Genomic DNA, 57671 nt, shown 5'->3' on the forward strand with positions numbered 1-57671 from the left:
ACTCCTTTGCGAAGAACACTGCCGCTTCGCGCAAAAAATCACGCTCCTTCTTCACGCGGGCCAATTCTCGCTTGAGGCGGGCAACCTCTTCGTCTCTGGGGGAACCAGAGCCTTTAAAGGCCTTATCCGTTTCCTCATCCGCTTCTCTGCGCCACCGGGATAACAGGTTGGGATTGATGCCGATCTCTAAGGCTACCTGGCGACAACTCACACCGGGTTGCCGGGTTAAGGCGATGGCTTCGCGTTTGAACTCTGGGCTATATTTTCTGCGTCTGGACATGAACACTCCTTTGGCACAGTGTGCCTCTTTTTAGGAATGTCCGCAGTAACGGGGTAGAACCCCACCAGCTGAAGGAGAAGCAAGACCTATTGAGAAGGGAATTGACCAAAGCCCAGATAGCAGAGCTTATTAAGCTTGAACAAGCTTTACCGTATTGGTTTTGAGAAGTTAAAAATCTAGCTTTGCAGCCAAAGCAGCGCCCTTATGGCTGCTGACCTGCTCCCCTCTAGCTTAACCGTTTTCAGCTTAGTAATGTTCATCACAGCAGAGGACGATGAACATGAAAAAGCGATTTTCAGAAGAGCAGATCATCAGCATTTTGAAGGAAGCCGAAGCCGGCTTGGCGGTGAAAGAGCTGTGCCGCAAGTACAACATTTCTGACGCCACCTTCTACACCTGGCGCAAGAAGTTCGGCGGCATGGAGGTTTCAGAGGCACGCCGGTTGAAGACTGTCGAGGATGAGAATGCCAGGCTCAAGAAGCTGCTGGCTGAGTCTCTTCTGGACAACGAGGCCCTGAAGGCGGCCCTCAACCGAAAGTACTGACCGTCGAGAACAAGCGCGAGGCCGTGCGGGCGATGCAGGAGCAAACGCCGATATCCCAGCGCAGGGCCTGTTTTCTCGTCGGGTTATCCCGCGCTTCGTTTCACTATCGCTCCACCGTTGCTGCTGGTGACAGTGCGCTCACCGAGCGCATTTCGGAACTGGCCCATGAACGCCGTCGGTTTGGTTATCGACGGGTTCATCAACTGTTGCGACGGGAAGGAATCGATGTGAATCATAAAAAGGTTTACCGGCTGTATCGGGAGGCCGGTCGGGCCGTGCCGAAACGCAAGCGCCGAAAGGGTATCGCCATGGAACGTCAGCCACTGGTGTTGCCGGAAGCTCCGAATCAGACGTGGTCCATGGATTTCGTTATGGACGCGCTGGCGTGTGGTCGGCGGATCAAATGCCTGACGATTGTTGATGACTTCACCAAGGAATGCCTCGACATCCCCGTAGCTAACGGAATCTCGGGTGACCAGGTTGCCCGCACTCTGGATGCCATAGCCGCCTTCAGAGGCTACCCTCAGGCTGTCAGGACAGACCAGGGGCCGGAATTTACCAGTAAGGCTCTGGATCAGTGGGCTTATGACAACCGGGTGGAGCTAAAGCTGATCCAGCCCGGAAAGCCGACTCAGAATGGCTTCATCGAAAGCTTCAATGGGCGTTTCCGAGACGAGTGCCTGAACGAACACTGGTTCCGGGATCTGGCCCATGCCAGAGAAGTCATCGGTAACTGGCGACGAGACTATAATGAAAACCGACCCCATTCAGCGTTGAGCTACCAGACACCACTGGAGTTTGCGGCTGGCTACCGGACTACGGAAAAAGGGTCAAAATTAACCGACATTACTAAGTAGTGAGTGGTTTAGTGATTGGGGGCAGGTCACTGCAGGCAAGCCTGTACGCACATTTACAATTCAGAATTGCAATTGAGGACTGCGTTGGCTATAACTCGGGTTAACTACAAAAAGTTGACTTTGCCACGCCTCCAAGTTAAAAGGCGTCACGTCTGATGCGCTGCATTGCCAGCGAAAGGTCACTCATCGAACTAGCAGGGAGCTGTCATGTTAGCTAACAAACGTAGGACTCTCTGGAACACAGATTCCAGACAGTGGTCGAAGCTTCCCAATTTTGAGCAAGAAGTCTCACGCGAACTGGCCGCTCGCCTTGTCGACCAAGTAAGCCGCCGGTTGAAGGACGATGAGGTCGAGGAACGAACTAAACCCTACCGCACTCCGGTAACGGAAGAAGAGCTGAGATACACAATCAGGTAGTAGCGAAGCGCTATCGTTTGGATCAAAGATTTCGAAGGGTCGAGCTTTATCAGTCGGCCCTTTTTCTTTTTGAGAATCAGGGATTGATATGGCCAACACTCCTAAAAAGCTAGAAATTCATAAATTCGACAAAGCCAGCCCCCTTCACAAGCTGCCTGATTTTCGTCAGAAAAATTATCTAATTAGATACTTGGCTGATTTAGGCGCTCAAACTGTCCTTGAAGAACCGAATTATTTCGATCGAGATTATCTTGCAGAATTTGCAGCTTTCTATTGCAAAAGCACTGCGGGTTACCCCAACACTTGCCGAAGGCTGCATTTCTTCGCTGGGGCAGCGTTTAATCGCTCCACGCTGCGATCAGCAGCAGCAGGCCGTGAGCGCGCTATTAAACGTCTTCAAGAAAATTATCTTGGGTTCGTAGTGATCCGACCAATCCCCGCAACCCCGTTAGGGAGGACCGTGCTGGCTTGGTACGAAGATTTGAAGCCCGAAACCCCACGGGTAGTTACACCATCTCGCGACTACCACGCCCACGTTGCCGGAATCAGATTGACGGTCCACGGTCTTGCGTGGCAACAACAGGACACTGGCGTCGGAGCCTGTGCAACTGTCGGGCTGTGGTCGATGCTGCACTCATCTGCCTTCGATGATCACCACGCTATTCCGACGACCGCAGATATAACTCAGGCAGCACATCAAACAGCTTCTATGGGAGATCGAGTTTTCCCATCCTCAGGGCTAAGCATCGAACAAGTCCGCGAGGCAATTAAGGAACATGACCTGTCACCCATAGTATTCAACGGTGACCTTGCGGCAGTTGCCGGCGTTAAGGGTTTCAGCATTGAGCGATTTTCAAGCTCTTGCGCTTCTTTGATCAGATCAGGGTATCCTGTATTGATTGTCGGCCAACTTGGCACTGCTGGCCTGCATGCCGTATGCGCCGTTGGCTTTAGATCTTGCCCTCCAAGCACAGTAGCATCCGGCCAAATAAATCTTCAGGACTCCCATATTCCCAATTTGTACATTCACGACGACAACATTGGACCCAGCGCAAGATTGAAAGTTGTCAACAAGGGGCCGACCGCCCCTGTAGAGCTCGTTCCTGACAGCCCACCATCACTGACCAAACCAGCTTTACCGGACCCCATTGGCGATTACCCCCCTTTCACACCACACCTACTCCTGGTAGCCGCACACAACGATCTGAGAACTTCTCCAGACACACTGCATAGGTGCGGCATTACAACAGCAAAATACTTGGCTCAGATACTTCAGCTCTACTATCAAAACACTGGGAAAAGCTCTCCAGGCCTTACGCTGAGTACTCGATATCTTAAGCTGTCAGAATATATGACCTATGAGTTACATGGACTCCTCAAAGATCGCCCTCAAATTCTGGCGAGGGTGCGGCTACAATTGGCAGAAAAAGTACAGCCAATGAGCCTTCACTTGGGAATTGTGCGAATAGGTCTAGACGATGCCACTCCGCTGGCGGACATTCTCTACGACACAACCGATAACGATCGAAATCATCCAGCATTTGCACACGTATTTTACGCTGATGCTATTGGAGCTTTTATGAGCAGCCTGCATTCACAAGGCGTTTTAGATTTAGGAGTAGGGGTTTCTGCGTGTTAAAACTGGCAAGTGATAAAGAATGATTGGGGGCATATTTGGGGGCACATTTACTATATAAAAAATTAATTTTTATATTTTACATTGGCTTAGGTATTTTTTTCGGTTGTCGCCGTCCCAAACAACCAAGAGAAAGCCCCTGATTTCAGGGGCTTTTTTCGTTACACGCTGTCCAAAAGTTTTCCGAACGTCAACGCATAGCCAAAGGGCATGCGCCCATACCCGCCTGCGCCTCAGCCAGCCAAGAATCGCCGGTACCGCAAACATACCGATTCACAATGGCCGCAAAGGTCCCATCGTCCAGCATCGCTTGCAGCACACGATCAAAATCCGCCACAAACTCGGAACTGACCGATGCTTTGGAGAAAACGAAGAACGCGGGTTTATTAGAGACAACCATCGAGCTGGGCGTAGTCGTGCCCGACAATCCCAGCGCCTGAATTTCGTACAGGCCAGTTAGCCTGCTGGCAACCACGCCATCCACCCGGTTCCGGGCCAGCATTTTCCAGAGCGACTCTCGGCGGGAAAGATACTGAATGTTTTTTTCGTAGTCGGGATTCTGGATGAGGGCACTGTATTCATCACTGTAGGACACATGAATCTGGGCACCAAGCCTGAAACCCGATTCCAGCAACTGCCGCAAGCCATTCAGCTCGAACCTGGACTCGTCAGATCAACGAATAAACAGGATATTGGGTGATACCAGACCGACCACTTCGGAGTAATGGGCATACTCCTCTCGCTCCGTAGTCCGGTAGGCGCCGGAGAGCATATCCACATGCCCGTCACGCAACTCCCGAAGCGCCCTGGCCCATGGCATCTTCTGGAAGGAAAGTCCGCAGCCCAGGCGTCCCATGGCCTCACGGACCAGGTCGGCATCAATGCCGACCAACTTACCCTCCTGAACCATGAAATAGGGCGGATCATCGTCCCAGCGCAGTGAGATGTCGCAGTCCCCATAGCTTGGGGCGGAAAAACAGAGAATGAACGCGAGCACCAAAGCAGATCTGCGCCGTGCGGGCGTCAAAAAATGCGGGTGCAACAACTTTGAGAACGGCAACCCGTTGCTCTGGCCTGGATACATCTTTGATGCCGCCGAGGAGGGGAGGTCTAATTAATATAGACTAATTAGTCAGGCACTCAATATTCTGAGCGGCAACGCCCGGGCTAACTCCCTGTCATCTTGTGTTCATGCACTCGTTGCCCAATCAAGGTAGTGTCTGCAAAACCTGTTCAATAGGAGACCACGAGCACCACCATGAACCAGCCAGACGATCCGGCCAGTCTGACAGAACTTCTGGAACGCCTTCGCGCAAACACCGGGGGACAGGTTCAGGTGTCTGTGGGCGATGTACTGGCAGCTGTTGGTGAACGTTCCTTCGGGCCGATGGTTCTGATCGCCGGCGTAATCACCCTGGCCCCGCTGATAGGTGATATTCCGGGAGTACCGACGCTGCTTGGTCTGATGGTGCTACTCACCCTGGGGCAACTGATTTTCCAGCGCCACTCGATATGGATTCCCTCAAAGCTGGCGCGCCGGAACATCGAAAGAGAAAAGCTTGCCAGGGGGCTGGACTGGATGAACAAGCCCGCCCGATTTGTGGATCGATGGACAAAACAAAGGCTGCTCTGGCTGGTTCGCGGGCCGGGGCAATACGTTATCGCCATCATTTGCATGGCCGTAGCGGCTGCCATGCCACTGATGGAAGTGATTCCATTCAGCGCCAACGGTGCCGGAATCGCCCTGATGGCGTTCGGCCTCGCCATCGTGGCGCGGGACGGTCTGCTTGCCCTGGTGGCAATCCTGGCGACCGGCGGCACCGCCTGGTTCATCCTGAATAACCTCCCCTGGTAGGCAGCACCTCCGGCAGGGATCGCCAGAGACCTGTGCTACTGTTGAGCCTCAGCCACAAGGAATACAAACATGACCATTCTTATCACGGGCGCCAATCGCGGCATCGGCAAGGGCCTGGCCGATGAATGGAGAGAGGCGGGCGAGCATGTCATCGGCACGGCCCGCAGCGAACCGGGCATGGAGGTGCTGGATGTCGCCGACCCCGCCAGCGTGACCGCGCTGGGCGAGCGCCTCGAAAATCAACCGATCTCAACCCTGGTCTGTAACGCCGGCATTCTGCTTGATCGCCATGAACAGCTGGAAGGCGGCTATCCGCCAGAACTCTGGGCGGAGCACTTCCAGGTCAATGTGACCGGCGTATTCCTCACCATACAGGCGCTGCTACCCAATCTCAGACTGGCATTGGCCGGGGTCGGCACCCCGAAAATCGCCATCATATCCAGCAAGCTTGGATCCCAGGCTTCTGCCGGTGGCGGCCGGTACATATATCGTGCCTCAAAAGCGGCGGCGCTCAATCTCGGGCGAAATCTGGCCGTGGACCTGCGTGAGCAGGGCATAGCCGTGGGCATCTACCACCCGGGCTGGGTGGCCACGGACATGGGCGGCAGCGACGCCGAGGTATCGGTTGAACAATCGGTTGATGGCCTCAGGCGGCAGATTGATAGCCTCACCCTCGCCGAAACCGGCTGCTTCAAGGCCTGGGACGGCAAGGACATGGCGTTCTGAGGGCACACTGGTATGGCAACACAAGGCCTCGCGCGGAGTGTTTCTGTCACCATTTGAAACAATCCTTCTGAACCCCGATTCACGGTAAAGCTGCTACTATTGCTACATACCTCAGGCTTATTGGCTTGGCAGCGTCCGCCCGCCAGACAGCCTGCTGAATCCAATTCTTGAAAAGCTCCTGCGGCAGGGGCTTTTGCGTTTGAAAGGACCCGGTTGTATGTCCAGCAAAGCGAAGCAGACCCAGAAACTTCTGCTGTTCCGGCTTTCCGGCGAGCGTCTGTTCGGGATCGGAACCCTGAAGATCCGGGAAATCCTGCCTTTCATGCGGCTGACGAAACTGCCCCACAGCCATCACGCCGTCATCGGCACGGCCACCTTCCGGGGTTCCGCCGTTCCGGTGATCGATATGGCTGCCGCGGTCGGCTATCCGCCGCTGACGCAGGAAGAACGGGAAAAAGCCTCGATTATTGTCACGGATATCCAGCGCCAGGAGATCGGTTTTCTGGTGCGCAGCGTGCAACAGATCATCGAGACTGACTGGAAATCGGTGATGCCGCCACCCAAAGCCCTGGGCAGCAAGGCGTTTATCACAGGGCTGCTGGACGTGGAGGGCGATATCATCCAGCTGCTGGATGTGGAATTGCTGTTGGCGAAGGTGTACCCGGAATCCCTGGACACCCAGGAGGTGGTTCTCACGGATGTGCAGAGTGAGACGCTCAAGTCCCTGAACATTCTGATGGTCGACGATTCCCAGGTGGCCCGTAAGCAACTCTCGGACGTGCTGGACAGCAAGGACATCCCCTACCAGGTGACGTCGAATGGTGATGACGCGCTGCAGATTCTGCTGCGCGACCATGAACTGGGCCGGCCCACGGACATTCTGGTCAGCGATATCGAGATGCCGGGGCTCGATGGGTACGAACTGGCGTTCAATGTGCGGGACAATTCAGCGCTGAAGCAGCCTTACATCATCCTGCATACGTCACTGAACAGTGAGATGAGCCTAAGCTATGCCAATCAGGTGGGCGCCAACGAAGCGCTGACGAAATTCGATGCCGAGGAGCTGCTTCAGGCCATGCTGCGAGGCGCCGCGCAAGCCCGCTAAAGTCTGAGCTGCTCGATAAATTCGTCCGCGTCAGCGCGCATCTCAGCCAGCCTCTGCTGCCACTCCTCCCGGTAACGATTCAGCGTTTCCTCACTCAGGCGCGTGAAGCGTTCGCCGGTTTCGGCCACGGTGCGGCTGGCACTGGCGATCGATTCCATGGTGGGCTCGTTCAGCTCATCGGCCTGGCGATCCAGATCCCGGGCAGCCTGCTCCAGAATCACCCGGTCCTCTTCCGGTGTCGGCTCACTGTCTTTCAGGGCGTCTTCCACCGAGCGCTCAAGCTCCCGCATGGCTTCCTGCAACTTCTTGCCGAACGCCTCCATGGCGCCCTCTGCCTCGCGGCCGATTTCCTCGGAGTAGGCTTCCAGATCCCGCGCCAGCTGCTCCATCTGCTGCTCAAAGTCATCCGAAGACGATGAGAAACGGGCGCTGAGCTCGTCACCGAGCCGGCTGAGCTCGCCCATGATGCTGCTGAACGGGGAAGGATTAAGGATGGCCTCGCCAGTACGGTCGTAATCCACCAGCCACTGATCCTGGAACCGTACGAGATAGGTGACCAGCTCCAGCCGCTCACCTTCGGTTCCGGCTTCGGCCGGCAGGCGGGTCACGATAGTGGCTTCGCGATCTTCAATGACGACCCGGCCGAAGGATGGCACAGCGTCGGTCCAGCTACGCTTGTAACCGTCGAACGCGGTGGCTTCTGCCAGGGTGGAGTATTCCATCACATCACCGGCGTCGTTCTCGGCCATGGCCTGCCAGAAGGCCGCCGCCACTTCCTGGGGTGTCTCGGGGTTGCTGCAACCGGCGAGCAACGTCAGTGTCGCGATGGCCACCAGGCCGCGAAAAAAGGAACGGATCATTGCAGTGCTACCTCGGGTTCATCATCCATGGACGCATAATACACCCCTCAGAGTTTGCAGGTCAGTTCCGCCAGCTCCTCATCAAACACCCGTCGGTTTTCACTGTAATCCACGGGCACGTCCACCACATGAACACCGCCTTCAGCCAGGGCACCTTCCAGGGTTGGCCGAAGGTCCTCTGTGCGGGTCACGCGGTGACCCTTGGCGCCATAGGATTGGGCATAGGTGACAAAATCCGGGTTGCGATAATCCAGGCCGAAATCGCTGTAGCCTTCCTGGCCCTGCTTCCACTTGATCATGCCGTAGGCACTGTCATTGATAATCAGGACCACCAGATTCAGGTTCAGTCGAACCGCCGTTTCCAGCTCCTGGCTGTTCATCATGAAGCCACCATCGCCACAGATCGCCATCACTTTCAGATCCGGATACAGCATGGAGGCCATCATGCCGCTGGGCAAGCCGGCGCCCATGGAGGCCAGGGCGTTGTCGAGCAGTACCGTATTGTTGTCGTAGGCGCGGTAATTGCGGGCAAACCAGAGTTTGTACATGCCGTTGTCGAGCGTGATGATGCCGTCATCGGGCATTACCTGGCGCACATCATGAACAATGCGTTGGGGGATCACCGGGAAACGATCGTCTTCAGCTCGTTCCTGCAGGTGCGCATCCACCGCCTCCTTCACCTCCATCAGGCGGGTGAAATCATGGTTGGCGCACTGGCCACAGTTCTCGGCCATGTATTCCACGCTGTTGGCGATATCCCCGACAACCTCGTGCTGGGGGAAGTACACCGGGTCCACGTCGGCCGCACTGAAGTTCACATGAATGACCTTCTTGCCGCCGGGGGTCATGAAGAAAGGTGGCTTTTCCACCACATCATGGCCCACGTTGATCACCAGGTCGGCGCGGTCGATTGCACAGTGAACGAAGTCCCCGGCCGACAGGGCAGCGTTGCCCAGGTAGCGCGGATGTCGCTCATCCACCACGCCCTTGCCCATCTGGGTGGTGAAGAACGGGATGCCGGTGACATTCACGAGATGCAGCAACGCCTGGGAAACCCGTTTCCGGTTGGCGCCGGCGCCGATCATGATCAGCGGATGCCGGGCCTCGCGCAGCATTTCGCACGCCATTTCCAGGCTTTTCGGGCTGGCCGAGGGCCGCCGGGCGTCACTGGGTTTGAAGATATGGGTATCGGATTCGGGCGCCTCATCGGCGATGTCCTCCGGCAGCTCCAGATGCACGGCACCCGGGCGCTCTTCAGAGGCCAGGCGGAAAGCTTCCCGAACCTTGGCGGGGATGGTGTTGGCATTGCTGATTTGCCGGGTGTACTTGGTGAGCGGACGCATCAGGTCCACCACATCCAGAATCTGGAATAGCCCCTGCTTGGAGGACTTGATGGGTTTCTGGCCCGAGATCATCATCATGGGCATACCGCCCAGCTGGGCGTAGGCGGCGGCAGTCACGAAGTTGGTGGCGCCGGGCCCGAGCGTGGAAAGGCAGACTCCCACGCGCCCCGTCAGGCGGCCGTAGGTGGCGGCCATGAACCCGGCAGCCTGTTCATGGCGGTTGAGGACCAGCTGAATACTGGAGGTCCTCAAAGCCTCAAGGAAGGCTAGATTCTCCTCACCGGGCACCGCGAAAATGTATTCAACGCCTTCGTTTTCCAGCGCCCGGATAAACAACTCGGCCCCATTACGGGCCGGGGTCTGTTCGTTGGCCATGGCCTTCCTCTTGATCTGTGGATTCCGGGTGATCGGCAGGTTCCGGGATCAATCGGTTATGGGCGGCTCCGCCTGCAAAGCATCCGCCGGCACGCGATCCAGACCCCAACTGCGATACACACCCTCTGTTACGCGCCGAAGGGCATCCTCGTTCACTTCCGCAGGCTCCCCCCGCTCCAGGGGATCGTAATGGAAGATGTACAGTCGCGATGTGAACTGTTCGAAAGGCAGCGACGACTCGCCAAAACGCTCTCCGTTGCCCGAGGTACTGACTTTGACTCCATCGCCCCAGTTCTGGCCGCTGTCGTTATTGGGATTGAAGAAATAAATCCGCATCTCACCTTCCGGGTCGAGCGCGGCCCGGAGAATGGTAATGGCGTGCCAGCCGATAAACCGGGCGGCACTGTCGGTCACTGCAATACCCGCAGGCTGCGGGTGGATCAGCGGCTGATTGCCGTTGTAGTAGGGGTGATAGCTGGCATAGAAATGCCGGATAAAGCCTTCCAGATCATGCAGCTTGCCAGTGGCCACATCCACGTTAATAGCAAATCCGCGCCCGGCAGACCAGCCGTGGAACTCCGGGTTCACCCATTTGTGGGGATCGCCCTGGCGGCCGACGCACAACCGGCCCATCTCCACATAAATGCGGTCCAGATGCGGCACTACAACCAGGGAGACAGGATCCAGATCGAGGGTTACCTCGGACGCGACACCGCCGACACTGCGGGCCGACGACACCGGCTGGCCTTCAAAGTGAATGACGATCTCATTGTCTCGGGCAGCCCAGGCAACCATCTGCAAGAGATAATCCGGATCGTTATAGGCCCACATCGAGAGAGCACGGGCCGACTGGCAGGTAGGATTGTTGCCCTGCCCCACGCCCAAAGGCTGGCCCAACATGTTCAACACGCCCTGAATCAACCAGGCATTGGGTTGCGGTTGGTAGCCATAGGCCAGTTCAAGTCGCTCCCGCGCATGGGGGCACAGAGAGAGCCGTGCCTGGCGCCACAGACCCGGCGCAACAGGAGGTTGATAAAGAATACCCCGCTCCAGCAGTAGCGCCAGGCCGTAGATGCCCTGTGCCGTTTCCGGATAGATACCTTCTTTAATCAGGGTGTGGACCAGCTCCCGATAGCACATCAGGCAATCCCGGCCGGTACTGGACAGCCCCAGCGCCTCGCTCAGCAAGGTGTCCTGGTCCAACAGGATGAAACGTATGAACGAGGCATGGTAAGGCGAGACCAGGCCGGTATCGTGCATGGAACGCGCAAACCCGGTGGCTTCGTTCTGCAGGGCCTGGGCGTCCATGGTTTCCAGCCGCTGCTCGTAGACCACGGTTCCGGGGTCTTCACTGCAGGCCCGGGTGGGCCCATAGAGGCTGGAGATCAACCGGTCGGCACCGCGCCCGGCACTGCCCAGATCGGCCTGCGGATCGGCCCGGCAAAGGGCAATCTGGGTAATCATCTTGCGTACGTCCGATACCTGGATCGGTCGCTGTTCAAGGATGCGCCAGATCTCCTCGATCAGACTATCAATGACATGTTCGTAGCCGATGTGGTGGGCCACGTACTGCACAAGGTTCTGGCTGATCAGCGCGAGCTTGCCCTGCTCCCGCTCAGCCTCGCCGGTCATGCCAAACAGCAGGCCGAGGTTGATGGCAAGAACCTGGGTCAGATAGTGGTGGGCCTGTTCAGCCGACACCGAAGGGTGCAGATAGCTGCCCCGGGCGACGGCAAGCAGCCGCAATTCGCTGAAGGCCTCAATGACGACGGTATCGGCATTCTGGCTCTGCAGCGAATAGGTTGTCAGCGTGGGAAGGAGAATACCGGGTTCGGCCCAGTCGGTGCCGGCAAAGACGCCCGCCAGCTCAAGGCGCTCAGCGCGCTCCTCGATGATCCGGCAGCCATCCGGCTGCAGCAGGACCCGGCGGGCAATATCCAGCACACGCGGCAGTTTGCCGGCCTTGGTAAAAGACCGGCTTTCTTCCAAAGCCTGAATGGCGTCATCCAGGCGTTGAGCCAGCTTGTCAATGTTTACAGCTGGCGCTGCGCTGCCCGATTGGTGATCGTTCAAACGATAATCCTCAGGGCCTGGCACCAAACCCGGTTGTTGTTAATGCTTCTCCTGATTATACATAGAAATCGAGGTCTTCCTGATGTTTCAGGAGGTCCCGCATGACATAGGGGTCTTCACCGAAGAAATACACCAGCCCCCAGTGGGTACCGAAAGCGGTACGCTTGGTGACCGTTTCTTCAAGCGGCGCAGTCAGCTCGTGAGACTCGAAATACTCGTGATTTTCGGTCTCCTCCGGGATTTCCAGCTTGCTGACAACCCGGCGGCGCGGATACACACCGAAACAACCGGCGTAACCCTTCGCATCCACCACTTCCTTCGGGAAGAAGGCCTTGATTTCCTCTTCCGTGGTCTTCGGGTCAAAGGCCAGGATCATGCCCTGATACGCGTTGAAACCATAGGCACGCTCAAGCAGCTCGAATACCTTGAAGCCCGGTGGACGATAGGCCACCTCGCCAAAGTACATGGTCCGGTCGCTGGTCACGAAGTACTCCGGGTGGATAAACCCGAATTCGATATCGAAGGTCTTGATCAGCTTCTCGATTTCGCCGCGAATCTGGTCGCGATACTTCTCCAGGTCCGGTGTTGCGGGCACAAATACCGAATAGCCCAGCGTCACGTACTCGGAAATGTTCAGGAAGGCGATCTTGCCGTTGTGAATCCAGGCCTCGACCGCAAACTCCCAGCCATCCAGGTGCGACTCCATCAAAACCGGGAATTCTTCTTCCGGGATGGTATCGACTTCATCAGGCGTACGGATCACCCGGTGGCCAAGGCAGCCGGCCTTATCAAAGGCCTTGAGGTGAATCGGATCGTTGGGGTCACCATCCAGTTTCAGCAGAGTCTGGTTAACCCGCTTGAGGAACCGGATAACATCACCCTTGTCGTGCGCTTCCTCGAAGATACCCACCCGGATACCACCGAGCTGGGCACGGCGTTTCATCAGGGCCTTGTCACGCAGCAGCATGGCCTGACCGAACAAACGAGGCTTGTCCATCAACACCGAGTTAATGGCACCTGCCCACTCCACAGTCTCCTCAAACAACGGGATGGCAACGTCTACGCCCATCTCCTTGAGGGTCTGCGCAATTTCTACCGAACGGTCATTCAGGCGCTCAAAATTCCAGGGCACGTAGGGAATGTCATGCTCTTCGCAATAGGCTTCGGCCCAGTCCGGTGCCACGACAACATACCGACGATCGAATTTGTCGGCCGCTTCAACCGCATTCAGGCTCCAGCCCAGTAATGCAATATACCCTTTCTCAGGATTGTACTTTTGCTCACTCACAGGCTCTCTCCTTTCATAAGGGTTGACTTATAACCCTACGCATTAGCTGTGAAATCGCAAATTTCGCCCCCATTTGAAACGCAAAAAGCACTACGACAGCCGGGAGTGAATCCAGCAATCGCAGTGCCTTAGGCTTTCTTAGATCGATTGGGAATATCAGCCCAGTTTCAGGGTCGACAGGGTCCTCTCGCGAACTTTGGTAAGCAGTGCTTCGTCCTCTACCAGGGACTGGCCATAGGACGGAACAAGCTCTTTCATCCGTTCCTGCCACTCCGGCGTCTTGATCTTCTCCGGGAAACAGCGCTCGATCACGTTGATCATGGCATTGGCTGCGGTGGAGGCTCCGGGCGAAGCACCCAGCAGCGCCGCCAGCGTTCCATCTTTTGCCGCCACAATTTCGGTGCCGAACTCAAGCTTGCCACCGCCACCATCGACCTGCTTGATGATCTGAACGCGCTGGCCGGCCATGCGCAGTTGCCAATCCTCTTCCATGGCGTCCGGGAAGAAGTTGCGCAGCGATGCCACCCGGTCACCGTGGGACTGGAACACTTCCCCGATCAGGTAGCGGGTCAGGTCCATGTTGCTCTTGCTCACCGAGAGCATGGGCTTCAGGTTGGTGGGCTTCACCGAACCAATCAGATCAAAGATCGAGCCCTGTTTCAGGAAGCGGGTGGTGAAACCGGCGAAGGGGCCAAACAGAAGGGCCGGCTCGCCATTAATGATGCGGGTATCGAGGTGCGGTACCGACATGGGCGGTGCCCCGATCGGCGCCTTGCCGTATACCTTGGAGTTATGCTGCTTGACGATGTCGGGCTTGCCACACACCAGCCACTGACCGCTCACCGGGAAGCCACCGTAGCCACGGGCTTCGTCGATACCGGATTTCTGCAGCAGCGGCAACGCGCCACCGCCGGCGCCGAGGAATACGAAGCCGGTCTCGAGCTTGGTCAGCTCGCCGGTCTTCTGGTTCTTGACGCGGATCTTCCATCGGCCGTTGTCCCGCTGGTCGATGTAGTGCACCGGTGAGCTGAGCATCAGCTCGAAATTCGGCTGGGTTTCCAGCCAGCTCACCATGCTGCGGGTAAGCGAGCCGAAATCCACATCGGAACCGTGCTTGATCCGGGTCGCGGCAACCCGCTGCATGGGGTCCCGGTTATTGACGATCAGCGGCATCCATTCCTCGAGATCCTTCGGAGACTCGGTGTATTCCATGTCGCGGAACAGGTGATGGGCACTCAGGCGTTCATAACGGCGCTTGAGGAAGGCCACATCCTTCTCGCCCCAGACAAAGCTCTGATGCGGTGTGCGATTAATAAAGCTGGAGGGTTCGGGCAGGATGCCCTGCTCCACAAGGTAGGACCACAGCTGCAGTGACACCTCGAACTGGGCGTTGATCTGCAGGGCCCGATCGATGGTGACATCGCCATCACCGGTCTCGGGAGTGTAGTTAAGCTCACAGTATCCGGCATGCCCGGTACCTGCGTTGTTCCATCCGTCTGTGCTCTCATGGGCAACGTGGTCGAGACGCTCCACCATGACGATGTCCAGGGACGGATCAAGCTGCCTGAGCATCATGCCGAGAGTGGCGCTCATGACGCCACCGCCGACCAGCACTACGTCTGCCTGTCTAACGGCCATTGGTTTTCACCCTAGCTAGTGTTGAGCCTTTTGCCCTCTCACGATCAGCAAGAGAGCCTGTCGGAAGCCGGCCGGGCGCGAGGTAAACGGCGCCGCCGTCTGCTTCCGGTCTGAATGTGCGCGCAATTATCCCGATTTTTGCCGGGATAATAAATTGCGATTGTCAATCGTTGCGTCTTTCTTCGGCATCTAGTTGCTTCAGGGGCAGATACGTGCACTTACGAACAGTGGTTTGCTACGGGTCAAAGGTCTAAAATCCAATCCGCCCACGTGATCTGTCTGGCCGGCTCAGGCCTCCACTTTGACAAACCAGGACGGGATTTCCCCAATGTCTGCCCTTGATGCGTTTCTGATTATGCTCGCGGTTCTGGCACTGCTTGGCGTCATATTTGAAGAGGTCATCCACATCAACAAGGCCAAGGTAACGCTGTTCTTTGGCACCATGAGCTGGATGCTGCTGTTCCTGTTCAGTGATAACGCTGGTGAAACGTCTGCCATTTCCGATGGTCTGTCCGAGAGCATCGCCGAAATCGCCGGGCTGTGGCTGTTTCTGGTCGCAGCCATGACGTTTGTCGCCTACCTGAACAAGAAGGGTATGATCGAAAACGTGATTTACCTGATCATGCCGAAGCAGGTAAGCGAGCGACGGCTACTATTCCTGACCGGTCTTTTTTGTTTCATTTTCTCCTCTTTAGCAGACAATATCACCGCCACTTTAGTCTCATGTTCGCTGATTCTGTCTCTGGATCTGGAGCTGAAAAAACGTATCCAGTTCGTCACGCTGGTTGTGTTTGCGGTCAACTCGGGAGGCGTTTCTCTGATCACCGGCGACGTCACTACGTTGATGATTTTCCTGGCGGAAAAGGTTGAAATACTGACCCTTCTGACCCTGGCCATTCCGGCCTCGATCACCGTTTTCATCCTTGCGGTTTTCCTGTCGCGAGGGCTCACAGGAACCGTGACACTGCGCTCCAACACCACCCCGGTGCGACGGGTGGACGCGATCATCAGCGGGCTGTTTTTGTTAACAATCCTGAGCACCATTGCCGGTAATGCCCTGTTCGGGATTCCACCGGTACTGACCTTTCTGTTCGGCCTGTCCATCATGTTCCTGGTGTCTCGATTCATGAGTGACGACTCCGATCTGGACCCGATTCTCGAGTACATCCGCATCATCGAGTTTGAAACGCTCCTGTTCTTTCTCGGCATCCTCCTGCTGGTGGGCATGCTCAAGGAGATCCATGCGCTGGATTCGCTGGTGGCGATTTACGACATCCTGCCGCCGCTGTACGCCAATTACCTGATGGGCATCTTCTCGGCCGTTATCGATAACGTGCCTCTGACGGCGGCCCTGCTGAAGGCCGGCATCGACATGAGCCCCGGCGAGTGGATGGGCCTGACCTATGCCGTGGGTGTGGGTGGATCGCTCCTGGTGATTGGCTCAGCCGCCGGTATAGTGGCAATGAGCAAGATTCCGGGGCTGACCTTTGCCGCCTATATGCGGTATCTTGCACACCTTCTGGCGGCCTATACCCTGGGCTACGCCGGTGTCTACATGCTCGGGCGTTTCATCAACTGAGGTCTATCTATGCTAATGGCATTTGGCGCAATCATCGCCGGCCTGGTCCTCCTGGTCTGGAGTGCCGATAAATTTGTGGAGGGCGCCGCGGCGACCGCCAAACATCTCGGCATGCCCACCCTGCTGATCGGCATGGTGATTATCGGTTTCGGTACCTCGGCACCGGAACTGGCCGTGTCTGCCATGGCAGCCTCCGATGGCAATCCCGGGCTGGCACTGGGTAACGGCTATGGCTCCAACATTACCAACATTGCGCTCATTGTCGGCCTGACAGCCATCATCGCGCCCATCGCAGTGCACTCTCAGGTAATCCGTAAAGAACTGCCGCTGCTGATCGTGCTCACCCTCATTGCCGGCGCCCAGCTGCTCGACGGGCAACTTTCACGTATGGATGGCTGGGTGTTGCTGGCGGTATTTGCAGTGGTTATGGGCTGGTCAATCTTCCAGGGCCTGAAAGGCAAGGCAGACCCCCTGGCCGGTGATGCCGACGCCGAGATCATTGCGCACCCCATGCCCCTGAAAACCGCCGTGATCTGGCTGGTAATTGGCCTGGTACTGCTGATCGTCAGCTCCCGGATGCTGGTCTGGGGTGCCGTGACGATTGCCCAGAGCCTTGGAGTCAGCGATCTGGTGATCGGTCTCACCATCGTTGCCATCGGCACTTCCCTGCCCGAACTCGCCTCGGCTCTGGCCGCGGTCAAAAAGAACGAACACGACCTGATCCTGGGCAATATTCTGGGGTCGGGCATTTTCAACACCCTCGCCGTGGTGGGTCTCGCGGCTGTTATCGAACCCCTCGCGGTGGACCCGGAAGTGCTCTACCGTGACTGGACGCTGATGCTGGCGCTCACGGTGGGTCTGTTCCTGATGGGTTACGGGCTTACCGGATGGCGAAAACTGGTGAGCCGTGTGGATGGTGGCATCCTGGTGCTGGTGTACGTGGCCTATACCGGCTATCTGCTCTCCACGGTGGTGGCTGCCGGTACGGCCTGATCTGCGTGCCGATGTGAGGCCAGCGCTAACCGGCTTCACCGTCTCCCAACAGCTCCGTCAGCCTTGCGCGCACCTCGGTCATGACTTCGTCCAGGTCGGCTTTGGTCTTACCGGCCGTATCCAGCGGTTCTCCTACCCTCACATCCACCGGCTGCCCGAGGTTGATCTGCCAGGTGCGGGCCGGTAAAACACGGTGGATACCCCGCACGGCCACCGGCACGATCACCGCCTCAGTATCCAGCGCCAGGTGAAAACAGCCTTTCTTGAAAGGCAGAAGCTTTCCGTCCGGCGAGCGGGTTCCCTCGGGCGCGGCCCAGAGCACGATTCCGCTTTCCATCATCGCCCGGGCCTTCTCCAGATCCCTGACTGCACGTTGCCGATTGGAGCGGTCTACTGAGGGGAATTCCGCTGCACGCATGGCCTGCCCCAGCAGCGGGATACTGAACAGCTCCTTTTTCGCCAACATACGGATCGATCCCGGCAACGATACGAAGGTGACCGGAATATCATAGTGGCTGGCATGGGTGCACATAATGATGTACCGGCGCCCGTCGCCGAAATCAGGCACTTGCCCGCGTACGGTGAGGCTGGCACGAACCAGTCGTAACAGCGAGGCCGACCACTCGCGGCAGTATTTGTCGACGATGGGCCGGTTCAACCTCCCGAACAGCGCCCTCAGCAAAACCAACAGGGAAAAGAGTGCTGTCAATCCGACACTGCCCAGAACCACACCCGCCCGCCGAAGAAGCGTTGCTGACTCCGTTAGCGGATTCATCTTCAATCGAATCATCTCAGCTACCCTTCTCTGTTTCCCGGGTTCGTTCGCGGCCTCGTTGCTGCGCGTTCAATAGGGGGCGAATTATAGCGACTGAAAAACCCGTTGAATAACACACAAAAGTATTGATTAATTTTTGACCATTATCTATAAGGTATAAGGATATAACCGCGAAGAATTGAAAAAGCAGTCCCACCGTCCGACGACAACCCTAAGAAGGAGACGGATAATGAAGCAGGAATCAGCGCTGATGCGCGGCCCGAATGACCCGGGCCTTCAGAACCCCTCCCGCCGCACCCTGCTACTTGGCAGTGCCGGCGCCATGGCCGCGGTAAGCGTGCTGGGATTTACGCCCCTTGCCAAAGCCGATGAACCAAAATCACTCCCGGATTACGCCGCCTGGAAAGAACGCAACGCCCTGATTGTTCACAGTGCAAACACGATGGAAACCCAACGGGGGGCCATCGGCAATGGCGTTATTACCTCAAGTGACCGCTTGTTCGTTCGTAATAACCTGCCCGCGCCACCAGCCTCGGTAACCGATAACCCCGATGTCTGGGAGGTGCGGATCGAGGGCGTGAAAAATCCCCGAACCCTGACGGTCGGCGACCTGAAACAGATGGGGGTTACCACCGTTGCCTCCGTATTACAATGTTCCGGTAACGGTCGCGCCTTCTTCCCCCATGGCGCGAGTGGTACCCAATGGTCTGTTGGCGCTGCGGGCTGCATCATGTGGACCGGTGTACCGCTGAAAGATGTTGTGGAGGCTCTTGGCGGCCCTGTTGACGGTACACGGTACATCACCAGCACCGGCGGCGAGACACTTCCCGACGGCCTGGACCCGAAAACGATTATCGTGGAACGTTCCGTTCCCACCCGTGCCATGGAAACCGCATTGCTGGCCTGGGAAATGAATGACGAGCCTCTGACCCACACGCACGGTGGCCCGCTAAGAATGGTTGTGCCGGGTTACTACGGCGTGAACAACGTGAAGTACGTCAAGAACCTTGCCTTCACCGAAAACCAGACGGACGCCAAGATCCAGGCTTCAGGCTACCGGGTTCGTGATGTCGGCGTGAAAGGCGCCCCGGATCAGCCTTCCATGTGGGAAATGAACGTCAAATCCTGGGTAACATCGCCTCTGGAAAGCGGTCAGAACGGTCGCAATATGATTTATGGCGTCGCTTTCGGTGGCACTGTTCCGCTCGAAAAAGTCGACGTTTCAGTGGATGGTGGTAAAACCTGGAAACAGGCTCGTTTCCTCGGACCGGACCTTGGCCCCTATGCCTGGAGGCCGTTTGTCCTGGCAGCGGATCTCGCGGCCGGAGAGCACCGTATTGTCAGCCGGGCGACCGACGTGCAGGGCAACACCCAGCCTGAGGGTCGGACCGAGAATGAACGTGGCTACGGTCACAATGGCTGGAGCGACCACGGAGTCACGGTTGCCATCAGTTGATCATTGGCGGAGCCGACCCGGGAGTAAGGCGGCTCCGACCTATCCGGAAAGCAATGATATGAGAAAAACTGCAGTACTGGGCGCCATAGCTCTGATCGGACTGTCGCCCCTGACGATGGCCAGCGACTTTGACAAGGGGAAACAGGTATTCACTCAGGAGGCTCAACCTTCCTGCACCATATGCCACACCCTGGCGGACGCCGGTTCGGCTGGTGCCATCGGCCCGGATCTCGATGAACTCAAACCCACGATGGAACAGGTGGTCAATGCCGTAACCAGCGGGGTGGGTGTCATGCCGGCGTTCAACGAGTCGCTGTCTGAGGAACAGATAAATGCGGTGGCCCACTACGTGGCGACTGTGACAGGCGGCAATAAATAGAATCGGGGGCCCTGCGGCCCCCTTTTTTCGTCTCAGGCGTTTTCCTGAAACACCATGGCAACCGAGTTCAGGCAGTAGCGCTGCCCGGTTGGCGGCGGGCCGTCAGGAAAGACATGGCCGAGATGGCTGTCGCAACGGGGACAGCGGATTTCGGTGCGGGTCATGCCAAGACTTGTGTCCTCAATGTATCGGATATGCTCCGGATCAAAGGGCTGGAAGAAACTCGGCCAGCCGGTTCCCGAGTCAAACTTCGAGTCCGAGCTGAACAAAGGCAGATCGCAAAGCCGGCAGTGGTAAACACCGGCTTTTTTGTTATCCAGCAAGGTTCCGCAAAACGGATGCTCGGTGCCATGGTCGAGCAGCACGCGCCGCTCTTCCGATGTCAGATCCGCAGCTTTCTCCTCAACCTGTGCTTCGTTTAGTGGTGTCAGGTCATAACCTGCAGCGGAAACTCCCATAGTCTGCCTCCTCAGGCGGTGCTGCCTGCGTCGTTGTCTGTAAATTCCGGCTTCAGGCGATCAGGATAGCTGTCTACAAGCTTTTCCATTTTCGGGGCGGCCACGGCCATGATGTATGGCTGGTAGGGATTCCGGGCAGCAAAATTCTGGTGGTACTCTTCTGCCGGGTAAAATGCCTCCAGCGGCTCCAGCGTGGTCACTATCGGATCCGGGTACACTTCGGCCTGATTGAGCTGGTGGATGTAGGCCTCGGCTACCCGCCGCTGTTCGGCAGTCTCGTAGAACACAGCCGAGCGGTACTGGGTGCCCCGGTCGTTGCCCTGGCGGTTCAACTGGGTGGGATCGTGAGCAACCGAGAAGAACACCTTTAGCAGTTCGCCAAAACTGACCCTGGCAGGATCATAGTGAACATCCACCACTTCTGCGTGGCCGGTAGTACCTGAGCATACGGCCTCATAATTGGCAGAGCTGGCGTGACCGCCAGCGTAACCGGACTCAACCCTGGTTACGCCATCGATGGCCAGGAAAACGGCTTCCACACACCAGAAACAGCCGCCAGCCAGCACGACACGCTGTTCGCCCTCGGCCGCAGGCAGGTCCTGTTCAGGATCGGGAAAACGGCTACGTGGTACGTTGAGACCCGGGATACTGCAGGATGTCGTCATGGTAACCTCTGCGTTCGAATTATCTGCCTTTAACCGCTCGATTGTGGCTGGAAACCTGCCGATTTGCCAACCCATGTGCCGGCTCAGGAAGAAGGGATTATATGTACGTTGATCAGGACAGCAGGATCACTCCAGCCAGCGCACTCAGCGGCGCCAGTACCCAGACCGGAACCCGCCAGACAGCGAGACAGACCCAAATGGCGAGCACGAGTGCCAGATCATGCGCACCATGGACGGCGGAGACCCAGACCGGATCGTAGAGAGCCGCCAGCAACAACCCCACCACGCCTGCATTCACGCCGGCCAGCGCTGACCGGGCGCGACGATGCTCCCGAAGCCAGCTCCATAGGGGAAGACCGGCGAATACAAGCAGGGTTCCCGGGAGGAACACAGCCAGTACCGCAATCACACCACCGAGAACACCGGCCTGTGAACCACCCAGAAATCCTGAAAAGGAAAACAGCGGTCCCGGCATAGCCTGGGCAACGCCATACCCCGCCAGGAAAGTGTCCGCCGGCATGGCACCGGAGGCCACGAAGCCCTCCTGCAGCCAGGGCAGCACTACATGTCCGCCGCCAAACACCAGGGCACCGGCCCGGTACATTTCAGCGCCTATCCAGCCAAGACTGCCGGTGGCCTGAGGCAGAAAGGAAACCAACAACAGAATCAAAAAGGCCCCCGCAAAAAGCGCAGGTTTCCGGGATTGCAGTGGCACATGCAGCGGCTCAGATGCCTCTCCGCTCCCCAACCCCAGAAAGGAACCCACAGCCCCGGCAATGACCAACGCCAGTATCTGCATCCAGGTTTCGCCCATCATCAGAAGGCTCACCGCTACCAGCAACGCCATGGCGATTCGGGGACGGTCCGGGCACAGGGTTGTTCCCATCTGCCAGACCGCCTTGGCCACCACCGCCACCACAAACAACTTGAGACCCTGTACCCAGCCGCCACTGCTGGCCTCTGGCCAGGCGTTCAACCCCAACGCAAGACCAATCATGATCACCGCCGATGGCAGGGTGAACCCCAGCCACGCTGCGAGTCCGCCGCGGTAATGGCCGCGCAGGAACCCGATGGTTAGACCGACCTGGCTGGAAGCCGGTCCCGGCAGCAACTGGCAGAGGGCCACAACTTCTGCGTAGGCACTGTCTGAGAGCCACCGCCGACGTTTGACAAATTCATCGTGAAAGAATCCGAGATGCGCTGCCGGACCACCAAACGACGTCAGCCCCAGCCGAAGGAACAGCAGGAAAATCTGGCTGAACGACAGCCTGTCATCACTCGATGGTTCCGTCATAAATCTCCTGAGTCTGTTGCTCCGCCGGTTTCACCGCCAGTGTGTCATCAAACATGAACATTGTGTCGTTTTGGTTGCATACCTTCGAGGGCCATCCATAATGACAGACAGGGTTTGCCACTTAGCACATCGGCCATGCCCGGCTCGGCATATAAGGGAAGAAAAATGACGGCAAGGGCTCGTACACCGGAGAACCAGGATGAACTCCTGGAATACCGCCTGAGCCTGAGGCTCGGCCCTGTTCACGCCCGCCAGAGGCTCGGCATTGAACGGGAAGCTGAAGCGAAGGTATTCGGGCAGGATCACAGCTCATTCCATCTGGAAAACTGGGCCACCGCGCCCGGCTTTATCCGTACCTGTTTGCGCATGGTTGGCCTTTGGGGCCGGGGCCAGAGCAACAGCCGGCGTCTGAACACCGTGCACAATCATTTCCAGCTTCCCGGCCTGCCGGAAGCCTTCGAGGGCTTTCGCATTCTGCATCTGACCGACCTGCACGTAGACATGGACGAAGCCAACCTGCAGGCAGTCCTGCGCCAGATCGAACCGTTAGACTACGATCTGTGCGTGTTGACCGGCGACTACCGGAAACTCACGTGGGGCCCGATTGAGGGCGCCCTGGACGGCATGGCGCGGCTGAGGGACGGTATAAAAAGCAAGCCCTATGCGGTTCTGGGTAACCACGACAGCGTTCGCATGGTACCGGCATTGGAAGACATGGGTTACCAACTGCTGATGAACGAAATGGCGCCCATTGAACGGGGAGGCCAGACCCTGTACCTCGCGGGTGTGGACGACGCCCACTTCTTCAAGGTCCACAACCTGCACCAGGCGGGGGACAATATCCCTGCGGGAGGCACCAGCATCCTCCTCAGCCATACGCCGGAGATCTGGCGCGAGGCTGCCCACGCCGGCTACGACGTCTTTCTCTGCGGACACACACACGGCGGCCAGATCTGCCTGCCCGGAGGTATACCGGTGACTCTCGACTCTGACTGCCCGCGCACACTCGGTCGAGGTTACTGGCGGATGAATGGCATGCAGGGCTACACCTCACCGGGTTCCGGAACGTCCGTGGTAAACGTTCGCCTGAACTGCCCGCCGGAAGTAACCCTTCACACCCTGACTCGCGGCCCGGTTTAGTGGGGCTGCCGGCGTATACCGAGACGGTAGAGCAGCGGTGAGCCATAGATGTTGGACAGGGTAAAAACCACCACGACAACCAACACTACCCACAGGCTCACCGGCAGCCACCACATCGCCAGCAGCATGGGCAGGAGGGCTTCCGGGATCTGATCCAGCCCGACAGCCCGGGCACTTGATGCCAAACCCATTCGACGCTTCATGAAGCTGCTCAGAAGATCTCCTCCCAGCCCCAGCAGGCCGAACAGAAGCCCGAACACGAATCCCAGCCCGGTAAACAGCGCAAAAAGCCCGCAAGCCAGTGCACCGGATACAACACCCCGCCAGGTTTTGCTTTCACCAAATACGGGGCGACCATCGGACAGCAGTCGACCGCCGTCCACCGGGGCCGACCAGCGGTTTTTCAGCAGCCCGGCCGCAACCACCGGCGTGCCGTTGGCCAGCACCAGCATCACAAACAGCTCCAGGATGATCAGCAAGCGTTTGCGCCCCTCTGAAACGACCGATCAGGCGATACCGCCCCGGGTCAGCTTGAGCGGATCCATCAACTCCTCGAGCCGCTCCCGGCTCAGGCCGCTGCGTTCCTCCGCCACATCGATGACTGGCCGGCCCGTTTTATACGCTTCCTTGGCGATGTCTGCCGCCAGGCTGTAGCCGATCTCGGGATTAAGCGCTGTCACCAGTACGGGATTCTTGCCCACACCTGCGTTCAGGTTGTCGGCATTGACCGTGAAATCCTTGATCGCCTTGTCCGCCAGCATGATGGCCGCATTGGCGAGCAAATCGGTCATGTCCAGCAGGTTGCCGCCCACCAGAGGGAGCATGACGTTGAGCTGGAAATTACCGGACTGACCGGCAATGGCCACGGCGCTGTCCAGCCCCATCACCTGGGCGCCAACCATGGCCACGGACTCCGGGATGACCGGATTGACCTTGCCCGGCATGATACTGCTGCCCGGTTGCAATGCCGGAAGACTGATTTCAGCCAGGCCGTGAATAGGGCCGCTGTTCATCCAGCGTAGATCGTTGGCGATCTTGGTCAGCACGATGGCTGCACCGCGCAATTGTGCGGAGAGGGCCACCGGGGCATCCACCGCGCTCTGGCCGGTGAATTTGTGATCGAGCGACGTAAAGGGATAGCCGGTGTTGGCCCGCAGGAACTTGACGAACTGGCCCGGAAATTCCGGGAGCGCATTGATTCCGGTACCCACCGCGGTGCCGCCCTGGGGAACGGCCAACAGCTCATCAGCTGCGGCTTCTACCCGCTTTTCCACGGCCAGAAGCTGTTCGCGCCAGGTTTTCAACTCCTGGCCGAGGGTCACCGGCATGGCATCCATCAGGTGGGTGCGGCCGGTTTTTACCTGGCTGGAAAATGCCGCTTCCTGCTCGTAGATCACACCGCAAAGATGCGACAGCGCCGGCAGTAGCTTCTCCTTGGCTGCAATCACGGCACTCACGTGGATCGCCGTTGGAATCACGTCGTTGGAGCTCTGGCTCATGTTCACGTGATCGTTCGGGTGCACCTCGAAGCCTGCGTTGCGGGCGATACTGGCGATCACCTCGTTGACATTCATATTGGTGCTGGTGCCGGAGCCGGTCTGGTAGCGGTCTACCGGAAACTGATCTGCGTATTCGCCCTTGACCAGATCTTCGCAAGCCTGGGAGATCGCATCCCGCAGATCGTTGTCGAGCAGGCCCAGGCTGGTATTGGCCTCGGCGGCTGCGCGCTTGATCTGGGCAACGGCGGCAATAAACGGCTGAGGCATTGGCTGGCCACTGACCGGGAAGTTTTCCACCGCCCGCTGGGTTTGAGCGCCCCAGAGCGCATCAGCAGGTACCTGGACGTCCCCGAGGCTGTCGGTTTCCGTTCTGAATTCGCTCATATTCCCTCCTGTCCGTGCATTTGCACTGTGGGCTTCTTGGCGTGTACGCCAGGGGCCCGGCCATGGCTCAGCCGCCGCCCTGGGATCTGAGCCGGACATGGTCGCAGATGCCCGTAACCTGTTCAAAATTGAGGATCAGGGTATGAACGGTGTTGGTGTAGGTGTCGTGCAGGTGAAACTTGTAACGGTGCTGCTTTTCACCCTGCAGAAACGCATCGTACTCGCGGACCAGCTCACGCACATCCCCACCGGAATCCTTGCTCCAGGTCGCATTGAACGGACCCAGCACGGCACCGCCAGCCAGGCAGATGGTGACTTCGTGATTCGTCAGACCATTCTCAGGAACTGTCATGGTTATCTCCCTTTCGATGAGCCTCTGGTAAGTGTAGTCGCTCCTGACGCCAGGACAGTCCATAGTGCCAAGGCTGTCACAGAACCAGGTTTTCATTGCCGGCAAAGGCACTGCTGTAGGAAGTTCCTACACCGCTAAGCCACTGTTGTTGCTAATCTCTTCCCTACCCCATTAACAGGATACAGAGTAATCATGGCGACCAGCGGAGCGGCGGAGATCCTTCTCCGGTATGACGACGACCAGGACCGACAGCACTTCGAAACCTTGTTTGCCAGCGATTTCGTTATTCACGCGTTCGCCACTGACCAGGGGGCACTCGACTACCTGCCCTCGGCTGCCACCATACCCACCGCCATCGTTCTGCTTCCGAACCGCGCTGATGACTATCTTGAGTCGTCGCTACTGGCACGGGCCAGGGACCACCACCCCCGGATTCTGAAGATCCTCATAGGAGATGCCATTGCGCTGAACCTCCTCGTGAAACTGCTCGACCATCAGCTGGTCGATCGCTGCTTCGAACAGCCGGTCAATCCCGATGTTATCCGGTCGCACGTGCTCACAGCCGCGCTTACCCGCGAAGGACAAACCTTCTCTCCGGATACCAGCGAGGCCCACGAGGGCCCCAAACCGGCGATTCTGATCGTGGATGACGAACCGACTGCCACCCGTTATCTGTCGAGGCAGTTGGAGCGCATGCAGGACGAATTCCGCGTGCTGAGCGCCATCAGTGCAGAAGAGGCTCAGCTCGTGTTGCAGAAAGACAGCGATGTCGCGGTGGTGATGACAGACCAGAGAATGCCCGGGATGCATGGCAAAGAGCTGCTGGACGAACTACGCCAGTCGCACCCGACAATTGTCCGAATTCTCACGTCAGCCTGGGGCGAGGTTGATGTGGCCATGGATGCAGTTAACGAGGGCCGGATCTTCCGCTATCAGAAGAAGCCATGGAACGCAGCCGAATTGCTGTCGCTCTTCCGCAAGGCTCTTGTCCAACATCGCACCCTGGTCTCTGCAAGAGACCGTTCACGCTCAATTGCAGAACAACAGTTCGCGGAGCTTCGCCAGCAACGACGAGCCAGACTGCTTGAACATCTAAACGAGCGAGTGGACGGTTTTACCGGCGAACCGATCACCGCCGACTTTCTGGATGCCCTGGCAACCGTTCGCACACTTCCTGCCCAGCCACCCCATCTGCGCGCAAGCCGGGAAACCGCGCTTGAGCATGATCTTGTAAGAGACTTTGCCGGAATGGCGGGCAGGCAGCTCAGCACCCTTCAGCCAGGCCACGTGCACGGCATCCAGAACCGGCAAGCCTTTGACCAGGCTCTCGCGAACGCCTTGGAGAACCCGGCAGGCACGAGCGAAACACAAACACCGTTGATGGCCCTTTGCCAGGCACTGGCAACCCTGATGAAGGCCTCCGGGCTGGAGCGCTCTGCTCTGGAATTGACCCGGACCGAAAGCGGCCTCATGGTCGCCAGCGCCAGCCCACTTCACATGTACAGCCATCTGCTGGCGCCAATCACCCGCCTCTCCCGCCCCCTGCTGGAGCAGCAGAGCGCTCTTCTGATGCTCTTCGTAAGCACCCGACTGCTTGCTGGCGATATCGACGTGACCGGAGGCGACCAGTGTCTTCGATTGAGTCTCCATCTGCCGGCCAGGGCAGACTGATGGCGTCAGGTCAGCGCAGGCTCAGGTTGTACGTCACCATGGGGCAGCGACTGCTCCGTGACAGCCTGCTATTCCAGATCCTCTTGCACGATGAGGTCGAGCTGGTTGGCGAATCGGAGACCGGAGTGGCAACGCTCAATCGGCTAAAGAGGGCCACCCCTTCGGTACTGCTGATTGAGGAAAACCTGCAGGACAACGACGGGCTCACCATCGCCGAGCATGCATTGGCGGTGAATCCGTCATTGTCCGTGCTGCTGATATCGGACACGCCGGTCAGCAGCGGGCGGATGGCGATCTATCTGGAAGCAGGCATCAAGGCCGTGGTGTCCAAGGACCAGCCAGTGCAGGAGTTGATCAAGACGCTCTTCTACATTCGAAACGGGCAGGTTTATGTCGGTAACTGGCAGCAGGAACCAGCACCGGCCGCCATGCTCGCCTATCAGGCCTTGTCCGGACGGGAGCGGGAAGTGGCACAGCTGATGGCCAGCCGGCTGCCGGTACGCGATATTGCAGGCAGGCTTGGCGTTTCCTGCAAGACGGTGCATTCCTACAAGGACCGGATTTTCGTGAAATTGGGCTTCGAGCGCCTGCCCGAGCTCATTCTCTTTATGCAACGACACCAACACGGAGCCGCCGAGTGAAACTGCTTTCCGGGATGGATCAGATCCGCCAGCTGCCCGCCTACCGACAGCGACGCTTCGAACGCTTCTACCACACCCAGTATCGGTACCGGGTGCTGCCCCTGTTCGCCGACGTTTACCTGGTGATTGCCTTTATCGGTACCCTGCTGTTTCTCGGGGGCCTGGCCCTGAACCCGGATGCACCGGACGTATTCGGTATCTACCTCATCTACACCGCGATTCTGACCGGTCTGATCGCCGCTCACCGGTTCACGCGCCTGCGCCGGTCAGCGCCGATGATTGTCTACCTGGTGTTTTTCAACATGGCGGCGTTCAGCTACCTGGGATACATGACAACGGGCGCGTCGCTCGCTCCCATCGTGGGCTTGTTCTTTTTCATCAGCTCCGTGGGCATCATTACCCTGTCCCTGTTCCACACCAGCGTGATTATCCTGATCAACCTGACACTGCTGGTACTCGCCACGTTCGTGGCGGTCGACAGCACTCAGGTAAGCGACACCCTGATCGGCATTCTGACCAACTGGCTGATTCTGATGTGCCTGGTGGTCGCACCGCTATCGGCCTGGTTCCTGTCGCAGTTCCTGCGCAACCTGCTGGCGCTCCAATTCCTGCTCCGAGACCGGAATCGACAACTTTCCCGCACTTTGGAAACCCTGAAATCAACGGAAGAAAGACTGGCCCAGGAACAGAAACATCAGGCCCTGAGCCATATGGCCAAGGGGCTGCTGCACGAGATCATGAACCCGTTGAACTGCGCCAGCCAGGCCGTGGATTTTGCCAACTCGGTAAACCGGGATGTCGAGGTCGCAGACGCCCTGACCGACGCCAGCACCCACCAGAAACGCATTGCCGATATTGTGTCTGACCTGATCGAGTTTTCCCGCCCCGTCCCTGAACACAGCCTGGAAACGGCAGACCTCGGCAAACTGGTGACCACCGCCACCCGCTTCTGCCAGCATCAGCTACGAGGTGTCGAGCTTCAGACTGACATTCCGGAGGGAACGACCGTTCCCTGCTATCCATCTGCCCTGACCCAGGTGTTCGTTAACCTGCTGCTCAATGGCGTCTCTGCCGTGAGCAAAAACCGGCAGCCCGGAAAAATCGAGATAACCGCCGAAAGCGCTGACAGTGCCCATCGAATCGTAATTCGGGACAACGGCCAGGGTATCGCGCCAGACGATATCAAGCGGCTCACTGATCCGTTCTATTCCACCAGTGATACACCGGACAACCTGGGGTTGGGCCTCAGTATCTGTCAGACCATCATGCGCCATCACAAAGGCAACATGTCGATTACCAGCGAACCCGGCCAGTGGACGCAGGTGACCCTCACGCTGCCTAGAACCGCAGCACAGCACGCAGGGTAACAGCGTCTCCGTCCGGCACGGCCATCAGGGTATTGCCGCGAATATCCGGCATCAGGTAATTCAGGCGCAGCTGGAACAACTCGCCCAGATACCAGGCAAGACCCAGCAGCGTCACGCTCGCCTCGGCGCCCAAGTTCCGCTCTCTCAGGTCCACAGCACTGTGCCGTGCGACCAGCTCGAGGGCGCCCGCCCGGTGCCGGGGCTCTATCCGGTCAAACTCACCCCGTCTGTAATAGCGCCGATCATCGGTCAGGAACACACCGGCCTGAAGGTAAGCGCCACCGAACTGCCAGCGTGACCCGTCGGTTCGACGCACGCTCTGAGCCATGGCCTCCGCCACGAGGGTCAGACGATGATAAAGCCAGGCGGCCTCTAGACCTGCCAGCCAGGCATCACCGGCCTCGAATCGTGGGCTGCGGATGACATTGTCGGCACTGAACACCTCCCCCTCATCCTTGATCTGAAAGCGGCTGTCGCCGAGATCACGATAAGAGGCCGCGGCGCCCAGATGCAGGGTCTGGCTTTCTGAACGAATGGGGGCACGGGTCAGTCTCGCGGTTATGGCGTGAGTCGAGCCACCATCGGGCTCATCGGTGAACAGGCCCAGGGACCAGGTGCCGCGTTTGCGGTACTGCCCCGCCATAACACCGATGGAACGCCCCGGTGCGAACGCCGAGGTCACCAGAGAACGCTCGCTGGTGTTCAGGCTGGTGTAGCTGGCGAGGCGTTCCAGGCCGAAAGGCTCCTTGAAGCGCCCAATTTGAGCCTCGAAACGGCTTTCCCCGTCATACAGGAGATAGGCATCGCCCAGATCCAGCTCTTTCTTGTCACCTTCAATCTTATAACTGCCATCCAGCTCTGCTTCCCAGCGCTTGCCCAAGGCCAGCTCCAGTTCAAGTTTCGCGTTTCTCAGGACGCCCCGGGTTGTGCTGTGCCCACCGTCTTCATCATAAAATGACCCGTAATGGTCAACACCGGCGGCGACGTAACCACCCAATTCTGCCTCGACAGGGGAAGCCACAGCGAGCAGAGGCTGTAACATGAACGCCAGTGTCAGACCGATCACCAGCCACGCCCATTTCAGCTCAGCGAGCATGATCGGCCTCCTGACGAAAGTGCATACGTAGCATGGCGGTGTCCCTCAGATAGCTGACAGACACCACATCCACCCGGAACACATCCAGACCGGTGCGCTCTCGCAGGTCCGCAATGAGCAACTCCCGGCGGTCCCGGTGAACGTTCTCTATCTTTTCGTACTCCACCTCTCTCTCACTGTGTCGCGGCAAAAGCACACGGGTTTCGAGCACCAGCGCCAGAACAATGACCAGCAGGTTCAGAAACACCAGCTCCAGGTGGTGCATGTTGCCAACTGCTGCCAGCAGGGCCATGGCGATCACCAGAAACAGGTAGGTCATTTCCTTTATGCCCAGGGCTTCGGTTCGGTACCGGAGCATCGAGAAAACGGCGAACAGACCGAAGGCAAAGCCCATGGTGACGGTGACCGAATGCAGCAATGCGGTCACCAGGAAAACGCCGACACCAAAAAGAATGAACGAGGCGGCATTCTCCCGGTGACGGGAAAACGCGTAGTAGCAGCGAATCAGCACAAACACGGAGGCGGTATTGATCAAAAGCCGGATCGCAAAATGGACATCAACAGCAGATTCCATGAAGTCTCCTTAACAGCGGTTTGAAGCGATTGGTTTTGCATTCGTGGCCGAACAACAGGCTTGTGCCGATGCAGTATTTGCTGAACTGCACGGGGCGGCAGCCGAGCTGACCAAGACGTTCCAGGAAAGGGGAATATGGGACCTTGCGATCGTACTTGACCTCGAAAACGGCAACATCAGGCAGGCACAGACCGCTGCGACGGTCGGCCGAGTGAAAACCCAGCCCTGTATCCACCGTAATACGCTCGGTCCCCCGTGCGCTCATGAAGGTCATCCGGCGGTAGCCGACAAAAAGAGCCGGCAGCATCCCTGCCACCGGTCGGCCCAATTGCTCTTCAAGGAAAGGGACCACCCGGCTGCTCGCAACGGTTTGCGATGTCAGCGGCAAACGGTTCTTGATGGTTCTCTCCCTGTTGTTCTTTTTCTTGACCTCCAGGAAGCTGTCCCCGGTTTCACGGTAGTGCCGGATACGGAGCTTGAACCGGTTCAACTTGCCGTTGTGGTGATCCAGGTAAAGCTGGCGTTCCGGTGTATCGAAATACAGGGTGTCGTAGGTGAACCGCCGGCGCCCGTCGATCTCCAGGATGGAGTAATGGTGCTCCAATCCACGCAGACAGGCATCCAGCAGGTATGCAGGCACCAGAAACTTGGTGTCGACCCGATTCATCAAACGGGCCTGCATCTGTTCGGCCAGACAATGCCCGCGGAATCCTTCCAGCGGGCTGGCGACAGCCATGTTCATCGAATCGCCGAATCGTATTCCAGGGTGGCGTTCAGGCTCAGTTCCACGTCGCCCTCACTGGCCCCGGATCCCACCCCGATGACAGTAATACTGCCCTCTGCGCCAAGGGCCAGGGTGCGCACATCCCCGGGCTGGCTTTCATCCACCTCAAACAACAGAGCGTTGGTGGCAAAGCCATGGAACTCGTGTGTGCCCGGCACGTAATCGGATGCCTCGATAAACAGTTGCAGCACATAGGGCGTGAAGTTGTCGTTGATATCCGCGCCAATCAGCAGGAGGCTGATCACCGCCGGCTTTGATTCGCGATCAACCGAGTAAACCAGGCTGTCCACCTCGAAGGCGGCAAAAGTCAGGCTCGCGTTCACCGCCCGACCTCCGGGCAGCGTGAAGCGGAAGGCACCTGTGTCGGCACCGTCCTCGGACTTGATGGTGCCGGTCAGGCTGGTTGTCGCCGGCACGCTGCAATCCGGTTGCGTGTCCGCAAGCCGGTACACTTCCCCGGAGGGCGTCTCCTCGGCGATGGCCTGTTCAATAACAGCTCGACGCGCAGGCCGGAAATCGTCATCACCGGCCACGCCGCGGCCACCAATGAAGGCATTCAGGCTGGCAGTCGCCTCCGCGCTGGTGCCGGTGAGTTCACGTATCCGCTCCACTTCCGCCAGCAAATCGGCCTCATCCCACTGGGTGGCCAGCAGGTCTTCAAGCTCGGCCTCATAGCGCGCCCGGTACTCGGGAATGCTGAAAAGCCGGTCCGCCAGCGAGAAGTTGCGGTATAGCACCCCCGTGAGCGGCTTCAGGGGATGCGCCCCACGAAAGGCCGTATCAGCGCCCCAGGGAATAAAATGGAACAGGCCGTCTCCGGGATCCCGATAGATGTGGAAATTGTTGGCGTTGCCAGTGGCGGAATCCCAGGCGCCCAACAGGGTTTCCAGCGCCCAGAACCGGATAAATTCATCCACATCCACCAGCTGCGGCAATACATTCACCATCTGCTCATCGGGCAAGTCCAGAGCATCGGTAACGGCCTGCAGGTCAGTCCGGTCGTTTTCTTTTTCGTTGGTCTTTTTCTCGAAACGTTCGCTCAGCCAGGTACCGAAGTCCGCCGTTTGGGCTTCGTACTGGTTACCGTCGTCGTCCCCGAATACCCGTGCCAGAAAGGGCTTCTTGATAGGCTCGACATTGGTAAACACACCCAGATCCTCGCCATTAACAGACACTCTGGCGTAATTGCATTTCGGCGCCGCGAGCCCGGCCTGCCGGAACTGGTCATAGGCCATGCACTGGCGGGCATTGGAGGGGTCCTGGCGGTTATTGTTCAGGGTCATCCGGGTCATGTTCTGATAGGTGCGACCAGGCCAGAGATCGTTAAAGTCCAGCTTGAGAGAGGGGATACTGGGGCTCAGGGAGCCCATGTAGCCCTTCTTGCGCACGATCACCCGGTCCATGCGGTCACCGTCGATGGTGACGCTGGCCGTGAATTCCGTGTATTCGAACTCGGGCACACATTCCCGGTCGGTGCTGGCCAGGGTTCGGGCTTCCGATTTCAGTTTGCTGAAATCGGCGGAGCTCATGGTGAGCGACACATCAATCAGCCGCTCGGGATCATAAAGCTCGACATCGCCCCCTATGTTCACGGGCTCCGCCGGGGGTTCGAAATCCGAGGGGCTGGACACCTCCGTCTCGCCGCCCCCACCGCCGCAACCGGCCAATAGCACAGCGCCGATCATTGCCAGCCACCAATGCCCAAATCCACTGCCGGCTTTCCGGCCAATCGTTGTTGTTTTCATCTGTTACTCCCTCAGATGTTTGAAACCTGCCGGTATCGGAGACCGGTTGAGGGAGTATTTCGCGAAGCGCTTCAGAGTGTATGTAAGAAGGTCTTACAGGACTGGCGAGAAGGGGTCAGGCCGAGGCAGAGGTCAGCAGGCTGGTCATCAGGGCCCTGAGCCGGTTCGGTTTCACCGGCTTGTTCAGTATTGGCAGGTACTGGGCGCGCAGTATCTTGCGGGTGTCATCGCTGCGATCTGCGGTAATGATGGCGGCGGGAATATCACGACCAAGGTGGCGGCGAACCCCGTGAACTGCATCGTAACCGGTTCGCTCATTGTTCAGGTGATAGTCCGCAAGGATAAGGGCCGGTATCTGGCCGGTTTGCTCGAGAGCCTCCACGGCCTCTGCCTTGCTGGCGGCTGTGAGCACATCACAGCCCCAACGCTCCAGCAGCAACTGCATGCTCTCCAGAACCGCCGGCTCGTTGTCGATCACCAGCACCGGCACACCGTCAAAGCCATCGGCGAAATTCTGGAGCGAATCTGTACGGGCCATATCCGGTCTGGCCTGAGCGGGTTCAAGCGGCAGGGTCAGCACGAAGCGGGAGCCACGACCGGGCCGTGATGACACATCAATGTCGTACCCCAGCACCCGAACCATCCGTTCCACGATGGCCAGCCCCAGGCCCACACCCTGCCGGCCGCCGGTGCCCTGGGGCAACAGCTGGTGAAACTCGGTGAAAATGTCCCGGAGCTTGTCTTCCTCGATGCCAACACCGGTATCCCAGACTTCAATCCGCAGACGGTCGCCGCGGGATCTCAACGCCATGACAACACCGCCCTTGCGGGTGTACCGGAAGGCGTTGCTGAGCAGATTTCGGAGGATACGGGTCAGCATGCGCTGATCTGTTCGCACCATCGCCGGAATGGTGCGTACCCGGAACCCGAGGCCGGCATTGCTGGCAACGGCCTCGAACTCCTCCCCGAGGGATCTGGCCAGGGCGGCCACATCGGTATAAACCAGATCAGGCTTCATTGCCTGCCGGTCGAGCTTGGAGATATCCAGCAGGTCCGCCAGCAGGTCTTCGGCGCCCTCCAGAGCCCGATGTACCTGGTGCACCATGCGGGTTTCCTGTTCCGGCAGCGTGCTGTCCTGGAGCGCGGATATCATCAGCCGGGCTGCATTCAGCGGCTGAAGCAGGTCATGGCTGGCCGCCGCGAGATATTTATCCTTGCTGCGGTTGGCCTCTTTGGCGGCCTCCATGGCAACAAAGAGCTCGCGCTCAACCTTCTCGCGCTCCTCAATCTGGTAGCGCAGGCCCACATTGGCATTCTGCAGTGCTTCGGTCCGCTCTTCCACGCGCCGCTCGAGGGTGGCGTTCAACTGCTCCAGTTTCTGCCGGGCCAACACTCGCTCGGTAATGTCGGCAACGAAGGCTTCCACCACTTCCGGTCCGAGGTCCGGGCGTCGCAGCAGGGTGACAGCAACGTGGACCGGCGTGCGATCAGCACGCTGGAAACGGGTTTCCCGGGCACTCAGGCTGCCCTCGTTGAGAAGCTCCTGCCGTATGGCATCGAATTCACTGGAACTGCAGAACAACTGTTCACGGAGCCGGATGACCTTTTCCGTGAGCGCCTCGGGGCTGTCATAACCGCAGATTCTCGCCATCGCCGGGTTGCAGGCCAGAAAGCCGCCCCGCAGGTTGGCCTGGAAGATACCGTGCAGGGCGTTCTCGAACAGCCATTTGTAGCGGTTGCGTTCCTGCTCCAGCTCGTCAATGCGTTCCTGCAGAGCCGGGTAATAGTTCTTGCGGACGGACTGGCTGCCCAGCCCGAGAAGATCGCCAATTCCGTAGCTACTGTCCTGTTCGCCATCCTTGATGTCAGAGGGCTTCTTCATAGACAACCTGGACATCCCGCAGCGACGACTTCCGGGGGTTGGTGAGAATGCACGGGTCCTGCAACGCAAAGCCGGACAGGTGGGGAATGTCGGACACCGAAACACCCAGCTGGGCAAGACGGGCCTCCAGACCGACCCGCCGCTTGAGCTCCACAATACGGTTCATCAGCCGCTTCTTGATTTCCGCTTTGTTCATACCCCGGGTATCGATATCCATGGCTTCGGCAACGCGGCGGAAACGATCTTCGGCAGACTGGAAGTTGTAAGCCACCACGTGCTCCAGCAGCAGCGCATTACACAGACCATGGGGCAAATCCAGGAAACCACCCAGGCTATGGGACATGGCGTGTACTGCCCCGAGAATGGCATTGGAGAAGGCCAGCCCCGCCTGCATGGAGGCCAGCATGATCTGCTCCCGGAGATAGGGATCTGCCGTGTTGTCCACCAGCGGCTCGAGATTCCGGTTGATTAACCGGATTGCCTCCAGGGCATGGGTATCGGTCAGCGGGCCGCTGCCAGTCGACACGTAAGCCTCAATGGCATGCACCAGGGCATCCACCCCGGTGCAGGCGGTGAGGTAGGCATCCATGGTCTCGGTAACTTCCGGATCGATCAGGGAAACATCCGGCACTACGGCCTTGCTGATGATCGAGAATTTGAACCGGCGGTTGGGGTCGGAAATGATCGCAAACTGGGACACATCCGCCGAGGTACCTGCCGTGGTGGGAATCAGTATCAGAGGCGGTGACGGGTTGGTGATGGTATCGACGCCCTCGAACTCCAGGATGCTGCGACCGTGAGTGGCCACGATACCGATGCCCTTGGCGCAGTCCATGGGGCTGCCGCCACCGATGGCGACAATGACATCACATTCACTGGATTTGTAGAGCTCGGCCCCGGTCATCACCTCATCCACCTTGGGGTTTGGTGAAACACCGGTATAAACGGTGGAGCGGATACCTGCATCGGTCAGCAGCGTCACGATCTCATCGACCCAACCGGCGGCAGCCACACCCGGATCGGACACCAGAAAGACATGCCGGGCACCGAAATTACTGGCGAAGTTGGCCACGGACTTCCGGGAGCCGGCACCAAATACGATTTCCGGTGAGACAAACTTTCGCAAGCTGGATATATCGTGACTCATCAGACTGCACTCGACCGTTTGTTGTTATAGGAATAGCCGAGAGTTTAACTCAAGTTCTCCGCCTGATCATTGGCCTTTTGGCTATGCTTTCGGTAGAAGCTGAACATCCATTCGAGCATACCGGCCTGATTGGCCTGTCGCCGGAAACCATGCCCCTCGTCTTCAAACCAGTGCAGCTCCGGCGCCCTGCCCGCGGCTTTCATGGCCTCGGTCATTGCCCGGGTCTGCTCAGGCACCACAACCCGGTCCTGTCCGCCCTGGAAAAAGATCATGGGCGCGGTAATGCGTTCGGCGTGCAACAGGGGCGTTCTCTCCTGCCACCGCTCCGGGTATTTTTCTGGCGACCCCAGTAGCCAATCCAGATAACCGGATTCAAACCGATGGGTCATGGCCCGTAAACGCATGGGATCCGTTACGCCGAACATGCTCGCGCCAGCGGTGAAACGCCTGCTCCGGATCATCGCCATCAGGGCCGTGTAACCCCCGGAGCTGCGACCCTGGATAAACACCCGTCTCCCATCAGCCAGGCCGAAGGAGGCAAGGTGGTCTGCCGCCCGTTCCATATCCGCGACATCCACGTCACCCCACCGACCTTCCAGGGCCAGGCGGAACTCACGACCAAAGCCGGTGCTGCCTCGATAGTTGATTTCAGCGACGGCAAAGCCCCGCTGACACCAGTACTGAACCTGGGGATTGAACACCGGATAGGCCGCCGAAGTGGGTCCTCCGTGAGCAATCAGAATCAGTGGAGGGACGTCTGGCGTGGCCAGCTTCGGAGTGTAGAAAAATCCGTGGATAGAAGCTTCACCCGGGTTCAGAGCCGGAATCTCGATATCCAGCGGCAGTGCCGCCCGCGGCTCTGGCATGGCCTCCTCGCCCCCGGCAATGGTGCGGGCCTGGCCGGTCTCGAGATCAATCTGGAGGACCGCGTCCAGGCGGGTGGCGGCTCGCCCGATGCAGTAAAGATGCTCGCCAGCCGACTGCAGACATCGGAAGTCGCCAAAGCCCCGGGCAACCCGGATTGCTTCACCCGTTTCGCCGGAGCTTAGCCAGAGCTCGCCGGTCCCATTGCAGTAACGAACCCGGGCCCAACTGCCACTGCCTGTCGGGCAGTGGTGGGATTCACCCAACTGCCAGGGCGCGTTGCCATGATCCCGGGCTGGCGATTCGGTGGCGTGCCAAGCGCCCTCGCCCGAAGTATCAATATGCCAGGGTTGCCACCAACCCCCGTGGTCTGACAAAACCCAGAGTTGGTTGCCATCGAACACCGGCTGCTGTACCGACGCCTCAGAAGGTGTGGGCCATTCCCGGCCTTGATCCAGCAATCCATCTTCAGAGCAATTTGCGGTCCACAGCCGTGAACGCAGCCAGGGCATATCCGGCAACTGCCAGCTGGTCCAGGCAACCTGACTGCCATCGGCCGAGACCGCCGGCGCGCTGTAAAAATCCAGGCCGGAATGAAGCACCGAACGCTCGCCCAGCATGGAGACGGCAACCAGCTGCTGCTTGCCCTCTGCTTCCCGTACCGCGAGCACCCGTCGACGGGACTGGTCAGCGACCAACCCACCATAGGCCGCTCCGGGGTCATCGGTCAGGTTGTGGCACTGGCCGTCGGGCAGACTGACAAACCGTATCTGTTGATCCTCGCCAACCACGAACACACCGCTGTCGGCAGCCGCCAGGGCGCCACCACCATAGCCATTTACCCGGCTGCGGATGCCAAGATCATCAGGTCCAAGGCGAACAGGCCCCTGATCGGAAAGGTGCCAGAGCGTATTGCAGCCGCGTGCCGGATCCGTCTCCAGCCAGAACACACCCGCCGGGGCCACCGCAAGTTCCCCACGCTGGACATGCGCCGAGCAGGCCTCGTAGGCACTCAGTACCGTTTTGTCGTGGTGATGGCCGACCAGTGCAGGCTTGATGGCGGAGTTGTTAACCCCGGAAGAAAAGCCGTGAATTATCCGCATTTCGATATACCAGTTCAGTCAGGCCGGCCGTGGCATGATCGGCAGCTTTCCTCGCTGCCAGTATTCGATCATGATACGACGATTTGCTGCATACTGGATCTGCGTTATCCGCTTTGCCCGTCAAAAGATAGGCCTGACAGCGACAGCCACCGAAGTCCTTCTCCTTCTCATCGCAGGAACGGCAAGGCTCGGGCATCCAGGTGTCGCCGCGGTAGTGGTTGAACCCCGGGCTGTCGTACCAGATGTTTTGCAGATCCATGTCTCGGACATTGGGAAAGTCGATGGGCAGCAAACGGGCGCTGTGGCACGGCAGTGCGGTGCCATCCGGGGCCACGGTCAGGAACAGATTACCCCAGCCGTTCATACAGGCTTTCGGGCGCTCTTCGTAATAGTCCGGTGTCACAAAGATCAGCTTCATGGCCGAACCGGATTGCTGCAGCCGTTCCCGGTACCGGTTCACTTCCTGCTCTGCCTTCACCAGCTGCGCTTTGGAAGGCATCAACCCTTCCCGGTTTTCGAAGGCCCAGCCGTAATACTGGCAGGTGGCCAGCTCGACGTAGTCCGCCCCCAGGCGCTCGCACAAATCCATGATGTCGTTCATCTGGTGGATGTTGTGGCGGTGGATCACGAAGTTGAGCACCATGGGATAGCCGGCTTCCTTCACCGCCCGGGCCAAGGCCAGCTTCTGGTCAAAGGCCTTTCGGGAGCCGGCCACGGCGTTGTTCAGTTCCGGATCGGACGCCTGAAAGCTCACCTGGATATGATCCAGCCCCGCCTCGGCAAAGGCATCCACCTTGGCCTCCGTCAGGCCCAGCCCTGAAGTAATCAGGTTGGTGTAATACCCCAGGTGCCGCGCCTCGGCGATCAGCTCCGCGAGGTCCTGGCGGACCAGGGGCTCGCCGCCGGAAAAACCCAGTTGCGCCGCCCCCATCGTGCGGCCCTGTCGAAGCACACTCACCCACTCCTCGGTGGTCAGCTCCTGTTGGGTTTGCGCAAAGTCCAGCGGATTGGAGCAATAGGGGCATTGCAGCGGGCAGCGATAGGTCAGCTCTGCCAGCAGCCACAGGGGCGGCCCGGCGTTGTGGGGGTTGGTCGTGCTCATGACAGTTCAATCCAGTGTTGGTGCCGGGCGTCCTGCAAAAATTCGCTGACGTCCTTGCCAAGCGGGCCGGCGTCGGGGAACTGCTGCTCCAGACTGGCGACGATGTCGGCCACGGTACGCTGGCCGTCCACTTGATTGAGAATGGCACCGGCACTGCCATTGAGCTTCACCATTCCTTCCGGATAAAGCAGCACATAACTCTCCTGGGCCGGCTCCCACTGGAACCGGAACCCTCGACGAAAACGCGGCACCTCATTCATACCCACCTCCATTACAGCCCCCGGTGCCAGACCTGTTCGTCGGTCACGGTATGGTACGGCGGGGTGCGATGGCCGTAGGCCATGGTCATGGCATCCAACATGGTCCAGAGGATGTCCAGCTTGAACTGAAGAATCTCCAGGGCCCGGGCCTGCTGTGCCTCTGTGGTGAAGTGGTCGAGGGTAATGGTCAGGCCATGTTCCACGTCTCTTCTGGCTTCGGACAGACGCTTGCGGAAGTAGCTGTAGCCGCTCTCTTCAATCCACGGATAGTGGGCGGGCCAGCTGTCCAGTCGGGACTGGTGGATTTCCGGGGCAAACAGCTCGGTCAGTGACGAACAGGCCGCCTCCTGCCAGGTCGCCCGGCGGGCGAAGTTCAGGTAGGCGTCCACGGCAAAGCGGACACCCGGCAAAACGTGGCGCTGGTCAATCACCTCTTCCCGGCTAAGGCCCACCGCCTCGGCCAGGGACAACCAGGCTTCGATGCCGCCGACATCGCCGTCGTGGCCATCGTGATCCAGAATCCGCTGCAGCCAGAGCCGGCGCACACCAGCGTCCGGGCAGTTGGCCATGATGGCGGAGTCTTTCTGGGGAATCTTGATCTGGTAGTAGTACCGGTTGGCCACCCAGCCGCGGATCTGTTCGGGCGTGCACTGCCCGCCGTACATGGCTTTATGGTACGGGTGGTGGATGTGGTAGTACTGGCCCTTGGCGCGCAGGGCCTGCTCGAAATCCGTCCGGTTCATGGCGGTGTTGGCTTTGGCGTTCATGGCTGCCCCGAAAGGTCGATGTGCATTCCATCCCAGGACACCTCGATGCCGTGGCGGGTCAGCTCCGCCCGCTCCGGGGAGTCCTCGTTCAGGATCGGGTTGGTGTTGTTGATGTGTATCAGGATCTTGCGCTGGGCCGGCATGGTGTCGAGCACCTCGATCATGCCACCCGGGCCGCTCTGGGCCAGATGACCCATGGCCTGGCCGGTCTTGGTGCCTACTTCCTGGCGGATCATCTCGTCGTCGTGCCAGACGGTCCCGTCCACCATCAGCACGTCGGCCTGGCGCATCCAGCCGAGAATACGGTCGTCCGGCTCGCCGAGGCCCGGGGCATAAAGGACTGTCTGACCGGTGCGGGTGTCTTTCAGGAACAGGCCAATGTTATCGCCCGGATGCGGGTTGTCCCGGCGCGGTGAATACGGGGGTGCGTTGCTCAGCAGCGGAATGGCGGTCAGCTCGATGGACGGTGCGCAGGGAATGGTAAAAGGCGTCTGCTCGGATGCCTCGATGCGCTGCCAGTTCAGGCCACCGTTCCAGTGCTTGAGCATGGTGAACAGCGGAAAACCACCGCTGAGGTCTTCATGCACCTGTTCGGTACACCAGACATCCATCGGAAGACCCTCGCGCAGGGACAGCAGGCCGGTGGTGTGGTCCACCTGGCTGTCCATCAGCACAATGGCATCAATGCCGGTATCCCTTAAAGCACGTGCCGGCTGCATCGCTTCGAAGGAAGCCAACTGGGCGCGAATGTCGGGGGACGCGTTAAACAGGATCCAGTGCTCGCCGTCTTCACTGATGGCAATGGAAGACTGGGTACGGGCCCGGGCGTTCAGGGTACCCTTCCGGAAGCCGTCGCAGTTGGCGCAGTTACAGTTCCACTGGGGAAAGCCACCGCCTGCAGCGGAGCCCAGAACGTGAATCAACATGGTGGGTCACTCCACAAGCAAAACGGCCAGCTCGAGGCTGGCCGCTTCAGCACTCAGCGATTGGCGAAGTACATGGTGACTTCGAAACCGATGCGGAGATCTTCGTAGGCTGGTTTGGTCCACATAATGCTCACCTCTATTGTCATGATTGTTAGCGCATTGAGGGTGAATCAACGACATTGCCGATAACCCAGTTCCCATCCTATCGGCCGGGGCAAGGGGCCAATATGGTACTTTGGAACTGTTTTTGGCCACCACAAAGTAGCATCGCTCCCACTTGGGAGAGCGAATCCCATTCCGCCCTGGCTGCACCCCATAGCAACTTCACTTGATTTTATTAGACGACCAGTCTAGTTTATTCTGATAATTAAATAGACGATCGGTCTAAATTGAGTCAAGACGATGAACCAGACAGCAGACATCAAGCGAAAACGGGGCCGCCCCCCGAAGACTGAAAATGCCGATTTCAGGGATACCCGGGAAACGCTCATCACCGTGGGCCTGTCAGTGCTGACGGAGAAGGGTTACTCCTCCACCGGCATCGACGAAATACTTCGCAAAGCCGGCGTACCGAAAGGCTCCTTCTACCACTACTTCGACAATAAAGAAGCCTTCGGCCGGATCCTGATCGAAGCCTACGGCCGCTATTTTGCGCGCAAATTTGATCGCTGGTTTGAAGATCGCGCCCTCACTCCCCTGCAGCGGCTCGAAGCGTTTGTTGAGGATGCCAAAACGGGCATGGCCAGGTTCGAGTATCGCCGCGGCTGCCTGATCGGCAATCTGGGACAGGAAATGACCGCCCTGCCCGAGGGTTTCCGTGTTCTGTTACAGGACGTTTTCACGGACTGGGAGTGCCGCACCGCTGGGGTATTGAGAGAGGCCCAGCAGGCCGGTGAGATTTCCAAGGATCTAAAGTGCGATCAGATGGCGCACTTCTTCTGGATTGGTTGGGAGGGCGCGGTGTTGCGCGCAAAGCTGGATCAATCCCCAGAACCACTGGATCGGTTCGCCCAGGGATTTTTGTCGCTACTTCGCGGCTCATGACCCGGGACGAAAAACCATCCTCATTACCCAAACACGGAGGCAACATGTTTAAAGGCATACTCATTGAAGGATCACGCGGCGACCAAAAAGTGTCACTGACATCCATAGAAGAATCGGAACTGCCGGAAGGCGACGTTACCGTGGATATAGCCTTCTCAACCTTGAACTACAAGGATGCTCTGGCCATCACCGGAAAGTCACCGATCGTGAAACAGTACCCGATGATTCCAGGCATCGACTTTGCCGGCACCGTATCAAGCTCCACGCATGCAGACTTCAAGGCAGGCGACCCGGTTGTCTTGAACGGGTGGGGCGTTGGCGAGAAACACTGGGGCGGCCTGGCCGAGAAAGCCCGTGTTTCCGGTGACTGGCTGATTCCTCTGCCCAAGGCGTTTTCTCCTCGACAGGCCATGGCCATTGGCACCGCCGGCTATACCGCCATGCTTTGTGTCATGGCACTGGAAAAGAATGGCGTAACACCTGATTCCGGCGACATCCTGGTGACCGGGGCAACCGGCGGCGTTGGAAGCATTGCGGTGGCGCTGTTGGCCAAGCGGGGTTATTCCGTGACCGCGGTGACCGGCCGATCCGAGGAAGCAGACTATCTGAAGTCGTTGGGGGCCGGAAACACCCTCGATCGCGCTGAGCTGAGTGAACCAGGCAAACCCCTGGTGCGCGAGACCTGGGCCGGCGCCATTGATGTGGCCGGTGGACAGGTGCTGGCCAATGTCTGTGCCGGCATGAAATACCGTGGCGTCGTCGCAGCCTGTGGTCTGGCGGCCGGCATGGACTTCCCGTCCACCGTTGCCCCGTTCATTCTTCGGGGTGTGACCTTGTGTGGCGTGGACAGCGTGATGGCGCCCAAAGCTGAGCGACTCGAAGCCTGGAAGCGCCTGTCGGAGGATCTCGACATCGATCTGCTCGAGCGCATGATCACGGAAATACCCTTTGAAGACGCCATCGAAGGTGCCAGCCAACTGCTGGACGGCAAGGTTCGTGGGCGTATCGTCGTACCGGTCGCAGGCTGAACCGAAACTTCTTGAACCATAAAACCGCCATTAAAGGAATTGTTATGAGCTCGTCCAACGAACAACCAATAAGCCGATTCCCGGTTCCGTCGCTTGAATCACTCCCGGCGGACATCCGGGAGAAGATTCTTGCCGTTCAGGGAAAGTCGGGGTTTATCCCCAATGTCTTTCTGGTACTGGCACATCGCCCCGCCGAGTTTCGTGCCTTCTTTGATTACCACGATGCCCTGATGGAAAAAGACAGCAACCTCACCAAGGGCGAACGCGAGATGATCGTGGTCGCTACCAGCAACCTGAACCAGTGCCAGTACTGCGTGGTGGCCCATGGCGCTATTCTGCGCATCCGTGAAAAGAACCCGGAGATCGCAGACCAGGTCGCCGTGAACTACCGAAAGGCCGACATCACTGAACGCCAGAAAGCCATGCTTGATTTCGCCATAAAGGTTTCGCAACAAGCCCAAGAAGTGAGTGACGCGGACTTTGAGGAACTCAAACGTCATGGTTTCAACGACGAGGATATCTGGGACATCTCCGGCATCGCCGCGTTCTTCGGGCTTTCCAATCGGATGGCAAACGTGACAAACATGCGGCCTAACGCAGAGTTCTACTCACTGGGGCGATAAAGCGCATTGACACCAAAATCCGCCCCAATAAAAAAGGCCCTGGGAAGGGCCAAAAGAGAGTGACAGAAAAACCCGAACTCTCGTCAGAGAGTCGCCCCGGCCAGACACCGGGGAATGAAGGTGCACATCCGCTGTGCTGACTCACAGGCGGGCCCGTGTGGGAGGCCCGCTTACCGCTCATTGATTCAGAAGAAACCCAGCGGGTTGGTGTCGTAGCTGGTCAGCATGCACTTGGTCTGCTGATAGTGCTCGAGCGCCATCTTGTGGGTTTCACGGCCAACGCCAGACTTCTTGTAACCACCGAAGGCTGCGTGAGCCGGGTAGGCGTGGTAACAGTTCATCCACACCCGACCGGCCTGGATGTTGCGGCCCATCCGGTAGGCGAGATTGGTGTCGCGGGTCCATACACCGGCACCCAGACCAAACTCGGTGTCGTTGGCGATGGCCAGGGCTTCTTCCTCGGTCTTGAAGGTGGTAACGCCCACGACCGGTCCGAAGATTTCTTCCTGGAACACGCGCATCTTGTTGTCACCCTTGAACAGGGTGGGCTGGATGTAGAAGCCATTGTTGAACTCTTCATCCAGATGCTCGCGGTCGCCGCCAGTCAGCACCACAGCGCCCTCTTCCTTACCAATGGCCAGGTAGGACATGATCTTGTCGAACTGTTCTTTCGACGCCTGGGCACCTACCTGAACATCGGTGTCCAGCGGGTTGCCACGCTTGATCGACTTGGTGCGCTGAACCACCTTCTGCATGAACTCTTCGAACATGTCTTCCTGGACCAGCGCCCGTGACGGACAGGTGCAGACTTCGCCCTGGTTGAAGAACGCCAGAACCAGACCTTCCACGCACTTGTCGATGAATTCCGGCTCGGCCTTCATCACGTCGGAGAAGTAGATGTTCGGGGATTTGCCACCCAGCTCCACTGTGGACGGGATGATGTTTTCAGCCGCGCACTTGAGGATGTGGGAGCCAACCGGGGTGGAGCCGGTGAAGGCAATCTTGGCAATACGCTTGCTGGTGGCCAGGGCCTGGCCGGCCTCGATGCCGTAGCCGTTAACAATGTTCAGCACGCCCGGCGGCAGCAGGTCACCAATGATTTCCATCAGTACCAGGATGCTGGCAGGCGTCTGCTCGGCAGGCTTCAGCACGGTGCAGTTACCCGCAGCCAGACAGGGGCCCAGTTTCCAGGCCGCCATCAGAATCGGGAAGTTCCATGGAATGATCTGGCCAACGACACCCAGCGGCTCATGGAAATGGTACGCCACGGTATTGTGGTCGATCTCGCCCATGTGGCCTTCCTGGGCACGAAGACAACCCGCGAAGTAGCGGAAGTGATCAGCCGCGAGGGGAATGTCGGCGTTCAGGGTTTCGCGCACGGCCTTGCCGTTGTCCCAGGTTTCAGCGACTGCGAGCTTCTCGAGGTTGGCCTCGATGCGGTCCGCAATTTTCAGCAGGATGTTGGAACGCTCGGTGGGAGAGGTCCTGCCCCACGCAGGTGCCGCCTTGTGCGCTGCGTCCAGGGCCAGATCAATATCTTCGGCACTGGAGCGCGGAATTTCACAGATCACATTGCCAGTGACCGGTGTGATGTTCTCGAAATACTGGCCTTTTACCGGGGCAACCCACTCCCCACCGATGTAGTTCTCGTAACGGGATTTGAAAGAAACGACGGAGCCATCCTTTCCTGGTTGTGCGTAGATCATGATCTCGACCTCTTGTTGTGTTTGTCGCAGGGCAACGCGGCCTTTCGCGTTTACCCATTCAATGTAGACGCCAAACCCGGAAAGTTGAATGGTGCGATGGAGGCGAAAAACTCCTCCCTTGGTAGTAGATGGCTCGAAGGCCATGCCACCATTGGCGCGGCTCCGAAATCACTCTCCGAAAATAAATGCACAGGAAAGGCACTGCTCGATGCACAAAAACAGTGCGCTCGCCCAGGCAAGAAGCAGACCTGTCAGACACCTCAAATCCCACCACAATAAAAAACAGTAATTTAGCGATTGGCATGGACTCTGCAGAGTATCCATTACGCAGCGAGAAGTCGGTTACTGAAACCACAATCAACGCGCCACAATCTGACCAATGGTCAACTAGGGTTCCGGTCTGCCATCAATCCGTGCAGACGGCTGGTCCGAGAGTTGACGACCTTTTCCAAGGTTACACGGCGGGACAAAAGCCCGGGAGGATCGCTCAGTTACTGACGCCTCTCGCTTTTTAAATGCCCTAACCAGGAGGAAAAGGCCATGTTGCAAACCGCAACCCCCCTCTACGACGATCTGATTCCCGGCGGATCCCACTGGTCCTTTATCATGCGCCGCGGCCACGTGCTGCGCCTGATTGACGAAACCGGCGGTGCCAACGTCGGCATGTTGATGTACAACCCCGAGAACCCGCTCGAGCGGTACAACATGCCGGACACCCTGAAAAACCAGCACACCTTCCTGCTCACCAAGGGCCACGTGTTGCTCTCGGACATGGGCCGGGTATTTGCCTCCATCATCCGCGATGACCTGGGCTGGCACGACACCGTCGCCGGCACCTGCAATGCCGATCTGGTGGAAAAGCGCTGGGGCAAAAAGACCTATCAGGAAGCCCATAACCACTACCACCGAAACGGTTTCAACAGCTTTCTGAACGAACTGGCCAAGTACGGCCTTGGCAAGAAAGACCTGACCGCCAACCTGAACTGGTTCAGCAAAGTAAAAACAGATGACGACGGCAACATGGCCTTCTCCGAGGGCCACTCCCACGCCGGCGCCACAGTGGACCTTCGATTCGAGATGGACACCATCGTGGTGCTGCACACCTGCCCGCATCCGATGAATCCGGCCAGCGAATACCCCAGCCATCCGCTGCGGTACCAGTTGTTCAAGGCGGCCCCGGTGACCGATGCCGATCCGTGCAAAACCTCGTCGCCCGAGGCGACACGGGCATTTGCCAACACCGCTCTTTATCACCTGATGCAGTAATGGGAGGCCGGAGATGATCAAGCAAAGCACATTGAAGCCCGAAAATGCCGCCTTCCGTGAAACCGTACCGGCAGGCGAGTATTTCCTGAAAGTGGTGAACGCCGGCGAAACCATCCGGATTCTGGATCTGGAGGGCAACCAGGCCGCCGACACCCTGTTCTACAACGCCCATAATCCGACCGAACGCTACAGCGCCGTCGACACCATCCGCGAGCAGGGCAACGTCTACCTGACGGCTGGCTCGAAGCTGATGTCTTCTGAAAACAACGTGATGCTGGAAATCACCGCCGACACCTGCGGCCGTCACGACACCCTGGGCGGTGCATGTGCGGCCGAGAGCAACACAACCCGTTATGCCCTTGAGAAAAAGTGCATGCACGCCTGCCGGGACAGCTGGCTGGTGGCCGTCACCGAACACGAAGAACTGGGCATGAGCAAACGGGACATCACCCACAACATCAACTTCTTCATGAATGTCCCGGTCACGGCCGACGGCGGACTCACCTTCGCGGACGGGATTTCCGATGCCGGCAAATACGTGGAGCTGGAAGCGAAGATGGACGTTCTGGTGATGATCTCCAACTGCCCGCAGCTCAACAATCCGTGCAACGGCTGGAACCCGACACCGATTGAGGTGCTGGTATGGAGCTGAGCGGCAGATTCTCAAAGGTCCTGATCGCCAACCGCGGCGCCATCGCCTGCCGGGTTATTCGCACGCTGCGTGACATGGGGCTGACCTCGGTTGCCGTCTACGCCGAAGCGGATTCCGATTCGCTTCACGTACGGCAGGCGGACGAGGCGTATTCCCTGGGAGACGGCCCGGCAGCGACCACTTACCTGGATCAGGACAAACTGTTCGAGGTAATCCGCAAGAGCGGTGCCGGCGCCATCCACCCCGGCTACGGCTTCCTGAGCGAAAACGCCGATTTTGCCCGACGCTGTGACGCCGAAGGCGTGGTCTTCCTGGGCCCGACACCCGAGCAGATGGAGCAATTCGGTCTCAAGCATACGGCACGGTCACTGGCTGAAAGCGCCGGCGTACCACTGCTACCAGGCACCGGCTTGCTGACCAATCTGGAGGAAGCGCTAAAAGCCGCCGACACCATCGGCTACCCGGTGATGCTGAAAAGCACCGCCGGCGGTGGCGGCATTGGCATGTCCCGCTGCTACGGCCCGGACGATCTGGGCAAAAGCTTCGAGTCGGTCCAGCGCCTGAGCCAGAACAATTTCAGCAATAGCGGCGTGTTCCTGGAAAAATTCGTGGAACATGCCCGCCATGTGGAAGTACAGCTTTTCGGCGATGGCGGAGGGCAGGTGTTGGCCCTGGGCGAGCGTGACTGCTCGGCCCAGCGTCGCAACCAAAAAGTGATCGAGGAAGCTCCGGCGCCAGGGCTATCCGACGACGTCCGCTCCCGCATGCACGCGACAGCCCGTCAGCTGGGTGAAAGCATTGGCTACCGCAGCGCCGGCACCGTGGAGTTTATCTACGACCCGGACACCACCGAGTTCTACTTCCTGGAAGTGAATACCCGCTTACAGGTGGAGCACGGTGTGACCGAGCAGGTTTATGGCGTAGACCTGGTCCGATGGATGGTGGAACTGGGCGCAGGCACCCTGCCCGACCTGGCGAAACTGGGCAGCAAACTTGCGCCTTCTGGCCACGCCATCCAGGCCCGGATCTATGCGGAAGACCCCAACAAGGATTTCCAGCCCGGCGCCGGTCTGCTCACCAACGTGGCCTGGCCCGACGAGGATGGCCTGCGAATCGATACCTGGATTCAGCCGGGCACAGAGGTGTCGCCGCTCTATGATCCCATGCTCGCCAAGGTGATTGTGCATGAGGCCGATCGCGAGTCTGCCCGTCAGCGGTTGATGCAGGCACTCGACGACAGTCAGCTCTATGGCATCGAGACCAACCTGAAATACGTGCACCAGGTGCTGGACGACCCACGCTTTGCCGAGGGCAGACTGTTTACTCGAACCCTGAACGAATTCGATTACCAGCCGGCCACCGTGGATGTGCTCAGTGGCGGCACCCTGACCACCATCCAGGACTACCCCGGGCGCATCGGCTACTGGGAAATTGGCGTACCACCGTCGGGTCCTTTCGACAATTATTCGTTCCGGCTTGGCAATCGACTGCTGGGTAATCCGGAAGGGGCTCCAGGCCTGGAAATCACCCTTAAGGGGCCGGTGCTCACTTTCAACCGCGCCACCCAGATTGCGCTGACGGGCGCCCAGCTGGACGCCACACTGGATGATCAGCCCATGGCTTCCTGGCAGGTGATCGACGTGCCCGCTGGCGCCACCCTGAAGCTGGGCGCCACCACGGCGGACGGCGCCCGGGCCTACGTGCTGTTCCGCGGAGGGCTGGACTGCCCCGAATACCTGACCTCCTGCAGCACCTTTACGCTCGGCCAGTTCGGCGGCCATTGCGGCCGCGCCTTGCGGGCCGGCGATGTGCTGGCCCTGGCGGAGTCTGAGCCAACCGGCCTGACCACTCTCCCTGCCGACCTCAAACCGACCATCGGCAAGACCTGGAAACTGCACGTTACCTATGGGCCTCATGGCGCGCCGGACTACTTCACTGGAGAAGATATAGACACCTTCTTCGCCAGCGACTGGGAGATTCACTACAACTCGAGCCGCACCGGCGTTCGCCTGATTGGCCCGAAACCGGAATGGGCGCGCAGCGATGGCGGCGAGGCCGGTATGCATCCGTCCAACATTCACGACAACGCTTACGCCGTGGGCACCGTGGATTTCACCGGCGACATGCCGGTGATTCTCGGTCCTGATGGCCCCAGCCTGGGCGGCTTTGTCTGCCCGGTGACGGTCATCAGCGCTGACCTGTGGAAACTGGGCCAACTGAAAGCCGGTGACAAGGTCCAATTTGTTCCGGTCAGTCAGGACCAGGCCGTGGCCCTGCGGGAAGCCCTCGACGAGTCCATCGCCACCCTGACCGCAGCGACCGCCCATATCAAACCGATCACACCAACCTCCCCGGTTCTGGCGGCACTCAGTGACGATGAACACGAAACCGGCGTGGTTTATCGGGCCGCCGGCGACAACTACGTGTTGGTGGAATACGGCCCAATGGAGCTGGATATCCGCCTGCGCTTCCGCGCCCACGCGCTGATGCTGTGGCTGCGTGAGCAGAATCACGATGCCATTCTGGAGCTGACCCCCGGCATCCGATCCCTGCAGGTGCATTACGACAGCCAGAAACTGAACCAGCGCACGCTGCTGGATCTGCTGATCGGCGCCGAAAAGGAACTGGAAAAACAGCCCGAATGGGATGTGCCCGCGCGCATCGTTCATTTGCCCCTGTCCTGGGATGACGAAGCCTGCCAGACCGCCATCGCGAAATACATGCAGTCGGTGCGGAAGGATGCCCCCTGGTGCCCGAGCAACCTGGAGTTCATCCGCCGCATCAACGGACTGGACAGCATCGATGAGGTAAAAAAGACGCTTTTCGAGGCAACCTATCTGGTGATGGGCCTGGGCGACGTCTATCTGGGCGCCCCGGTCGCTACCCCGCTGGATCCCCGGCACCGGCTGGTGACCACCAAATACAACCCGGCCCGTACCTGGACCGCGGAGAACTCCGTTGGCATCGGCGGCGCCTACCTGTGCATCTACGGCATGGAAGGGCCAGGCGGCTACCAGTTTGTCGGTCGTACCCTGCAGATGTGGAATCGCTACCGCACCACCGATTTCTTCGAGCCCGGCAAGCCCTGGCTGCTCCGGTTCTTTGACCAGGTGCGCTTCTACGAGGTCAGTGCCGAAGAACTGCAGCAAATCCGACGGGACTTTCCCAATGGCGACTACCCGATAAAGGTCGAGGAAACCCGCTTCAATCTGAAGGACTACGAGCAGTTTCTGGCGAACAACGACGACGAAATTCAGACCTTCACAGCCAAGCGCAAACAGGCCTTCGATGAGGAGCTGCAGCGCTGGATCGAGTCGGGCCAGATTAACTTCAGTTCCGAAGCACCGATCGAGGACACCGGCGAAGACGACATTGCCAACCTGCCAGCAGGCCAGCACGCGGTGGAAAGCCACGTAGCCGGTAACCTCTGGGAGTGCCTGGTCAAGCCAGGCGACACCATCGATGCCCAGCGGCCGGTGGCGGTTATTGAATCCATGAAAATGGAAATCGAATTACTGAGCCCCGTAACCGGACGCGTGGTAGACGTGCGCCGGGAAGCGGGACAGGCGGTCTCGCCCGGAACGCCGGTCGTGATCGTTGAAGAGATTACCGAGTAATGCCAGCAACCCCAAAAAACTGAAGAAAGACCAAACCTGCAAACACGGGCAAGGCCCGAGGAGAGACACCATGAAAACACGCGACATCACCAAAGGTCTGGCGGCCGGTCTGTTCACGGCCTCCCTGTCCATGGGTGCAATGGCCGAGGAAAAGGACTCCTTCAGCATCGCATGGACCATCTATGCCGGCTGGGTGCCCTGGCAGTATGCCGAGGACTACGGAATCATGAAAAAGTGGGCGGACAAGTACGATATCGAAGTGGATATCGTGCAGGTGAACGACTACATCGAGTCCATTAACCAGTATACCGCCGGCCAGTTCGATGGTGTGACAGCTACCAGCATGGACGGCCTATCGATTCCCGCAGCCTCTGGTGTGGATACCACCGCGCTGATCGTCGGTGATTACTCCAACGGCAACGACGGCCTGGTTTCAAAAGATGCGTCCAGCATCGAAGAGCTGGAAGGCGAAACCGTTCATTTGGTTGAGTTGTCCGTCTCCCACTACCTCCTGGCCCGCGCCCTGGCCAGCGTTGGCCTGGAAGAACGTGACTTGAGCGTGGTCAACATTTCTGACGCTGATCTGGTCTCTGCATTCCAGACCGACGATGTTCGCCATGTGGCAACCTGGAATCCGTTGCTGAGCGAAGTGGAAGCCTATCCCGGTGCTACAAAGCTGTTTGATTCCAGCCAGATTCCGGGCCACATCAAGGATCTGACTCTGGTAAACACCGAGACCCTGGCCGACAATCCCAAGCTGGGCAAGGCATTGGTCGGAGCCTGGTACGAGACCATGAGTATTCTTGAGTCCGATACCCCAGAGGGTGCGGAGGCGCGGGCATACCTGGGCGAGCTTTCCGGCACGGACCAGGGCGGCTACGAAGCACAGCTGGCAGGCATGAAGATGTTCTGGGAGCCGCAGATGTCGGTGGACTTCATCAACAGCGACGAGGCGTCTGAAGCGATGGACAGCGTACGTGAGTTCTCCTTCGAGAAGGGCCTGCTGGGCCAGGGGGCCATGAGCCCGGACTTCGTAGGCATTGAGTTCCCCGATGGGTCGATCATGGGTGACTCTGGCAACGTGAAGCTGCGGTTTAATGATAGCTACATGGAGATGGCGGCTGACGGAGAGATCTGAACAAGCCGCACTACTGACATTGAAGCTACGGGCACGAACATTCGTGCCCGTTTTTGTTTAGACTTCGCGGGAGGGGTGGTGTGGGGGTGCCTTTCCAAAACTGTGCGGAGCCATGGATGGCGGAGCCCAAGCGTCACATGGATGTGCCGCAAGGAGCGTGTTTTGGAAAGGCACCCTCATACCACCCCGAAACTCCCAAGCCAAGTTAAGTAGACGAATCAGATGCGCCGTACCAAGGAAGATGCCGAGAAAACCCGCCAGACTGTGCTTGAGGCCGCGCTCAAGTTGTTTAGCCGGGACGGTTACTCACTAACGACTTTGAGCCGTATTGCCAAAGAAGCCGGTTGTAGCCGTGGGCCGATCTACTGGCATTTCGAGAACAAGGATGATCTGTACGAAGCTGTACTTGCCTACTCCCAGGAACCGCTGGAAGCCCTGGTCGCGGAGTGTTCTGGCATGCGGGAAACGCCCATTGAGGCCATGGATCATTTTATTGAACGCTGGCTGAGCTTGTTGGCCAATGACCGGAAGTATCGTCAGTCGTTCGAGATTCTGTTGAACAAGACCGAACTAACCGATGCCATGAGCCGAACGCTGAAGCGGGAACGGGCGTTGACCCGGTCGATTATTGCGATGTTCCGGCACCTGGTTGCCCAGGCAGCTGAGCAGGGTCTGATTTCTACACAGGAAGACCCGGAGGATCTGGGACTGCTGAGTTACACCTATCTGATGGGCATTACCCAGACCTGGCTGTTTGCGCCGAAGCTGTTTTCGTTGAAACAGGAAACGGCGTTTTTCCAGCGACAGTTCTGGGTGCTACTGGGTCGAGGCTGAGCGCTCTTTCTCCAGCAATTGCTGTTTTCGGTCGAGGCCCCAGCGGTAACCACCGAGGGAACCGTCACTGCGCAACACCCGATGGCAGGGAATCAGCACGGCGATGCGGTTTCGCCCGCAGGCGGAGGCCACAGCCCGAACGGCTTTGGGCTCGCCCAGTCGCCTTGCCAGCTCCGTGTAACTCACCACCTCACCTTCACGGACGCTTAGCAGGAGTTTCCAGACGCGTGTCTGGAATGCGGTGCCACGGATATCCAGAGGGACATCCGGTCTGGGCATGTTCTGGCTCAAATGCTCATCCAGAGCCAACATCCACGCATCCAGCTCCGGCGATCCCTTTGCCCCAGACGGAGCCAGTCGAGCCTTCGGAAACTCCTTCTGTAACTGATCTCCCAGTGCCGTCTCATCATCCCCGAATTCGGCAAAACACACACCCTGATCGGTGGCGGCCATCATCAGCAGGCCGAGAGCCGTTTCCCGGCAGGCATAGGCAATGGTTTCACCTTCCCCACCCTTGCCGTAGCGGGAAGGCGGCATGCCGACCTGTCGGTCTGCCTTGCCATAGACGCGACTGACCGAACCAAAGCCGGCATCGTAGATTGCATCGGTCACGGTCCGGCCTGTTCTCAACGCCCGCTTGTAGTGGTTCAGGCGCAGTGCATCCTGATAAGCCTTTGGTGAGACACCGAAGGTTTCCTTGAACACCCGCTGTACGCGGGATGGCGACAACCCAACCACAGCGCCGAGGTCGGCAAGGCTCAACGGTTCATCTGGCCGGCTCTCGATGTACCTGGCCAGTGCGACCATTCGATCGGCAACGGGCATGGATGCTTTCGCGTCACTATCCTTCTCGTCCTGCATCGGGGTTCGGAAACTTTCCATGCTTCGGCTCCTTCATGTGCGCACAACCCATCATCCATATGATGCGCGTTTGCTTCGCCCCCTTCCATCCGATTCTTGCGGGCGCTACATTGACCGTCAATCAACAATAAAACCAACCGATTCCGAGGGGTCAGCACTATGTCCGAGCAATTGGCAATTCCATCCAAAAAGGGTGAAGTCAGTGAGGAGGAGTGGCAGCTTCGCATTGACCTTGCCGCCGCCTACCGACTGATTGCTCTCTACGGCTGGGACGACCTTATCTTCACCCATCTCTCGGTGCGAATTCCCGGTGACGAGCATCATTTCCTGATCAACCCCTACGGAATGATGTTCGAGGAAATTACGGCTTCCAGCCTGGTGCGCATTGATCAGGAAGGCAACAAGATCAATCCAGACGATTTCGACATCAACCCTGCCGGTTTCACCATTCACAGCGCCATCCATGCGGTTCGTGAGGATGCTGCCTGTGTCATGCACACCCACACGACCGCCGGTGTCGCTGTGTCAGCGCAGAAGGAAGGCTTGCTGCCCTTGTCCCAGCAAAGTCTTTTTCCGCTATCCGGACTCGCGTACCACGATTACGAAGGCGTGGCGCTGCGCGAAGACGAGAAAGCGCGCCTGCAGGCAGATCTGGGCCACGCCCGTTTCATGATCCTGCGCAACCACGGCCTGCTGACCACGGGACCCAGCGTCGCCGAGGCCTTCCTGAACATGTACATCCTGCAGCGCGCCTGCGAGGTCCAGATTCAGGCCATGTCCGGAGGCCAGCCGCTGGTACGTATTCCCGATACCATTCTCAGCTCCATTCGGGAGCAGGCCAAAAAGGTCACCAAGGGCATGGGTGGCAACCTTGCCTGGCCAGGACTTCTCCGGAAGTTGGACCGCATCGATCCAGGCTTCCGAAGCTGACATCAGGCCCTGTAGCTATCAGAACATTTTCAGATAACGGTCCACTTCCCAGGCCGACACGTGGTTCTGATAGCTCTCCCACTCGCCTTTCTTGAAGTCGATAAAGCTTTTGAACATGGCTTCACCGAAGACTTCTTTCGCCAGCGGATCGGCCTCAAAGGCCTCCACCGCCTCGCCCAGGTTCCGGGGCAGATACTCAATGCCCTGCTCGGCGATTTCAGCATCGCTGTAGTTGTACATGTTCTCGTGGTGGGGGGCGCCCGCGTCCAGACCTTCACGGATGCCTTCCAACCCTGCAGCGAGAATCAGCGCACTGCCAAGATAGGGATTGCAGGCAATGTCTGCGGCACGGCATTCGATGCGCCCGCCCATGCCGGGAATCCGGATCATGTTGGTGCGGTTGTTGGAGCCGTAGCACATGAATACCGGTGCCCAGGTGGAGCCCGACATACTGCCCTGACGCACCAGTCGCTTGTAGCTGTTCACCGTCGGCGCTATCACGGCACTGATGGCAGCACCGTGTTTCAGCACACCCGCAGTGAAGTGATAGGCAATCTTGCTGATGCCACAGTTGTGCAGGTCGTCGCCCCTGGGCTCGAAGAGATTTTGGCCGGTCTCCAGGTCCGCCAGCGACATGTTGTAGTGGGCGCCACTGCCGGTGCGGTCGGCAAAGGGCTTGGGCATGAAGCTCGCGAAAGCGCCATGTTTGCGGGCAATCTCGTTGGCCATCATCCGGAAGAACACCAGGCGATCAGACATCGTCAGGGCGTCAGCGTATTTGAAGTCGGTTTCGAACTGGCCGTTGGCGTCTTCGTGATCAAACGAGTACACATCCCAGCCCAGCTCGTTCATGGCGTCTACCAGCTCATCCATGATGGGCAGGTTATCCATGAGCGTGCGGGGGTCGTAACAGGGCTTGCCCAGGTTGTCGCGATCACTCAGCGGGGCAAAGCCGCCATCCTCGGTATCCCGGAACAGGAAGAACTCGGTTTCAATACCGAGATTGAAGCGATACCCCATATCGGCCGCCGCACTCAGCTGACGACGTAGAATATTCCGGGAACAGGCTTCGAAAGGCGCGCCGTTCAGGAACAGATTGCCCGGGAACCAGGCCAGCTGGCGATTCCAGGGGCAGATGGCCAGCCCATCGGCATCCGGCATGGAGGCGACCTCGTCGTCGGAGATATCCTGGGGCACGCCATCCAGGGCGGCGCCTGTGTAAAGCTCCGAGCCTTCCATCATTTGCCCCAAGTGAGCCACGGGCACGAACTTGCCTTTGGTCACACCGTGGATGTCCACGTAGCTGGCAATGGCGTATTTCACACCTTCCTCTGTGAGCTTCTCTTTCAGGGCCTGGGTGTTGGTCAATTCCGTCATCCTGTTTTTCTCCGGCCCGTCATGCGGGCAATCAGTTTGGGTTCTGGCACGTTTCTTTCTTTGTTTTTGCCATTCAACTTACATGCCAGCGTGTATATATAAGAGCGAAGGCGAGAGACTTCAGGCAAACAGTCAGCCTGAAAGAGAGGGGAAAATGGCGTCGAAGCAATGGCTTGTAGAAGATTACGAAGCAGGTGACCTGCCTCTGACTTCCGGCGAAACGTTGCACTCCGCGAGATTGCGGTACCACCGCATCGGCGAGCTGAACGCACCAAAAGACAACCTGATTATGCTGCCCACGTACTACGGTGGTGCAGCCGCGGGTAATCACCCGTGGGTTGGAGGCAACAGCCCCCTCGATCCAGACCGTTACTGCATCGTTATTCCCGCTTTGTTAGGCGCAGGCGAATCATCCTCACCCTCGAACACCGCCGGAGCGCAGCGCGGCCCGGGCTTTCCTGCCGTGTCCCTGAATGACAACGTGATGCTACAAAAGCGGTTGGTGGAGGACATCTTCGGAGACGCCCGGATCGCGCTGGTAATGGGCTGGTCCATGGGCGGGATGCAGGCACTGCAGTGGGGCTGTTTGTTTCCGACGCAGGTGCGCGCGGTGCTGGCTACCTGCTGCACCGCACGGTGCTATCCCCACAACCGGGTATTTCTTGAGGGCGTAAAGGCGGCACTGACCTGTGACC

General features: G+C 58.6%; 52 protein-coding genes, 1 pseudogene and 1 riboswitch (1 of these 54 running past the window's edge). Of the genes and pseudogenes, 23 read left to right on the plus strand and 30 right to left on the minus strand.

Translation table 11 applies throughout. The features are described from left to right. A pseudogene (locus BM035_RS03905) lies at positions 1 to 280 on the minus strand (transposase); the annotation flags it as partial. A gap of 280 nt (positions 281 to 560) precedes the next feature. On the opposite strand from BM035_RS03905, the gene BM035_RS03910 reads away from it, so the two are divergent. Together BM035_RS03910 and BM035_RS03920 are read left to right on the plus strand one after the other, a co-directional pair. Then, a protein-coding gene (locus tag BM035_RS03910; protein ID WP_085986435.1) for an IS3 family transposase occupies positions 561 to 1681 on the plus strand; the annotation gives its coding sequence in 2 pieces (ribosomal slippage) (positions 561 to 819 and positions 819 to 1681; 1122 coding nt in all). Positions 1682 to 2186: 505 nt separating this feature from the next. Then, positions 2187 to 3737, plus strand: coding sequence for a hypothetical protein (locus BM035_RS03920; RefSeq protein WP_008173682.1), 1551 nt, complete (start codon positions 2187 to 2189; stop codon positions 3735 to 3737). Positions 3738 to 3924: 187 nt separating this feature from the next. On the opposite strand, the gene BM035_RS23275 is transcribed toward BM035_RS03920, so the two are convergent. Then, on the minus strand, positions 3925 to 4377 hold the full coding sequence (locus BM035_RS23275; RefSeq protein WP_008171098.1) for a transporter substrate-binding domain-containing protein: 453 nt from the start codon (positions 4375 to 4377) through the stop codon (positions 3925 to 3927). 30 nt (positions 4378 to 4407) lie between these two features. Further along, a complete protein-coding gene (locus BM035_RS23280; RefSeq protein WP_008171097.1) occupies positions 4408 to 4731 on the minus strand; it encodes a substrate-binding periplasmic protein in 324 nt (107 codons plus the stop codon). Positions 4732 to 4992: 261 nt separating this feature from the next. Between BM035_RS23280 and BM035_RS03935 the strand changes: the two genes are divergently transcribed. The 3 genes from BM035_RS03935 to BM035_RS03945 all read left to right on the plus strand — a co-directional run bounded on the left by BM035_RS03935 (position 4993) and on the right by BM035_RS03945 (position 7420). Continuing rightward, a complete protein-coding gene (locus BM035_RS03935; RefSeq protein WP_008171095.1) occupies positions 4993 to 5589 on the plus strand; it encodes an exopolysaccharide biosynthesis protein in 597 nt (198 codons plus the stop codon). Positions 5590 to 5658: 69 nt separating this feature from the next. Continuing rightward, positions 5659 to 6315, plus strand: coding sequence for an SDR family oxidoreductase (locus BM035_RS03940; RefSeq protein ID WP_008171094.1), 657 nt, complete (start codon positions 5659 to 5661; stop codon positions 6313 to 6315). Between the two features lie 217 nt (positions 6316 to 6532). Further along, the gene (locus BM035_RS03945; RefSeq protein ID WP_092030390.1) at positions 6533 to 7420 is read left to right on the plus strand and encodes a chemotaxis protein; all 888 of its coding nucleotides are present in this window, start codon (positions 6533 to 6535) and stop codon (positions 7418 to 7420) included. Here the strand turns inward: BM035_RS03945 and BM035_RS03950 are convergent. The 5 genes from BM035_RS03950 to mqo form a co-directional block, all read right to left on the minus strand. Further along, positions 7417 to 8280 (minus strand): hypothetical protein, encoded by an 864-nt coding sequence (locus BM035_RS03950; RefSeq protein WP_008171090.1) that lies wholly within the window; start codon positions 8278 to 8280, stop codon positions 7417 to 7419. The two genes, BM035_RS03945 and BM035_RS03950, sit on opposite strands and share 4 nt — an antisense overlap. A 47-nt stretch (positions 8281 to 8327) precedes the next feature. Further along, positions 8328 to 9998: an acetolactate synthase large subunit gene (locus tag BM035_RS03955; RefSeq protein WP_008171088.1), complete on the minus strand. Its 1671-nt coding sequence runs from the start codon at positions 9996 to 9998 to the stop codon at positions 8328 to 8330. Between the two features lie 48 nt (positions 9999 to 10046). Next, positions 10047 to 12071, minus strand: a complete 2025-nt coding sequence (locus BM035_RS03960) for a hypothetical protein (RefSeq protein ID WP_039881863.1) — start codon at positions 12069 to 12071, stop codon at positions 10047 to 10049. Between the two features lie 55 nt (positions 12072 to 12126). After that, the gene (locus BM035_RS03965; RefSeq protein WP_008171084.1) at positions 12127 to 13359 is read right to left on the minus strand and encodes an ATP-grasp domain-containing protein; all 1233 of its coding nucleotides are present in this window, start codon (positions 13357 to 13359) and stop codon (positions 12127 to 12129) included. A gap of 156 nt (positions 13360 to 13515) precedes the next feature. After that, positions 13516 to 14997 (minus strand): malate dehydrogenase (quinone), encoded by a 1482-nt coding sequence (gene mqo, locus BM035_RS03970; protein WP_008171082.1) that lies wholly within the window; start codon positions 14995 to 14997, stop codon positions 13516 to 13518. Between the two features lie 328 nt (positions 14998 to 15325). Between mqo and nhaD the strand changes: the two genes are divergently transcribed. Beyond that, on the plus strand, positions 15326 to 16576 hold the full coding sequence (gene nhaD / locus BM035_RS03975; RefSeq protein ID WP_053113081.1) for a sodium:proton antiporter NhaD: 1251 nt from the start codon (positions 15326 to 15328) through the stop codon (positions 16574 to 16576). Between the two features lie 9 nt (positions 16577 to 16585). Continuing rightward, positions 16586 to 17569, plus strand: coding sequence for a calcium/sodium antiporter (locus BM035_RS03980; RefSeq protein ID WP_175497335.1), 984 nt, complete (start codon positions 16586 to 16588; stop codon positions 17567 to 17569). A 25-nt stretch (positions 17570 to 17594) separates the two neighbouring features. Here the strand turns inward: BM035_RS03980 and BM035_RS03985 are convergent, their stop codons facing one another. Further along, on the minus strand, positions 17595 to 18359 hold the full coding sequence (locus tag BM035_RS03985; RefSeq protein ID WP_092030392.1) for a lysophospholipid acyltransferase family protein: 765 nt from the start codon (positions 18357 to 18359) through the stop codon (positions 17595 to 17597). 214 nt (positions 18360 to 18573) lie between these two features. Here BM035_RS03985 and sorT point away from each other — a divergent pair, with 214 nt between their 5' ends. Continuing rightward, positions 18574 to 19800 (plus strand): SorT family sulfite dehydrogenase catalytic subunit, encoded by a 1227-nt coding sequence (sorT, locus tag BM035_RS03990; protein ID WP_053113083.1) that lies wholly within the window; start codon positions 18574 to 18576, stop codon positions 19798 to 19800. Positions 19801 to 19858: 58 nt separating this feature from the next. After that, positions 19859 to 20179, plus strand: coding sequence for a SorU family sulfite dehydrogenase c-type cytochrome subunit (sorU, locus tag BM035_RS03995; RefSeq protein WP_053113084.1), 321 nt, complete (start codon positions 19859 to 19861; stop codon positions 20177 to 20179). 32 nt (positions 20180 to 20211) lie between these two features. On the opposite strand, the gene msrB is transcribed toward sorU, so the two are convergent. The 3 genes from msrB to chrA form a co-directional block, all read right to left on the minus strand. After that, entirely contained in the window at positions 20212 to 20637 is a 426-nt protein-coding gene (msrB, locus tag BM035_RS04000) for a peptide-methionine (R)-S-oxide reductase MsrB (RefSeq protein WP_008171070.1), read from the minus strand. A gap of 11 nt (positions 20638 to 20648) precedes the next feature. Further along, positions 20649 to 21302 carry a peptide-methionine (S)-S-oxide reductase MsrA gene (msrA, locus tag BM035_RS04005; protein ID WP_092030602.1) on the minus strand — a complete coding sequence of 218 codons (654 nt, stop codon included), beginning with the start codon at positions 21300 to 21302 and terminating at the stop codon, positions 20649 to 20651. A gap of 112 nt (positions 21303 to 21414) precedes the next feature. Next, on the minus strand, positions 21415 to 22596 hold the full coding sequence (gene chrA / locus BM035_RS04010; RefSeq protein ID WP_053113086.1) for a chromate efflux transporter: 1182 nt from the start codon (positions 22594 to 22596) through the stop codon (positions 21415 to 21417). A gap of 165 nt (positions 22597 to 22761) precedes the next feature. Here chrA and BM035_RS04015 point away from each other — a divergent pair, with 165 nt between their 5' ends. Next, on the plus strand, positions 22762 to 23736 hold the full coding sequence (locus BM035_RS04015) for a metallophosphoesterase (protein ID WP_008171065.1): 975 nt from the start codon (positions 22762 to 22764) through the stop codon (positions 23734 to 23736). Here the strand turns inward: BM035_RS04015 and BM035_RS04020 are convergent. From BM035_RS04020 to BM035_RS04030, 3 genes are all read right to left on the minus strand, one after another. Continuing rightward, a complete protein-coding gene (locus tag BM035_RS04020) occupies positions 23733 to 24215 on the minus strand; it encodes a CDP-archaeol synthase (protein WP_008171063.1) in 483 nt (160 codons plus the stop codon). The two genes, BM035_RS04015 and BM035_RS04020, sit on opposite strands and share 4 nt — an antisense overlap. A 27-nt stretch (positions 24216 to 24242) precedes the next feature. Continuing rightward, positions 24243 to 25619, minus strand: a complete 1377-nt coding sequence (locus BM035_RS04025) for a class II fumarate hydratase (protein ID WP_014578343.1) — start codon at positions 25617 to 25619, stop codon at positions 24243 to 24245. A 67-nt stretch (positions 25620 to 25686) separates the two neighbouring features. Then, entirely contained in the window at positions 25687 to 25971 is a 285-nt protein-coding gene (locus BM035_RS04030; RefSeq protein ID WP_008171059.1) for a hypothetical protein, read from the minus strand. 192 nt (positions 25972 to 26163) lie between these two features. Here BM035_RS04030 and BM035_RS04035 point away from each other — a divergent pair, with 192 nt between their 5' ends. From BM035_RS04035 to BM035_RS04045, 3 genes are read left to right on the plus strand one after another with little or no spacing between them, the layout of a single operon-like run. Continuing rightward, positions 26164 to 27642: a response regulator gene (locus BM035_RS04035; RefSeq protein ID WP_008171058.1), complete on the plus strand. Its 1479-nt coding sequence runs from the start codon at positions 26164 to 26166 to the stop codon at positions 27640 to 27642. Then, positions 27642 to 28283 (plus strand): helix-turn-helix transcriptional regulator, encoded by a 642-nt coding sequence (locus tag BM035_RS04040; protein WP_039881850.1) that lies wholly within the window; start codon positions 27642 to 27644, stop codon positions 28281 to 28283. The genes BM035_RS04035 and BM035_RS04040 overlap by 1 nt, the downstream gene beginning before the upstream one ends. Beyond that, entirely contained in the window at positions 28280 to 29650 is a 1371-nt protein-coding gene (locus tag BM035_RS04045; protein WP_092030394.1) for a sensor histidine kinase, read from the plus strand. The genes BM035_RS04040 and BM035_RS04045 overlap by 4 nt, the downstream gene beginning before the upstream one ends. Here BM035_RS04045 and BM035_RS04050 read toward each other — a convergent pair. From BM035_RS04050 to pqqA, 12 genes are all read right to left on the minus strand, one after another. Then, positions 29622 to 30746 (minus strand): OprO/OprP family phosphate-selective porin, encoded by a 1125-nt coding sequence (locus BM035_RS04050; RefSeq protein ID WP_092030395.1) that lies wholly within the window; start codon positions 30744 to 30746, stop codon positions 29622 to 29624. The two genes, BM035_RS04045 and BM035_RS04050, sit on opposite strands and share 29 nt — an antisense overlap. Next, on the minus strand, positions 30736 to 31320 hold the full coding sequence (locus tag BM035_RS04055) for a DUF4956 domain-containing protein (RefSeq protein ID WP_008171050.1): 585 nt from the start codon (positions 31318 to 31320) through the stop codon (positions 30736 to 30738). Before BM035_RS04055 ends, BM035_RS04050 begins: the two co-directional genes overlap by 11 nt. Further along, positions 31304 to 32062, minus strand: a complete 759-nt coding sequence (locus BM035_RS04060) for a polyphosphate polymerase domain-containing protein (RefSeq protein ID WP_092030397.1) — start codon at positions 32060 to 32062, stop codon at positions 31304 to 31306. The genes BM035_RS04055 and BM035_RS04060 overlap by 17 nt, the downstream gene beginning before the upstream one ends. Further along, complete coding sequence (locus tag BM035_RS04065; RefSeq protein WP_092030398.1) at positions 32059 to 33849, minus strand: CotH kinase family protein; 1791 nt, start codon at positions 33847 to 33849, stop codon at positions 32059 to 32061. Before BM035_RS04065 ends, BM035_RS04060 begins: the two co-directional genes overlap by 4 nt. Positions 33850 to 33964: 115 nt before the next feature. After that, positions 33965 to 35731: a PAS domain-containing hybrid sensor histidine kinase/response regulator gene (locus tag BM035_RS04070; RefSeq protein ID WP_092030400.1), complete on the minus strand. Its 1767-nt coding sequence runs from the start codon at positions 35729 to 35731 to the stop codon at positions 33965 to 33967. Continuing rightward, positions 35715 to 36878 (minus strand): alcohol dehydrogenase-like regulatory protein ErcA, encoded by a 1164-nt coding sequence (gene ercA, locus BM035_RS04075; protein WP_053113095.1) that lies wholly within the window; start codon positions 36876 to 36878, stop codon positions 35715 to 35717. Before ercA ends, BM035_RS04070 begins: the two co-directional genes overlap by 17 nt. 44 nt (positions 36879 to 36922) lie before the next feature. Next, complete coding sequence (locus BM035_RS04080; protein ID WP_008171043.1) at positions 36923 to 38845, minus strand: S9 family peptidase; 1923 nt, start codon at positions 38843 to 38845, stop codon at positions 36923 to 36925. Further along, entirely contained in the window at positions 38811 to 39947 is a 1137-nt protein-coding gene (pqqE, locus tag BM035_RS04085) for a pyrroloquinoline quinone biosynthesis protein PqqE (protein WP_008171042.1), read from the minus strand. The genes BM035_RS04080 and pqqE overlap by 35 nt, the downstream gene beginning before the upstream one ends. Continuing rightward, positions 39944 to 40219 carry a pyrroloquinoline quinone biosynthesis peptide chaperone PqqD gene (gene pqqD / locus BM035_RS04090; protein WP_008171040.1) on the minus strand — a complete coding sequence of 92 codons (276 nt, stop codon included), beginning with the start codon at positions 40217 to 40219 and terminating at the stop codon, positions 39944 to 39946. The genes pqqE and pqqD overlap by 4 nt, the downstream gene beginning before the upstream one ends. Then, positions 40219 to 40974, minus strand: a complete 756-nt coding sequence (pqqC, locus tag BM035_RS04095; protein ID WP_008171038.1) for a pyrroloquinoline-quinone synthase PqqC — start codon at positions 40972 to 40974, stop codon at positions 40219 to 40221. Before pqqC ends, pqqD begins: the two co-directional genes overlap by 1 nt. Further along, complete coding sequence (gene pqqB, locus BM035_RS04100; RefSeq protein ID WP_008171036.1) at positions 40971 to 41900, minus strand: pyrroloquinoline quinone biosynthesis protein PqqB; 930 nt, start codon at positions 41898 to 41900, stop codon at positions 40971 to 40973. The genes pqqC and pqqB overlap by 4 nt, the downstream gene beginning before the upstream one ends. 53 nt (positions 41901 to 41953) lie before the next feature. Next, positions 41954 to 42025: a pyrroloquinoline quinone precursor peptide PqqA gene (pqqA, locus tag BM035_RS04105; RefSeq protein ID WP_007153157.1), complete on the minus strand. Its 72-nt coding sequence runs from the start codon at positions 42023 to 42025 to the stop codon at positions 41954 to 41956. A gap of 277 nt (positions 42026 to 42302) precedes the next feature. On the opposite strand from pqqA, the gene acuR reads away from it, so the two are divergent. Genes acuR through BM035_RS04120 form a run of 3 tightly spaced genes read left to right on the plus strand, consistent with a single transcriptional unit; the run spans position 42303 to position 44595 of the window. Continuing rightward, the gene (gene acuR / locus BM035_RS04110; protein ID WP_008171034.1) at positions 42303 to 42944 is read left to right on the plus strand and encodes an acrylate utilization transcriptional regulator AcuR; all 642 of its coding nucleotides are present in this window, start codon (positions 42303 to 42305) and stop codon (positions 42942 to 42944) included. Positions 42945 to 42988: 44 nt separating this feature from the next. Continuing rightward, positions 42989 to 43972, plus strand: a complete 984-nt coding sequence (gene acuI, locus BM035_RS04115) for an acrylyl-CoA reductase (NADPH) (RefSeq protein ID WP_008171033.1) — start codon at positions 42989 to 42991, stop codon at positions 43970 to 43972. Positions 43973 to 44016: 44 nt separating this feature from the next. Then, on the plus strand, positions 44017 to 44595 hold the full coding sequence (locus BM035_RS04120) for a peroxidase-related enzyme (RefSeq protein WP_092030402.1): 579 nt from the start codon (positions 44017 to 44019) through the stop codon (positions 44593 to 44595). A gap of 185 nt (positions 44596 to 44780) precedes the next feature. On the opposite strand, the gene exaC is transcribed toward BM035_RS04120, so the two are convergent. Then, a complete protein-coding gene (gene exaC / locus BM035_RS04125; protein ID WP_008171025.1) occupies positions 44781 to 46301 on the minus strand; it encodes an acetaldehyde dehydrogenase ExaC in 1521 nt (506 codons plus the stop codon). 376 nt (positions 46302 to 46677) lie between these two features. Continuing rightward, positions 46678 to 46784: riboswitch (guanidine-I (ykkC/yxkD leader) on the plus strand. 57 nt (positions 46785 to 46841) lie between these two features. On the opposite strand from exaC, the gene BM035_RS04130 reads away from it, so the two are divergent. The 5 genes from BM035_RS04130 to BM035_RS04150 all read left to right on the plus strand — a co-directional run bounded on the left by BM035_RS04130 (position 46842) and on the right by BM035_RS04150 (position 53808). Further along, a complete protein-coding gene (locus BM035_RS04130; RefSeq protein WP_008171023.1) occupies positions 46842 to 47567 on the plus strand; it encodes an urea amidolyase associated protein UAAP1 in 726 nt (241 codons plus the stop codon). 13 nt (positions 47568 to 47580) lie between these two features. Beyond that, entirely contained in the window at positions 47581 to 48219 is a 639-nt protein-coding gene (locus tag BM035_RS04135) for an urea amidolyase associated protein UAAP2 (protein ID WP_008171021.1), read from the plus strand. Beyond that, positions 48210 to 51836: an urea carboxylase gene (gene uca, locus BM035_RS04140; RefSeq protein WP_092030403.1), complete on the plus strand. Its 3627-nt coding sequence runs from the start codon at positions 48210 to 48212 to the stop codon at positions 51834 to 51836. Before BM035_RS04135 ends, uca begins: the two co-directional genes overlap by 10 nt. Before the next feature lie 70 nt (positions 51837 to 51906). Then, complete coding sequence (locus BM035_RS04145) at positions 51907 to 52974, plus strand: putative urea ABC transporter substrate-binding protein (protein ID WP_008171012.1); 1068 nt, start codon at positions 51907 to 51909, stop codon at positions 52972 to 52974. Between the two features lie 222 nt (positions 52975 to 53196). After that, a complete protein-coding gene (locus BM035_RS04150; protein ID WP_008171010.1) occupies positions 53197 to 53808 on the plus strand; it encodes a TetR family transcriptional regulator in 612 nt (203 codons plus the stop codon). On the opposite strand, the gene BM035_RS04155 is transcribed toward BM035_RS04150, so the two are convergent. Continuing rightward, entirely contained in the window at positions 53791 to 54690 is a 900-nt protein-coding gene (locus BM035_RS04155; RefSeq protein WP_053113104.1) for a bifunctional transcriptional activator/DNA repair enzyme AdaA, read from the minus strand. The genes BM035_RS04150 and BM035_RS04155 overlap by 18 nt on opposite strands. 138 nt (positions 54691 to 54828) lie before the next feature. On the opposite strand from BM035_RS04155, the gene BM035_RS04160 reads away from it, so the two are divergent. Then, positions 54829 to 55599: a class II aldolase/adducin family protein gene (locus BM035_RS04160; RefSeq protein ID WP_008171006.1), complete on the plus strand. Its 771-nt coding sequence runs from the start codon at positions 54829 to 54831 to the stop codon at positions 55597 to 55599. 18 nt (positions 55600 to 55617) lie between these two features. Here the strand turns inward: BM035_RS04160 and glnT are convergent, their stop codons facing one another. Then, entirely contained in the window at positions 55618 to 56976 is a 1359-nt protein-coding gene (glnT, locus tag BM035_RS04165; RefSeq protein WP_092030405.1) for a type III glutamate--ammonia ligase, read from the minus strand. Positions 56977 to 57130: 154 nt separating this feature from the next. On the opposite strand from glnT, the gene BM035_RS04170 reads away from it, so the two are divergent. Further along, positions 57131 to 57671 carry the 5' portion of an alpha/beta fold hydrolase gene (locus BM035_RS04170; RefSeq protein WP_053113106.1) on the plus strand. 491 nt of this gene lie beyond the right edge of the window, so 541 of the gene's 1032 nt are visible here — the first part of the coding sequence; its start codon is at positions 57131 to 57133; its stop codon lies off the right edge, out of view.

Origin of the sequence: Marinobacter sp. DSM 26671 (assembly GCF_900112835.1) — a bacterium.
Lineage (GTDB): Bacteria > Pseudomonadota > Gammaproteobacteria > Pseudomonadales > Oleiphilaceae > Marinobacter > Marinobacter flavimaris.

Bases quoted from the DNA above. Each gene is read 5' to 3' on its own strand.
- BM035_RS03920 (WP_008173682.1), top strand. From the start codon at position 2,187: ATGGCCAACACTCCTAAAAAGCTAGAAATTCATAAATTCGACAAAGCC.
- BM035_RS03935 (WP_008171095.1), top strand. From the start codon at position 4,993: ATGAACCAGCCAGACGATCCGGCCAGTCTGACAGAACTTCTGGAACGC.
- BM035_RS03940 (WP_008171094.1), top strand. From the start codon at position 5,659: ATGACCATTCTTATCACGGGCGCCAATCGCGGCATCGGCAAGGGCCTG.
- BM035_RS03945 (WP_092030390.1), top strand. From the start codon at position 6,533: ATGTCCAGCAAAGCGAAGCAGACCCAGAAACTTCTGCTGTTCCGGCTT.
- BM035_RS03950 (WP_008171090.1), bottom strand. From the start codon at position 8,280: ATGATCCGTTCCTTTTTTCGCGGCCTGGTGGCCATCGCGACACTGACG.
- BM035_RS03955 (WP_008171088.1), bottom strand. From the start codon at position 9,998: ATGGCCAACGAACAGACCCCGGCCCGTAATGGGGCCGAGTTGTTTATC.
- mqo (WP_008171082.1), bottom strand. From the start codon at position 14,997: ATGGCCGTTAGACAGGCAGACGTAGTGCTGGTCGGCGGTGGCGTCATG.
- nhaD (WP_053113081.1), top strand. From the start codon at position 15,326: ATGTCTGCCCTTGATGCGTTTCTGATTATGCTCGCGGTTCTGGCACTG.
- BM035_RS03980 (WP_175497335.1), top strand. From the start codon at position 16,586: ATGCTAATGGCATTTGGCGCAATCATCGCCGGCCTGGTCCTCCTGGTC.
- BM035_RS03985 (WP_092030392.1), bottom strand. From the start codon at position 18,359: ATGATTCGATTGAAGATGAATCCGCTAACGGAGTCAGCAACGCTTCTT.
- sorT (WP_053113083.1), top strand. From the start codon at position 18,574: ATGAAGCAGGAATCAGCGCTGATGCGCGGCCCGAATGACCCGGGCCTT.
- sorU (WP_053113084.1), top strand. From the start codon at position 19,859: ATGAGAAAAACTGCAGTACTGGGCGCCATAGCTCTGATCGGACTGTCG.
- msrB (WP_008171070.1), bottom strand. From the start codon at position 20,637: ATGGGAGTTTCCGCTGCAGGTTATGACCTGACACCACTAAACGAAGCA.
- msrA (WP_092030602.1), bottom strand. From the start codon at position 21,302: ATGACGACATCCTGCAGTATCCCGGGTCTCAACGTACCACGTAGCCGT.
- chrA (WP_053113086.1), bottom strand. From the start codon at position 22,596: ATGACGGAACCATCGAGTGATGACAGGCTGTCGTTCAGCCAGATTTTC.
- BM035_RS04015 (WP_008171065.1), top strand. From the start codon at position 22,762: ATGACGGCAAGGGCTCGTACACCGGAGAACCAGGATGAACTCCTGGAA.
- BM035_RS04025 (WP_014578343.1), bottom strand. From the start codon at position 25,619: ATGAGCGAATTCAGAACGGAAACCGACAGCCTCGGGGACGTCCAGGTA.
- BM035_RS04030 (WP_008171059.1), bottom strand. From the start codon at position 25,971: ATGACAGTTCCTGAGAATGGTCTGACGAATCACGAAGTCACCATCTGC.
- BM035_RS04035 (WP_008171058.1), top strand. From the start codon at position 26,164: ATGGCGACCAGCGGAGCGGCGGAGATCCTTCTCCGGTATGACGACGAC.
- BM035_RS04040 (WP_039881850.1), top strand. From the start codon at position 27,642: ATGGCGTCAGGTCAGCGCAGGCTCAGGTTGTACGTCACCATGGGGCAG.
- BM035_RS04050 (WP_092030395.1), bottom strand. From the start codon at position 30,746: ATGCTCGCTGAGCTGAAATGGGCGTGGCTGGTGATCGGTCTGACACTG.
- BM035_RS04055 (WP_008171050.1), bottom strand. From the start codon at position 31,320: ATGGAATCTGCTGTTGATGTCCATTTTGCGATCCGGCTTTTGATCAAT.
- BM035_RS04060 (WP_092030397.1), bottom strand. From the start codon at position 32,062: ATGAACATGGCTGTCGCCAGCCCGCTGGAAGGATTCCGCGGGCATTGT.
- BM035_RS04065 (WP_092030398.1), bottom strand. From the start codon at position 33,849: ATGAAAACAACAACGATTGGCCGGAAAGCCGGCAGTGGATTTGGGCAT.
- BM035_RS04070 (WP_092030400.1), bottom strand. From the start codon at position 35,731: ATGAAGAAGCCCTCTGACATCAAGGATGGCGAACAGGACAGTAGCTAC.
- ercA (WP_053113095.1), bottom strand. From the start codon at position 36,878: ATGAGTCACGATATATCCAGCTTGCGAAAGTTTGTCTCACCGGAAATC.
- BM035_RS04080 (WP_008171043.1), bottom strand. From the start codon at position 38,845: ATGCGGATAATTCACGGCTTTTCTTCCGGGGTTAACAACTCCGCCATC.
- pqqE (WP_008171042.1), bottom strand. From the start codon at position 39,947: ATGAGCACGACCAACCCCCACAACGCCGGGCCGCCCCTGTGGCTGCTG.
- pqqD (WP_008171040.1), bottom strand. From the start codon at position 40,219: ATGGAGGTGGGTATGAATGAGGTGCCGCGTTTTCGTCGAGGGTTCCGG.
- pqqC (WP_008171038.1), bottom strand. From the start codon at position 40,974: ATGAACGCCAAAGCCAACACCGCCATGAACCGGACGGATTTCGAGCAG.
- pqqB (WP_008171036.1), bottom strand. From the start codon at position 41,900: ATGTTGATTCACGTTCTGGGCTCCGCTGCAGGCGGTGGCTTTCCCCAG.
- acuR (WP_008171034.1), top strand. From the start codon at position 42,303: ATGAACCAGACAGCAGACATCAAGCGAAAACGGGGCCGCCCCCCGAAG.
- acuI (WP_008171033.1), top strand. From the start codon at position 42,989: ATGTTTAAAGGCATACTCATTGAAGGATCACGCGGCGACCAAAAAGTG.
- BM035_RS04120 (WP_092030402.1), top strand. From the start codon at position 44,017: ATGAGCTCGTCCAACGAACAACCAATAAGCCGATTCCCGGTTCCGTCG.
- exaC (WP_008171025.1), bottom strand. From the start codon at position 46,301: ATGATCTACGCACAACCAGGAAAGGATGGCTCCGTCGTTTCTTTCAAA.
- BM035_RS04130 (WP_008171023.1), top strand. From the start codon at position 46,842: ATGTTGCAAACCGCAACCCCCCTCTACGACGATCTGATTCCCGGCGGA.
- BM035_RS04135 (WP_008171021.1), top strand. From the start codon at position 47,581: ATGATCAAGCAAAGCACATTGAAGCCCGAAAATGCCGCCTTCCGTGAA.
- uca (WP_092030403.1), top strand. From the start codon at position 48,210: ATGGAGCTGAGCGGCAGATTCTCAAAGGTCCTGATCGCCAACCGCGGC.
- BM035_RS04145 (WP_008171012.1), top strand. From the start codon at position 51,907: ATGAAAACACGCGACATCACCAAAGGTCTGGCGGCCGGTCTGTTCACG.
- BM035_RS04150 (WP_008171010.1), top strand. From the start codon at position 53,197: ATGCGCCGTACCAAGGAAGATGCCGAGAAAACCCGCCAGACTGTGCTT.
- BM035_RS04155 (WP_053113104.1), bottom strand. From the start codon at position 54,690: ATGGAAAGTTTCCGAACCCCGATGCAGGACGAGAAGGATAGTGACGCG.
- BM035_RS04160 (WP_008171006.1), top strand. From the start codon at position 54,829: ATGTCCGAGCAATTGGCAATTCCATCCAAAAAGGGTGAAGTCAGTGAG.
- glnT (WP_092030405.1), bottom strand. From the start codon at position 56,976: ATGACGGAATTGACCAACACCCAGGCCCTGAAAGAGAAGCTCACAGAG.